This is a genomic window from Ruegeria halocynthiae (genome assembly GCF_000743705.1).
GTDB lineage: Bacteria > Pseudomonadota > Alphaproteobacteria > Rhodobacterales > Rhodobacteraceae > Ruegeria > Ruegeria halocynthiae_B.
The window spans coordinates 57,672-115,342 of sequence record NZ_JQEZ01000001.1 but is presented as its reverse complement, the minus strand read 5'-3'; the positions used below and the strand labels follow the sequence as shown (position 1 = coordinate 115,342).

Here is a 57,671-nt window from a genome sequence, read left to right as displayed (position 1 = left end):
GGTTGGGCGGCTGTGGTCCCTGTTGACCAATGGCAGCGTTGCTCTGGACGAGAGCGACTTTTGGCTTTTGGTTGAGATGCTGGGGCGAAAGTTGAAAGTGCTGGCTTCAGAAGGCGTTATCGCTGCCGAAGCCGTACATTTGGTCGTAAATGACGTATTGGCCTGCGCCGTTTCCCGATCAATGGCACACCGCGCCACGGCGTTGGGAAGCAAAAAAGTACAAGCATTTATTGACGATATGTCGCGCATTCGGTTTCCCAGTGACACTATGATTGTAGATCATTTCCGAGACATAGATTTGGCAAAGCTGAACGAAGACCCGATGGGTCAGTTACCCATGGATGTTCAAAAGAGTATTGCCGAGAACATCAAGTAAATGTCCGAACATGCAGAAAGCGCCAAAAGATAATGACAAAGATGCAAAGCTCGGGACCTGAGGCGGCAGAAAACTGGACAATTTATCTGAGTGGCGGCGTCGGCGACATTATGATGTCACTGATATGCCACCGTATTCAGTTCGGAAAACTACCTGTGAAAGCGATTTGTGCAGAAAAACAGCTTCAGTCCGCGATCACTGTTGATAGCCTTGTCACACGGATGTATTTCCCCGACCAGCTTCCGGCTAGCATAGACGCCGTTGATGATGGTCTTGCCAAATCTCTGTTCGATGACTTGTCCGATACGCGCGAACTGGATTCCGAATTTGGCCCACGTATGTTGTACGTCAATGACCAGATTTGCCTGTCGCGATGGGTGTATTTTACTCGCAATTGGGAAGAGTTTAAGTTTTCTGCTTCGGCGTGGCTTGAAACCTATGCACGATTCAATCGCGTCAATGAGATCTTAGCACGCAACTTGGTGTTGAAAAGCGAAGCGCCAAAGCGTGGGAAAGAAGCGCTGAGCCTCGCTGTTGCCGAAGGCCGCCCCATTCGCGTGAATGTCGCGATACATGCGAACAGTGTCATGACCAACCTGGACGCGCTTATAGACAAGATCTTGGGTGTTTTGGCGTGTCTACAAAAGCGAAATCCTGTGACCCTTGCAGTGCATCAACCCAAAGACGGGCTTCGACCTGACGGGTTTGAGCAAAGCAGTGATGGGTTCAAGCTGGGTATAGAGAGGCTGATCGCCACCCTTCAGCCCGAAGGCGTTACGATTGTCGATGGTCCATTTTCCGATGTTGTCGAAAGCCTTGAAAGCTCGAACCTTCTTATTGCTGTGCGTTCGGGAACCTGTGACATCGCGGCGGCACTCGGCGTGCCGCAGATCAATTATTATGACGATGCGATTGCACAAAGGATCTATCGTCACAGCCCAACAGAGCAAGCGTTCCCATTGGAAGGTGGTAATCTGGGCGTTGTTGCCTTTCAAAACCTGCCGCCGGAACTCGCAGGTGCGCTTAAGAAAGAGATGGCATGACAATTATTTCCATCATCACCACGACCCGAGATAATTTTGACAGTTTGAAGATTACCGCGGAAAACCTGAAGTTTCAGGAAGCCGGGACTTTCGAATGGCTTGTGTACGACGGATCTCGTACAGAAGAGCGTGAGCGCATCGAAGCCTACGTGACACAAATGGGGCAGGATATGGACTGTCCGGTCACCTACAAACACTCGGTTGATTCAGGGTTTTATGATGCTGCCGGCAAATCCGTCAAATACGCTAACAGTGATTATGTCCTGTTTCTGAATGCCGGTGATGTTTTGACCGAGAACAACACCGCGTCAAAGATGGCGGCAGAACTTGAGGCGCATACGCCCGATATCCTGCACGGGCAGAGCATCTACGTGAACGCGGACGGCGAGGTAAATTTGCATCGCGGAAGACCTGCCGATGAAGTGTTGAAAGGCATCGACGCTGAAGACGACTACATCTATTTTCAAGACTTGGTATGCCAGCAAGCCGTTGTTTACCGCAAAAGCATCTTTGATCGCTTTGGCTTCGACGATGCATACTGGATCGCAGGAGACCACGAACATTTTCTGCGGTGCGCGCGGGCTGGCCTGTCAATGCACTATTGGCCTCATGCCATATGTATCTACTTCGCAGGCGGCTTTTCCTTCGTCTATGCGCAGAATTGCAAGATGGAATGGTTGCGCGTGCAATTGCAACAAGTGGCGGAAGGGGCAGAAGTAAGTGGCCTGCTGCCTTCAAAAGTGTTCCAAACCCTTAATGCATACTTGCCTATCCTCCGAGGCGGAATGTCATGACCGAATTCCCAAATCAGATGGTGTATTGCCTTTTGCACAAGATTTCTTTTCTGTTTACAACCGCTTTAACTCGAACTGGTGATATGTGATGACATCTGAAAAAAGTGAGCCAAACCAAAAAATCAGATTCATCATTCAGGCTGGTGGACGCGGTAGCAGGCTACGTCACCATACGTGGAACAAGCCCAAATGCCTTGTTTCGGTCAAGGGCAAACCGATCCTTTATCATTTGTTCGACCGCTTCCCGGATGCTGAATTCACGGTTATTGGCGATTATCTGTTCGACATTCTTGAGAGCTATCTCAAGATTAATCCTCCAGCGCCGACGGTGAAGATCGTAAAGGCAAGTTCCAAAGGTACGGCGTCGGGCATTGCAGACGCCTTTGCCGAAATACCGGATGATGCTCCGGTTTTTCTGGCTTGGGCTGACTTAATCCTCACTGATGATGTCGTGCCGGACCAAACCGATCGCCCGACAGTCTTTGTGACCGACGCATTCACCTGCCGATGGGTGCGCGATGAACATGGCATGCTTGTTGAAAAGCCCGGTACGCATGACGGTGTGATGGGGCTATTTTTCTTCCCCGCAGGTGTCCGCCCGTTTGAGATGCCAAATGAAGGAGAGTTTGTACGCTGGCTGTCTGCATTCTCCGATCAGTTGAACTATCAGACAATGAACGCGGCGGAAGAGCTTGGCGACTTTGCTCGGATCGAAGGGATCAATCAGGATCAGGCGGTTGCGCGCTTCTTCAACTCTGTCAAGGTTGATGGGGACCGTGTTGTCAAACGCGTGATAGACCCGGCATATGCGGACGTGCACGAAAACGAAGTGGCATGGTACACCCAAGCACGCGCTCTTGGGTTTACGCGTATTCCAACAATCCATAGTACCGAACCTCTGACCATGACGCGGATCAAGGGTAAGCATGCCTTTGAGATGCATGATCTGAGCGACAGGGAACGCGGTGCCGTTGTTTTCGACCATATCGAAAGTCTTGCATCGCTGCATGACCGGCAAACAGCAGAGGCTGACGTCGAGGCAGTGAAATCCGTCTATATCGACAAGACGATTGCACGAATTGAGCAAGTACGCTCAATCATTCCCGGTATTGAGCAACCCTCATTTACCATCAATGGAATGAAGTGTAAAAATTACGCCCACCCGTCGCAGGCCGATGTCATCCCGGGTCTTTTAGATCAACTTATCCCGGACAGCTTCCACCCAATACATGGTGACCCGACCTTTTCAAACACGCTGGTGGATCAGTGGTTGAGGTGCTGGTTTATCGACCCTCGCGGCTCGTTCGGCACCCCTGGGATCATGGGAGATCGCTACTACGACTTTGCGAAACTCTATTACTCTGCGGTTGGGCACTACGACGCGTTCAATCGGAAGAAGTTCAAACTCTACATCGATAGCGAAACTGTCGAAGTACTTATGAATGACCCGCCGTACGCAAATGTGGCAAAGGAAGTATTCAACGAGTACTTTGGTGCGGAACTGGGGCGCATAGAGCTGCTGCATGCGCTGATATGGTTGTCCTTGACCGGTTATGTGAAGGACGATGTTGACTCCATGATTGGGTCCTTCTACCTCGGCATGTATTGGATGCAAATAGGGCTGTCGCGATGAAAGCAAAGCTGAAATTAAGCATGCTCGATCACACATGGTTCATTGATGTGGATGGAACCATTGTCGTTCATAACGGACATAAGAATGGCGGTGACCGCCTGCTCGCTGGGGTTGCTGAGTTTTGGGCGAAAATTCCGGAAACCGATACCATCATCTTGTGCTCGGCCCGCACCGCGCAGGAACAGGAAGAAACCCTGGCCTATCTTGACTCCCACGGATTGCGGTATGATCAGGTAATCTTTGATCTGCCACCCGGTGAGCGGATTGTGGTCAACGACTTGAAACCAAAGGGCCTCGCCTGCGCTATTGCGGTGAATGTGCCCCGTGATCACGGCCTCCACGATATTGAGCCCTGTCTCGCCGACGATCTGGCCGAGGACAGTGACACCCAGATGTCGCGTTTCGAAAGACATCTGCGGACAAAGCGTGTTGCAGATTATGTAGAAACCAAAGATGGGGCTGTATTCGGGCTGAAACAAATAACCTATATGGACGTTTCGAAAGCCTTGATGGAGCGCAATTATGGTATCGTGATGCTGGTGGACGACGCCGATAAACTGGTCGCTGTGGCCAGCGACGGAGACGCACGCCGGGCATTTTCCAAGTTTGGGCCGCTCAGTCTGTTTTCGCTGCTGGCGTCCAAGTTTGCGACAGTCGATCCCATCACATGCCACGAGAATGAAACCTTGTGGGACGCGCTTACAAAGATGGAGAAGGGACAGCGAAAGATCAGCTGCCTTCCTGTAGTTAACGACGCGGGTAATGTTCTAGGTGTGATTACATTGCACAATATTTTGGGTCTGATCCTGGCGGAAGTTGCCGATGGGTCCCCCACGTCCTACCCGTTTTCCGGATAAAGAATGATGACCGAAAATAGTTTGAAAACCCTAACGTCGAAAAACAGCCCAGCAACTGTTGCGGATGCCGTGTTGGAAACTGAGATTGCTGGTTTGCAGAAACTCCGACAGACGACACTGACGGATACGGCGTTTACAGATGCGATAAAGCTATTGGTAAGCTGCCGGGGTCGGATCGTGGTCACCGGTATCGGAAAGTCCGGGCACATTGGGCGCAAAATGTCCGCGACGTTTTCTTCAACTGGGCGCCCATCCTATTTTCTGCACGCCGCAGAGGCCAATCATGGCGATCTTGGATTGATCACCAAAGAAGACGTCGTCATCGCGATTTCAAATTCGGGCGAGTCGCAAGAGCTGTTCCATACGCTTTCGTATTGTCAGAGGTTCGGCATCCCCATTATTGGGATAACTGCCAGACAGACAGGGACGTTGGCGCAGCAATCGACCTATACACTTCTGCTGCCGGAAGCCGAAGAAGCGTGCCCACTTGGGCTGGCTCCGACCACATCGACGACGTTGACGCTGGCGCTTGGGGATGCGCTTGCTGTGGCAACGATGACGGCAACGGGCTTCACCGCCGATGGGTTTCATGTCTATCATCCGGGCGGGAAGCTTGGCCAGCTTCTGACACTGGCGCGTGACATAATGCATACTGGCGACGCACTTCCGCTGGTGACTAAGGGTACTTCCTTGATGGAGACCCTGTTGGAAATGTCCAGCAAGCGTCTAGGGTGTGTGGGTGTTTGCGACACTGACGGTTCATTGATCGGAATTTTTACCGATGGTGATTTGCGTCGTCACATGTCTGCTGTCAGCCAAGAAACGCCGGTGGACTGTATGATGTCCGCAGATCCGCTGATGTTGAACCCGAACGAACCCTTGAGCGTCGTGGCACGTACAATGTCGGAAAAACGCGTTCCTTCCGTGTTCCTATGTGAGGACAAGTGCCCCAAGGGTATCTTGCACATACATGATCTATTGTCGCGCGGCTTGGTGTAGGCGTGCTAGGTTAATAAGGCCACAGGGCCACAACGGTTTTTAAAACTTTAGGCTCTGTTTTAGCTTGCGATGCGTTTCCCTGATCTTTTGGGCGTTTTCGCGACCAAACCATTTGATCATCCGGGCACGGCGCACCTCGCGCTTTTGGTGGATACGTGCCTGTTTCAGGATCAACTTTGCAGGCAATTCGTTTGCAGGCGAATTGGTTGGGGTATGATCAAAACTTGAAAGGTGTTCCATCACGGCAGCGTATCTGGCGGCTGCGATGTCTTCGTTATCTCTCGTATCCAAAGTGATTGTCCTTGTTTCGTGACACAAAGTGCTTTGTGGGTATTGCAAGCAGGCTTACTGCATCCAGCAGGTGCAAAAAAGGTCTTAAATTCATAGATTATTATGTGGGTCTGGTGTGAAGTTTTCGCGAGTATCTAAATTTGCGCGACGTCAAATGCTCGATTAGACCACGATACGCTCGAAAACGACCGGGCTTTCCGAGGCAGACCCTATGCCTCGTTTGTCGCCGTCGCTCGTGTTCATTCACCAGACAGGCTCTTCTTTCCGACTTTCTTGCCGTGGAAGTTGGGTAAAAGACATGGTGAAGCGCGGGATGCGGCGAGATCAAACAGTTGAATTCGGCCCCGTTGATCCGCCGAACAGAGGTTTATGATTAGCCTGATGCCGTTGGACAAGCTTTTGCATGAGCTTGCCCTTTTGTGGGACATACCGCGCAGAGGGGGCCTTGAAATGCGGCTCAAAGCACTCTGGAAACAGGTCTTTAATCTCCTGCTGCGCCTCTTCCGACACCGCCTTGAGAGCTTCGGGGCCAATAAAGAGGCTTTCTGTTGGTGCCCCGTTGGACCAGATGATCTCATGGGCGTCCAGCAACAGATGGAAATACTCTATACCGTCAAACGTATCCTGCAGAACCTCGACGCCATCCAGCGAAAGGAGTTTTTTCGCCGGGATCAGAACGTCCTCGCAATCAAACATGCGCATCGCAACCGCTGAAGACACCAGGATACGATGCTGAGGCGATACGATCAGGTCTTGCTTGGGGTAACCCGCCCCCAAGGCGTCCGCCCGGATCAGGATAGGTTTCAGCCGTGGATGCGCGTCAAGTTCAGCACGGCTCAAACTGCGAGAGCCGATCCAGCAAATGGGCTTATAGCCATTGTCGTAGGTAAGGATTTGATCCGTAACCTGTAAGTCTTCAACGCATACAGGGCCCTGCGCGGTCTCGATCAGTGTTCCGGCGGCAAAGCAGGGTACGTCGACAAACTCTCCATCTGCGACCGTGGGTCCGGTCACAATCTGATCCACGACAATGGTATTGGGACCATTGTCGTTCCAAGCATCTGGAACCGCCGCCGGGTTGACCGTCATACCATTGAAAAGTTGTAAAGGCTCAAGCGGCCCATCTTGCGATTTCACGCCAAACAATGTGACAGTTCCGTCGGGGTTTATCTCCAGGCGGACGACCGGCTCACCATTGGTGTTTCCAAGCTGCCAGACTTCGGGTGTGTCAGCCCCGTAACGGTCGCCATCGGCAAATCGAATGGTTTGACCCGCGGTGGCGTTTTGCTGGAACTCAACCTCATTTGGTGCGCCCGCCGGACCCCCAATAAAAAGATCAACACCATTGACTTGAACGCTGAAGCTGTTGTCCAGCGTATCGAAATCAATAACGAGACCACCACCGGGCGTCGTATCGGTGAACGTGGTGGAACCACCGCCGCTTATGCTGAAGTTTGCCATTTGACTACTGATCAACCCCGAAATTCTTCGACCGTACTAAAACCATATAAGCTGGTCTTTTCAAACCAAAGTTTGTCCTGCGTATACAGGAATAGTAAATTGGATTTTAATGGCAATTTTGCGGCAATTGCCATCATAGCCTGCTCGTTCACCAGAAAGTGCTCGGTAGATTGTCATCTTTGAAGCCACGAGGGTTCGGGTGATCTTTTAGGCATCACCGACGTCGGCCTGTCATTGGGCTTCCCAATCATCTCGGGTTTCCATCGTCAGGGATTCTGCGCCCAAAGCCCACAACTCCCCCAGCGGGGCCTCAGCGCCTGCTATCATTGCGTCAAGCTGTTTCACTCGTTGCTGCAATTTTCGGAAGGATCAAACCGGATAGTGAAACGCTTGTGTCCTCCAGTAGCTCGATCCGGGTTTTGCTGAGACAAGTAACCTAACGGGCATCCCGCCTGTCAAACCATGCTGAACGGAGGACCTATGGTTCCGCTAAAGTCACTTTTTGCACTTGTTGGTTCGGTCGCGCTGTCGACGGCTGCTGTTGCCGCTGACGGGGACGACAATCGACCCAACATCCTGATACTCATCGCGGATGACATGGGGTTTTCGGATGTCGGCGCTTTTGGCAGCGAGATTGAAACGCCTACCATCGATCAACTGGCCGACCAGGGCATGTTGTTCACCAACTTCCACGTGGGCGCATCCTGTTCACCGACGCGCACAATGCTGATCAGTGGCGTCGACAACCACCTTGCGGGGCTGGGGAACATGTTGGAAATCCAGGCCGACAACCAGTTCGGCAAACCAGGGTATGAGGGGCACCTGAACGACAAGGTTGTTGCGCTGCCACGGTTGCTGCGCGATGCCGGATATCACACCTATATGACCGGCAAATGGCATCTTGGACACGAGCCCGAAACCATTGCCCATGCCCGAGGGTTCGAGAAATCCTTTATGCTGGGCGAAAGCGGTGCCGACAATTGGGTCGAGCAACCCTATGCGCCGTTCTATGAGCGGGTGCATTACTACGAAGACGACAAACTTGTCAGCCTGCCCACCGACGAATACTTCTCGTCTGATTTCTACACCCAGCAGATGATCGACTATATCGACAGCAATCTGGATGACGGCAAACCCTTCCTTGCCTGGGTTGGATATCAGGCTGTGCATTACCCGCATCAGGCCCCCAAGGAATTCATCGACAAATATGACGGCGTCTATGATGAGGGGTTCGAGGCGCTCCGGGTTTCCCGTCTTGAGCGGCAGAAAGAGCTGGGCCTGATCTCGCCCGACGTGAAGCTGGACCCTGAATTCGCCAAAACATCCTATGAACCGTGGCGTATGCCGGATTGGGAAAAGCTGTCCGAGGAAGAACAGGCGTTCAACGCGCGGCGGATGCAGACCTACGCGGGGATGCTCGACAACATGGACGTCAATATCGGCAGGTTGCTGTCCTATCTTGACGAAAAAGGCATTGCCGACAATACGGTCGTGATCTTCCTTGCCGACAATGGCCCGGATCCGAACCAACTGCCCCTTTCTGAGGCATATCGCGATTGGTACAAGGCCAATTACGACAAGGTCTATATGGAAGATTTCAAAGGCGACTTCTCGGATATGGGTCAAAAAGGCGTCTATGCCGATTACGGACCCGGCTGGGCTGCTGCCGCGGCGGTTCCCGGCAGCTACTTCAAGACGTTTTCCACCGAAGGCGGATTGCGGGTGCCACTGATCGTGCGTTTCCCCGGCGTGGTGGAACCCGGCACGCAAATCGACAAGTTCGCCTTTGTCCGTGACATCGTTCCAACCCTGTTGGAGGTCGCCGGTGTGGAAACCCCGGATTCGGTCTATGACGGGCGTGAAATCTATACGCCTGATGGTATCAGCATGCTGCCCGTCCTCGAAGGTAAAATCCAGACGGTTCGGGATGATGCCAACCCTGTTGGCTATGAACTGGCCGGATCGTCGGCGGTGTTCCAAGGCCGGTTCAAGCTGATGCAGAACCTACCCCCGAAAGGCACTGGCGCGTGGGAGTTGTACGACATCGAGACCGACCCGTCCGAGCTTCACAATCTGGCGTCCGAAATGCCCGAGCGTGTGGCCGAGATGCGGGCGTTCTACGAAAGCTATGCCAAGGACGTGAACCTGGTTCCGGTTCCCGATGGGTATAACCCGTTGGAACAGACCGTCATAAACGCCAAGCGCGGGAACGGTCACTGACACTGCGCAGTTGCGCCGCCTCTTTGTGAGGCGGCGCAATTTTCGTTTGGTTCGGGCAGGCGACTGTGATCATCCTGCCGCATTAATAACTGAGATTGTCAGAGCGCGTGCAGCCGGAACATATGAGGTTTTGCTGGCAGAGGCTGCTGTTGTTGCCCGGACCCATGAGTCTGATCGCGTTGGTCGGGACTGACAGTGTTCCGACCACATTTTCAAATCTGGTCTGGATATCCACAACAGACAACGGCGGGATGTCAGAGTGAATTCGTACATTCGGAACCCGCAAAAGAGACCGGCACATGGCGGGGGTGGCCGTCGGTTCAAGGGTGCCTGATCGGCGTTTTCCGGCATTGACAAAACACCTGCCAAACCGCGTGTACGCGACCATTCAGGGTGTTCGAAAAATACATGACCAGGCCACCTTCAGCACTTATTTGATGTGTCGAAATTAGGGAGCATACTGCTCCGCGCTCAACTTCATGTTGCTAATCCCGCTAGCCCAAACTACTTCTCTGGGTGCTGCTTTCAGACTATGGAAAGCGCGGACCGCAAACTGAAACCGGGGTGCTTGGGTGCTGGACAAAAAGGTCATTCTGGCAGTTCGCACCTTGGCTGCGCACAACAGTTTCAGGATTTCGGCCGAAGTGATGGGCACCTCGGCGGCAAGTTTTTCCCGCTATATCAGCGCAGCGGAAACCTATGTCGGGCGCACAATCTTCGAGCGGAACGGCAGCGGTGCTTTCCTGACCCCGGCGGGCCGGTCGTTTCTGAACATGATCGACGATCTGCATGACGCGGGCACCCGGTTTGAGGCAAGTGTCGCGCGGCTGCGCTCAAATGGTCCCGAACATCTGAACATCGGTTGCGGCCCCCTGACCACGCGTACGATTGTTGCACCCCTGTTGGCCGATTGCCTGCAGCAAAGTCCCGATTTGCGCGCTTATGTCCAAGTGCGCGCCACAAAAGAGCCGCTGGAGCAGCTCAGGATCGGAGCCCTTGATGTAGCGATCTGCGATCTGACCCACACCCCGGACCTGAGCGATCTTGATATCCTTGTGCTGCGCAAAGAACCGGTGTCGTTTTGGGCGCGACCGAAACATCCCATTCATCAGCAAGCCCGCGTGGATGTCGCCGAGGTTTTCCGCCAGCCTTTTGTAACCGCCCATCTTCATCGACACTGGCGCATAGCGATTGCAAAGATCCTGGGCGATGACGAAGAGGCCTGGCAGATTGTCGATCGCCTGCCGCAGGTTGAAAGTGATGATTTCGCCTTTCTGAGCGACCTGACCTGCCGGTCGGACCTGATCTGCGCCGGTATGCGCGAGGATTTCGCCCAACACCGCGATCTTGGTTTGCTGAAGGAAATCAGAACTCGGGAAACAATGACCTGGAACATTTGCGCAGCGCGGCGCAAAGGGTCGCAGTTTCCGATGCTTGATCTTTTCTGGGATGAGTTGTCCCGGAACTTCACGGCTGATTGAGAAACCAGACGCCATCAGAGCTTGCGGAGTTAAGGAACATGGCAAGCCGGCCGCGTCGGATTGCCAAACAGGCGCTAAAGCTTCCCCGCGGCTGGGGGAAACTCAGGGCTCAGCTTGCCTTTCGCCAATGATCAGATGTTCAGATCTGCCAACAATTGACAGCGGCGCGGCTCCACATCATCTCTCCGGCGGGATGATCGACCCAGCCAGCGATCATGTCGTCGCGGTATCCGTCAATAAAGTTGTTGAACATCGGATTTATCAGCCCGCCTTCGCCGTGAACCAGAAAGGCTGCCTCGTGATACATCTCTTGCCGTTTTTGCTGGTCCAGAGTGCCCGCAGCTTCGGTGATCAACTGGTCGAACCGGGGGTTCTGAAAGCGGCTGTCGTTCCAGTTCGACGTCGACATGTAGGTCAGGGTAAAAGTCTGGTTCTGCGTTGGGGTGCCCAGCCAGTAAGCGGCGCTGAAGGGTTGCACATTCCAAACCTCTTCCCAATACCCATCCGCCGGAGAGCTGACGATCTGCAGGTCGATCCCCGCAGCCTTGGCAGATTGCTGAAACAGTGCGGCGGCATCCGTAGCCCCGGGAAAGGCCGCATCTGACACTCGCAGAACAATATCGCCATCATAGCCGGATTTGCCAAAGTGATGCCGGGCCTTGTCCGGGTCATAACTGCGCTGTGCGATGGGTTCGAACAGCGGATAGGCTGCATTGATCGGTGTATCATTGCCGACGGTCCCATAACCGGCCAGAATCTTGTCGACCTTTTCCGCACAGACGATGCGGTTGCCCAACCCTTTGACGAGGTCGGAAAATGCGCCCTGGGGCAAGCGATCGCAAACCACCTGGTCGATACCCGACAAATCCGCGCCTGCCGCTGGCGCGTGGCGTCCGAATTTGCTGTGGTGAATCACCAGAATGGATTTCCGCGCGTTGCTGCGCATCTGCTCGGTCGCCCGAACTTGGGCCTGATGAAATTCTGGCACCGCCGTGGTCGATCCCTGCGGTTCCGAAGATCGCGTATTCGGCGCGATAGCGGGCAAAGAATTCCACGACTTCATTACCGACAAAATCGCGGTCGGGCAGGCGGATTTCACCGCCCGGGATGATGATCCGGTTCGACACTTTCTCACTCAGCACCATGGCGGCGCTGAGGTTGTTCGTGATGACCGTCTACTCGCGCCGGTGCTGCAGGGCACGCGCAACGCTAAGGGTGGTTGACCCGATCGAAATGAACAGGGTGGCCTCGTCGGGGATTTGCGCCGCCGCAATTTCAGCGATGGCGCGCTTGCCTATCAGATTGGTTCCGGCGCGCTGATCAAACGGTTTGTTCCAGCGGTCTTCGGTCAGCTCGACCCGACCATGAGAGCGGCGCAGGTCATCTTCATTGCACAGAGTATCCAGATCGCGTCGGATGGTCTGGGTTGATACGCCCAGCATCTCGGCTAACGCCCCCTCTGTCATGTACGACCTGTTGGATCAGGTCTTGTTGAGCCTCCCCCAAAGAAGTGGTCCGCCGCTATGTTTAGGAAATCGGAGGACCACAGATGTCAACGAAGAGACCAAAGCCCGAAGAGATTGTCGTGAAGTTACGGCAGGTTGAGGTGCTGATGGGGCAAGGCATGCCCCGGATTGATGCAATCAGACAGATCGGTGTGACTGAGCAAACGTACTATCGTTGGAAGAAGAAGTACGGCGGAATGGGCCTGGAACAACTTAAGGAACTGAAGCGGCTCCAGAAAGAGAACGAGCGGCTACGGCGTGTTGTTTCGGATCTGACTTTGGATAAATTGATCCTGTCGGAGGCCGCAAAGGGAAACTTCTGAGCCCCTCGCGCCGCCGTGCTTGCATCGATCATGTCCGCAGTCGGATGAAGGTTTCCGAACGCCGTGTTTGTCGCGTTCTGGGCCAGCATCGATCCACACAGCGGCGGATGCCACAGGGGCGTGCCGACGAAGACCGCCTGGTTGCCGACATGATCGAGCTGGCACGTCAGTATGGGCGATACGGCTATCGTCGGATTGCCGCTCTTCTGCGAGATGCGGGCTGGCAGGTAAACGACAAGCGTGTCGAACGTCTATGGCGGCGAGAGGGGCTCAAAGTGCCGACGAAACAACCCAAGAGGGGGCGGCTCTGGCTCAACCCTCTTGGGACATTGCTGCGCAATGCCCTGCCAGGCAGTGGACGGGTCATGTGTTCGGCTGCGGCCAGAGCATCGCAATCACGTCTGGTCGTATGACTTTGTTCATCACCGGACTGACGATGGAAGGGCATTCAGAACACTCAACATTCTGGATGAATACAGCCGGGAATGCCTCGCGATCCGGGTGAAGCGAAAGCTGAATTCGTCCGAGGTCATAGATGCCCTGACAGACCTGTTCATCTTGCGGGGCGTACCGTCGTACATCCGATCCGACAATGGTCCCGAATTCATCGCTGAGGCTGTCAGAGACTGGATCAAAGCCGTTGGGGCCAAGACCGCCTACATCGAACCAGGATCCCCCTGGGAGAACGGCTACTGCGAAAGCTTCAATGGGCGGATGCGGGACGAATTGCTCAACGGCGAGATCTTCTATTCGCTGCGTGAGGCCCAGATCATCATCGAAAACTGGAGGAAACATTACAACAACAAACGACCCCACAGTGCTCTGGGTTACCGACCACCAACCCCGGAAGCCTTCGTCCCGATGGACCAAAGGCCAACCATGCACTAACTTTCAATTTGGACCACTCAAGTGGGGCTGCTCAGCGTCGTTTGATTTCTTTTGAAGCCATCGAAATCCCGCTGCTTTGCCCGTGCAGTAGTTGCAGAATATGACAAAAGTACAAAACGTCTGAAATTATGTGAGATTTTTTGAAGTGTTTTGTGGCTATTTAATGGATTGATTGGAAAACAACGACTTAGGATGAGAGTTTTTGTTGAAGTTAGATGAATAAATGTTGTTTTGAGTGTCATTTTCTGCAGGTACAACTACCATCCACATCACAAGAGGTTTGCTAAAATGGACTTGCGCGACGACTGAATGACGCTGCCAGTATTTTCGAACGCTATCAGGCTGTGCGTCACCGGCTTCCATCGGCCAGTTTCCGGTCCCCAATCACACAGGTGACGTCCCTGATGGACATAACCGGAGAGGTTGACGCCTTTGTCTTCGACGCTTTCGGCGTTCTGAACGTCGATGAAACCCCGATCCCCGGGGCATCGCACCGTCTGGATCAGCTGCGTGATGCCGGTCATGCCATTCGCATCCTTTCGAACGCCGCAAGCTACAATCATGACCGGGCGACAGAATAGTTCCGCAAGCTTGGGATGCGGGTCGGGTCAGACGAGATCATCACCAGCCGCGACGCAGCGCTGGCCGATCTTGGGGATGGGCTGTGGGGGTGTATCGCCGCCCCCTCGTATGATCTATCAGACATCACGACCCCGACCCTGCGTCTGGGGGATGATCGGGCCGATTATGACCGGGTGGACGGTATTCTGTTCCTTTCGACCAAGGTTTGGGGGCCGGACCGGCAGGCTGTTTTGACAGAAAACTTGCTGTCAAATCCACGTCCGGTTGTGATTGCAAATGCCGATATCGCAGCCCCCGCGATCACGGATTCTCGCTTGAGCCGGGGCACTACGGCCACCTGCTGGCCGACCGGGGTTTGAAGGATATCAAGTTCCTTGGCAAACCCTTCCCCGAGGTTTTTCGGGTGGCGGAAGAATCGCTTGCAGGAATTTCGCGGGACCGGATCGTGATGTGCGGCGACACTTTGCACACGGATATCCTGGGCGCAACGGCGCGGGGATGGCGCACCGTTTTGGTTGAGCGTGACGGAATGTTTTGCGGTGTCGATGCGCGCGCGTTTTGCGACCGCTCGGCACTTGTCCCCACAAGGCGGCTTTCGCGGATCTAGGCTTGCGGCCAGAGGGATCGAACATTGGGTTTTCTGTTCCCGATGGGGACAACAGCCGCAAACCTGCCAAGGGGCAGGGACCGCACAAGTACCGCGCAGAACGGGGTCGATATGTTGGTCGCGCCCGAATTAGAGCTGACCGAGTATGGGCGCGGTGATGGGCTGATCTATACACGGCTTGAACCGAAAGACTATGCGCAGACGCGCCTGAAAAACCCGTACCTTGAGGACTTGTTGACCAAGCCCTCAAGGTAATGTGCCAAAACGTGGCAGTTACTCGTCCCGGAACGTCAGGGCAAAGGCATCCTTCAGGGGCCGCGACAGGTATGAGGCCACCAGCCGCTCGCCGGTTGCGATATGCACGCTGGCGGGCATCCCGGGCACCAGTTCCTGATTGTTCAGCTTCGCCAGCTCGCTTTCGCTTAGCGAGATTTCCGCGCTGTAATACGGCACATTGGTCACCGGATCGGTCAGCGTATCGGCCGAGACCGACCGCACCGAGCCCGTCAATTCAGGCGTCTGGCCAAGGTTGAAGGCCGTCAGGCGCACCTTGGCTTCCAGCCCGGGCGAGACCCGGTCGATCTCGGTCACGGGGACATTGGCCAGCAGCACGGTCTTTTCCTCGTTCGGGACGATTTCCATCACCGCCTCACCGGCACCAATGACACCGCCCTGCGTGTGCACGGCAAGGTTCAGAACCCGCCCGTCGCGGGGTGCCAGAATACGACTGCGGCGCACCCGGTCCTGCAGGCTGATGCCGCGCTCGGTCAGTTCGCGCAACTGTTGATCGGCCTCGGTCAACTCCATAGCGATGGATTCAGCCAGAGTGGCCTGTGTCCCGCGCAATTCGCTTTCGGTTTCGGCGACCTGTGCCAGCAGGCTGTTGACCTGCGCATCATTGCCGGACAACCCCGCCTCAAGGTTCAGCTTACTGCGGCGCACTTGTAATACCCGCGTAACCGGCAGCAGACCTTTCTCGTGCAACTGCACAACCGTTTTCAGTTCCTCTTCGGTCAGGGCCATATCGGCCACCAGCGAATGGTTCTGGTTCCGCAGCCCTTCGATCTGAGCATCAAGCGATTGCTTGCGGGTTTCCAGCAAAGCGGCCTGGGCTGCCTGCGATTCACTGCGGCTGTCGAACAATTGCTGTTCAGCGGCGATGATGCTCTGGACCGTATCGGTGACGGGAACGCCCAGATCCTTGGGCGGGAATGCGGTTCCTGTGCGTTCCGCGATCAGCCGCGCGCGGCGTACGCTGAGGTTCGCGATCTGACTGGCCACGGCGTTCAATTCGGCCTGATCGCGGGTGGTGTCCAACTCGACCAACAGCTGACCCTGATGCACGGTCTGATCTTCGCGCACATGGATGGTGGATACGATACCGCCTTCCAGATGTTGCACACGCTGGCGATCGGTTTCCAACCCGACCATGGCAGGCGCGATGACCGCGCCATCAATACGGGTGTTCATGCTCCAGGCGGCCATGGCGGCCAGCATGCCGACCCCAATGATAATCCCAAAGAAGCTCCAGCCACCGATCCGGTCGACCGGCAGGGTTTGTGCGTGTGTGCGGGGCTCAGACATTCTGAATTTCCTCCGATTTGGTGACGGGTTTGCGGCTGCGGTTTTGGGAATAGGTGTTCAGGATTTCTTCGCGCGGGCCAAAGGCCGAGACCTGACCCTTGTCGACGACCAGAACTTTGTCTGCCAGTGCCAGCGCACCCTGACGATGGGCCACAAGGATCACTGTTTTCTTCTGTTTCTGAAGCTCTTCGACAGTCATGTTCAGGGCGGTCATACCAGCGGCGTCAAGGTTCGAGTTCGGCTCGTCCAGAACCACAACCGCCGGATCGCCGAACAGAGCACGCGCCAGGCCGATCCGCTGACGTTCGCCACCCGAAAGGGCGCTGCCGCCTTCGCCCAGGGGCGTGTCATAAGACTTCGGCAGGCTCAGGATCAGGTCATGGGCATTGGCGCGCATGGCGGCCTGCACAATGTCTTCATCCTTGGCGTCGGGTTGGAACCGGGCGATGTTTTCGCGCACAGTGCCATCGAACAGCTCGACCGTCTGGGGCAGATACCCGACCGCCTCGCGCAGTTGCAGTGCATTCCAATACTCGATGTCGGCGCGGTCGATGCGCACATGGCCGCGCAGCACCGACCAGGCACCGGTAATCACCCGCGCCAGCGTCGATTTGCCTGAACCGCTGGGGCCGATGATGGCCAGAACTTCGCCCGCCTGCAGCGAAAAGCTGACATTCTTGAGCATGGGCTGCGTCTGGCCCGGGGCGGCGGCAAAGACGTTCTGCAAATGCAGGTCGCCTTTGGGTTGCGGCAGGGTGATGGCCGCCGAGCGTACCGGGTGGGCCTTGAGCAATGCGTCGATCCGTTTGCGCGCGGCATTGGCGGATACGCATTGACGCCAGCCCGAGATCGCCTGTTCCGCAGGGGCCAGCGCACGGCCGACGATGACCGACGCGGCGATGATCGACCCGGCGCTCAGATCGCCGCCAATGGCCAGATACGCGCCCAGACCCAGAACCGCCGATTGCAACAGCATCCGAACGGTCCGCGACAGGGTCGACAGGCCCGAGGCCAGATCGCTGGTGCGGCTCTGACTGCTCAGCGCGCGGTTTTGCAGCGTGCTCCAGCGTTCGTAAAGATCGCCGCCCATCTTCATCGCGCCGATCACCTCGCTGTTGCGGGCGATATCGCTCATGGCGCGGTTGGCGCGGACCTGATCGGTGTTGGACGATTTCGCGCCGCGCTGCGTCAGATAGTTATTCAGAAGGGCAACCATCACCAGAAATACAACCCCGGCCAGACCGGCATATCCCAACCAGGGGTGCAGGATGTACGCAACGCCCAGATAAATCGGGGTCCAGGGCGCGTCAAAAAGCACTGCGGGGGTCGGACCGCCCATGAACTCGCGGATCGAGTTCAGATCGCGGTTGGCATCCTGACCCTTGGTGCCGCCTTGTTGGGCGGTCTGTTGCAGCTGCGCGGTAAATACCCGCTCTTGCAGTCGGTTGCCGACGCGGTTGCCGATACGGACCAGAATACGCGAGCGGACCAGCGAGAGAAAACCAAAGGCAGAGTAGAGGCCCACCATGAGGATCGACAGGCCAATCAGGGTTGGCACACTGCCCGATGGCAACGCCCGGTCATAGACGAGGATCATGAACAGTGGGCCGGTCAGCATCAGAAGGTTGATGACCAGGCTGAAACCGCCGGTTGCGAACACGCCGGGCAGGCAGGACAGGAACGTCCGGTTAAGTTCCGATTGCTGTGAATTCCCCGATGACATGATGTCTCTCCGTCAATTCGTAATACAGAAAAAGGGGCGGCGGCCCGAAGGCCGCCGCCGATTGGTTTAGAACAGGACGTTTTCGTCGGTCAGATCAGCCGCCTGGATACCAAGCAGTGTGATCGAACCGTCGGCGCCCAGGTCGATGACAACGTCGTCGCCCTGCTGCGAGATCGCACCCGAGACATCCGCGAAGCTGTCAAAGCCAAGCGCGGCTGCGGACAGATCCAACTGGTCATCCCCAAAGGCTTCGAAATCGGTAATGACATCGTCACCTGCGTTGGCTGCAAAGACGAAGGTGTCAGCGCCGCGATTGCCTTCCAGGCGATCGTTGCCTTCACCACCGTTGATGATGTCGTCGCCCAGACCAGCACAGATGAAATCGTTACCTGCACCACCGTTCAACTCGTCATCGCCGCGACCGCCTTCCAGGGTATCGTTGCCGATGCCACCGTTGAGGATGTCGTCGCCGCGACCACCGGTGATGGTGTCGCCACCTTCGCCGCCGTCCAGCAGATCCTCGCCGTTGCCGCCGATCAGGACGTCATTGCCAAGGCCACCTTCGATGTTGTCGTCGCCGTTGCCACCGGTCAGCTGGTCGTTTCCGGCCTCACCGAACAGATCGTCGTCACCGTTGCCACCGTCGACAGTGTCGTCGCCACCGCCGGCTTCGACGATGTCGTCACCGTTGCCGGTGTCGATGTTTTCGGCAGCTTCGCCACCGACCACGTCGTCGTCACCATTGGTCACTTCGAGAACGACCTCGGGCTGCTCCTCGCCAAAGACGAAGTTCTCGGCAACCAGCTCGTTCGGGGCGACGCCTTCCAGCGTGATCAGATCGCCATTGCCCAGATCAATGACGGTGTTTTCGCCATCCTGTTCAATGTTGAGCTGTTCAAGGCTGGTAACCCCAAAGTCGGAGACGTCCAGCAGTTCGCCTTCTTCGATGCCGGCGGTAAAGTCGGCAACGATGTCCGAACCGGTTCCACGACGGAACACGAAGGTATCGCGGCCAGAGCCACCTTCCAGTCGGTCGTTGTCGGTACCACCATCCAGCACGTCGTTCCCACGGCCACCGTCGATGAAGTCCTCTCCGGCACCGCCGGACAGAATGTCATCGCCGCCTTCAGCGATATCAACCACGATGCGCAGCAGCTGTTCGCCACCTTCATTGCGGGTGAAGTCACCTTCGATCGGATCAACAATGGTTCCCGCAGCGGTGGTGCCGCCAAGGACGTTGACCGGGGTTCCGTCCGGGTTGCCTTCCGAGCCGTTGAAGCCCTCGTGCTGGCGGACGACGCCGTTTTCTGCCGTACCCTGATCGCGGGCGGTCTGGTTGAGGAAGGCAGCGCCTTCTTCAGTGTTGACCTCGGTGCCTGCGTCCAGAACGTCGCTGCCAAAGCGCTCGATGACCAGCGGTCCGGCAAAGTTGCCGTCCTCATCAAAGAGCGCATCGGTCAGCGGGTTGTCGGGCGATGCCAGGAAGGCGTCGTTCGACGGGATCACCATGGTTGCCCAGGTGAAATACCCACGGCCCACATCGTCGGCGTTGACGTTGATGGTAAAGCTGGCGCTTTCACCCGGATCAATCGGACCCGGAGCCCCGATACCCCCGATAATGGTCGCATCCACGCCGCCATCGCCAACCTCTTGGTTGAACTCGGCTGCGATGCCTTCGATGCTGCCATCTTCGGCAATACGCTCCAGACCACCGCTGGCAGCTTCGCCATCGGTCCACAGGTCAAAGTTTTCGCCATCGTGGAACCCGAACCAGACAGGTGTCAGGAAGGTGCCGCCTTCGCCCAGGGTGTTGGTCACAGTCACGGTGATCGCCTCACCGTCGCCGATTGCATCGCCCCGGATGACGTCATTGCCTGCGCCGCCTTCGATGGTGTCGTTGCCGGCACCACCTGCCAGAAGGTTGTCACCTTCGTCGCCGGTCAGGTTGTCGTCATTTTCCGAACCCGTCAGGTTTTCGATGCTGATCAGCGTGTCAGCCACCTCGTTCCCGTTGGGTGCGGCATAGGTTGCAGTACCTTCCCCCAGGTTCGCAGTCACGGCCGAGCCGATGTCCTGGAAGTCTGCCGTGTCGATACCTTCGCCACCGTCGGTGATGTCGTTGCCACCGCCGCCTTGCAGGACGTCGTTGCCTTCGCCACCTTCCAGCACGTCGTTACCGCCACGACCCACAAGCAGGTCGTCGCCGTCGTTACCGGTCAGGGTGTTGGCCCCGCCGTCACCGAACAGCTGGTCGTCATTGTCCGACCCATCCAGGTTTTCGAACCCCTGGAAGTTCTCGAACACGGTCACGTTCTCGTTCGGCGCATACGACGCGCTGCCCGAGCCCAGATCAGCGATAACCTCGGCACCGATGTTGATGAAGCTGTTGGTGTCGTTGCCTTCACCACCGTCCAGCACGTCAACCCCGCCGCCACCGGCGATGAAGTCGTCCCCGTCGAGACCGTTGATCTCGTTCGGAGCGGCACCCAGCGCGCGAATGTCATCGTTGTTGTTCGAGCCGGTGACGTTCTCGATACCGGTGAACTCTTCCTCGATCAGCGGGCCGTTTCCGCCGCCGCCATTATACGAGGCCGTTCCCGAACCATCAGCATTCACGACAACGGTCACACCAGCAATCGACGGATCCGCCGCACCCAGATTGATATCCGAGAAATCGTTGGTGTCGATGCCTTCGCCGCCGTCGATGGTGTCAACACCACCGCCACCGCGAAGAATATCGTTGTCGTCACCACCGCGCAGGATGTCAGCACCGCCACCACCAACGATGAGGTCGTCCCCACCGAGACCGTTGATCTCGTTCGGAGCTGCACCTTGTGCACGGATGTCATCATCGTTGAACGAGCCGATGATGTTTTCGATGCCCGTGAACTCTTCCTCGATCAGTGGGCCGTTTCCGCCACCGCCATTGTAGGAAGCCGTTCCTGTGCCATCGGCATTTACGACAACAGTCACACCGGCAATCGACGGATCCGCCGCACCCAGGTTGATGTCGGCAAAGTTGTTGGTGTCGATGCCTTCGCCGCCGTCGATGATGTCAACACCACCGCCGCCGGCGAGGACATCGTCGCCTTCCCCACCGATCAGGGTGTCAGCGCCGGCACCACCGCTGATGGCGTCATTGCCTTCACCGCCGTTCAGCGTATCGTTACCGCCCAGACCGGTGATATTGTCGTCACCGTCATTGCCGTTGATCACGTTGGCTACGTCGCTGCCGATAAGGGTATCGGGATCGTTCGAGCCTTCGATGTTTTCGATATTGGTCAGAGTGTCCAACTCGTCAACAGTATCAAAGACCGTACCATTGCCACCGACAACAAACCCGATTGTGTTGCCACCTGCATCCTGGAAGATATCGGTGATCACCGGACCATTGATGCCGGCTGGGGCGTTGTGCAGATGAATGGAACTGACACCAGCAACTGGCAGCAGATCCATCGGCGAAATACCCGAAACGGACAGGTCCGAGCTGTAGGTCACCGAGTCGCCATCGACGACAATCACCACAGTACCGTTACCGGTCGCTTCCGAGTCGCTTGCGCCATCGGGTTCCTGCGCCGCATCCAGTTGCGCGTTCAGAGTGATGGTGCGAATGCCTCCTTCGGTCACATCGCTGGTCACCAGCAGCTGTCCGCGGATTTCACCGCCGGGGAAGTCATTGGTGTGGATGTTGTAGTACAGGTTGCCTGCAACCGCTTCGGCAACCAGTTCTTCCGGGCTCTGCTCGGTGGTCAGAGATTCCAGAGGCTGATCGTCGAAGTCAACCGAGAAGCCGGGCGTACGCAACGCGATACCGCCGCCTTCGATCAGGGCGGCATTTACCGCGACATCAATGTCGCGGAAATCGACAGTGTCGATGCCTTCGCCACCGTCCAGCTGATCGTTGCCCAGACCACCAACAAGGGTGTCATTGTCCGCGCCACCTTCCAAGATGTCATTGCCCGCGCCGCCGTTCAGGACGTCGTTGCCAGCCAGACCCCGAATGGTGTCATCACCGTCGTTTCCGTTCAGGACGTTGTCGTTTTCATCGCCAAGGATCAGGTCGTCGTCATTTGATCCTTCGACATTCTCGATGCTGTCCAGATTGTCCCGTTCGATGACCTCAAAGAAGACGTCGCCGCCATCTTCCAATTCACCGTTCACGTCACCGCCTGCATCCTGCACGATGTCGGTGATCACCGGACCGTTGATGCCTGCAGGGGCGTTGTGCAGATGGATGGCGCTGACGCCTGCCACCGGCAGCAGTTCCGTCGAGGCGATACCTTCGACCGACAGGTCCGAGCTGTAGGTGACAACATCGTCTTCGACACGGATGACAACGGTGCCAACACCGGTTGCCTCAGAGTCGCTTGCACCGTTCGGCTCCTGCGCCGCATCCAACTGCGCGTTCAGCGTGATGGTGCGAACGCCTTCTTCGGTTTCGTCGCTTTCAACCAGCAACTGACCGCGAATTTCACCGCCGGGGAAATCGGTGGTGTGGATGTTGTAATACAGGTTGCCTGCAACCGCTTCCTCGACCAGTTCTTCGGGGCTTTGCTCGGTGGTCAGCGACGCCAGAGGCTGATCGTCCACTTCAACCGAGAAACCGGTTTCACGCACGCCTTGTGGGACAAAATCGCCACCCAGCGTGACCGAAACCGGTACGTCGATGTCGTTGAACACTGCGGTGTCGATGCCTTCACCGCCGTTCAGCTGGTCTTCGCCCAAACCGCCGACAAGGGTGTCGTTACCGCCAAGACCGTTCAGGACATTGTCGTTTTCGTCACCCTGCAGCAGATCGTCATCATCCGATCCTTCAAGGTTTTCGATGTTGATCAGAGTGTCCTGGTCAACTTCGAACTGGATCACGTTGCCGTCCGGCGCATCCGGGCTTTCGCCAAACACGTTGCCGCCAGCATCCTGGATCGGGTCAACGATGACCGGACCGTTCACGCCTGCTGGAGCATTGTGGATGTGGATCGAGCTGACACCCGCAACCGGAAGCAGGTCGGTCTGCGAGATGCCGGTAACATCCAGGAATGAGTTGTAGGTGATGCTGTTGCCATCATCAATGATGATCACCTGCGCCGTACCAGTGGCTTCGGAATCGCTGGCGTCGTTGGGTTCCTGCGCGCTGTCCAGAGTTGCGCTCAGCGTTAGGACGCGCGGGAAGCCGTCCGAGGGGACGCTATCTTCGACTGTCAGCTGACCGCGAATTTCGCCGCCGGGGAAGTCGTTGGTATGGATGTTGAAGTAAAGGTTGCCGGCTGCGGCTTCGTCAAACAGCTCCGATGGGCTCTGACCGGTGGTCAGCGAAGCCAAAGGCGCGTTTGAAGTTACCAGCTGGAACCCGGTCACGCGGGTCGACGACCCATTCGCCAGATCGGCAGTCACACCAACGTCCAGATCGTTGAACGATGCGGTGTCATTATCCGCACCACCGTCCAGTGTGTCATTGCCCAGACCACCGGTCAGAGTGTCGTTACCACCCAGGCCATTAATCGTGTCGTCGCCTGCACCGCCGACCAACACGTTGTCGTTTTCATCACCATTGATAGTCAAATCCTGGTTCTCCTGTGGGTTTACTACGTTTGCGAGGCCGTCTCCGTCCTCTGGCTCATTGATTGCGTTTTCGATTTCATCCGCCGTGACTTCGACAATTCCGTCGACGAGGATCGAACCACCCGTTTCCGGGAACACGACTTGTTCGATGCCGGAAATCTCGTTTTCTTCGATGATGGCCACGCCATCTTCGTTGATCGCCAGACGTGCCGCGATGATCCGACCGGGCTGGTCCGGGTCCTCAAGAATGGTCACTGCATTGGGGGCGTCGTCGAAACGAGCTGTGTCGATGCCTTCACCGCCGATGATGTTGTCCTCGCCCGCTCCGCCGGTCAGAATGTCGTTGCCGCCATTGCCAATCAATTGGTCGCCACCGCCGTTGCCATTAATGACGTCGTTTTGCGGCGTGCCGATCAGTTGGTTGTCATTCTCGTCACCCTCAATCGGCGGAGCTTGTAAATTGCGTTCTTCCATGGACTCGTCTCCAAAATTACCAAGGCGGACCCCTTTGCGTGCCTGCCGAGGATGAAAGTGTGACGGCCCTGAAAAACCGCAACGCATCAAATTTGATGCGCTGCGCATCATTTTGAGAAACACGGGTATTGAGGGTTACCATGTTGTTTTTACGTGAATCTTTTTTCCAATCACGCCAACACAACTAAAATTGAGTGGTATTACGAAATTCATATCAATAGATCGAAACTGCCAGCGGGGGCCTGGATTTACCCGCAAGGAAATGAGTTTTGTCGCGATGAAAATTGGCAATCAATCCGGGGCGGACGCGCCCACCGAACAGAACTGGGACCTGTACCGGTTCTTTCTGGCGGTTGCGCGCGCAGGTAGCATTGCCGGTGCTTCGACTGAGCTACGCGAAAGTCCGGCCACAGTCGGGCGCAAAATACGCGAGCTGGAAACCGCCCTGTCCGCAACCGTTTTCGACCGGGGCGTGTCCGGGGTCAAACTGACCAGTTGCGGATCCCAGATCCTGCCCCATGCGGAACAGCTTGAACGGGGCGTCATGACCATCAGTGACACGATATTCAACGACAACGGTCAGACCAAGGGGACGGTCAAGGTCACCGCACCCGGTGGGTTAGGGCAAATCCTGCTGGCCCCCCGCCTAAAAGAATTGCACGATCTATATCCGTTTGTGCGTGTGCAGCTGACATTGTCGACACGGCGGCTCAACCTGTTGAACCGCGAGGCGGATATTGCCGTCCGGATCGGCGCACCGGATCAGGAACGGCTGATCGGCAAGAAGCTGTGTCAGATCGGCTTTGGCATCTACGCCTCGCGCGAATATCTGCAAGAGCTGGCTCCGTTCCGAACAGTCGATGACCTCACAGGTCACAATATTATTGCTGCCACCGGATCACTGGCCCACACCAAGCAATCGGTCGAATTTGGTCGGATTTCCGATCGCTGTAATGTGGCGCTGGCAACCGACAATATTCACGCGCAAATGGAAGCCGTCAAAAGCGGACTAGGGCTGGCGGCATTTCCCCGGTATCTGGGCGATGCTCAGAACGACCTTGTCGAATTGCTGCCCGGTATCCTGCAAAGCAAGGATGATCTGTGGATACTCATGCACCCTGATCTGCGCGATATTGCCCGCATCCGGCTTGTCAGCGATTTCATTTCGGAAACTTGCAAGCACGCCTTGTTCCCGGACAAAGCCCCCGCGCGCGCCAACGCCTGAGAAGCGGCGCATGGGACGCCATGAGCGGCGGACCCATAGCAACAATTCGCGCATTGAAATGACCGGTTCGTATTGACAGTTAACGCGGCCTCGGGCACTCAGTCCGCAGATGGTTCCCGATGGTACGCCCAAGGGATGAAAAGGGAATACGGTGAGGTTCGCCAACTCCGTAACTGCCCCCGCAACTGTAAGCGGCAAGCGACGCCAAACACCCACTGACCCAACGGGTCGGGAAGGATGGCCAAGCATCGACCCGCAAGTCAGGAGACCTGCCATCAGATGTTCAACCAACCCGGGGCGGGGCGTCCTGGAAGGAGGCTTTGATGGCACGTTTGATACGTGTTTACACGACTGGCACCTTCGATCCGCGCTTGGCGAAAAGCGAGGCGGACAATGCCAGCTTCATCTGACCATTTTCTTCTGATCTGCGCGACCTGCAAGGGTGGCCAATCGGCAAGCGCCCTGCGTGACGCGCTGGCGGAATTTGCCGCGCAGTTTCAGCACAGCACGGATGGCTGGACCAACGCCACAGATCGGCCACGTGCGTTGCTGACAAAAACCCTGTCTCGGATGCCCCGGATCGCAAAGGAGAACCTGAAATGACGCGCATGCCGTTTCTGATAGCCAAGGATCTTGAGTATTTTGCGCTGAACGGTGACGTCCTGTTGCAGGATGTGTCCTTTGAATTGAATGAGGGTGCCATACTGGCGATTGCCGGTCCGAACGGGGCGGGCAAGACCACGCTGCTGAACCTGCTCTGCGGGGCCGAGGGTCTGGCGTTGGGTGATGTGCTGATCAAGGGGTGCAGCCTGAAGGACCTGTCGGCCAAGGCGCGCGCCCGGACGATTGCCGTGGTCAGCCAGCATGAAATGCCGGACGGACGTTTGACGCTGCGCGACTACGTCGCGTTGGGGCAGATTCCGATCCGCGCGGATCGTTCCGCCGGCGCACACGCCGATGAGCTGGCGCGCATTCTGGATATAACGGGTCTTGGGGCGCTGGCCGGTAAGCGGATGGTTCAGCTTTCAGGGGGTGAGCGTCAGCGGGCGCATATCGCCCGGGCGTTGGCGCAAAACCCGTCACTGCTGTTTCTGGACGAACCCACCAACCACCTGGACCCGGACGCCAAGGGGCGGATGCTGTCGCTGGTGGCTCAGCTTGGCATCACCGTGGTCATGATCGTCCACGATCTGGTGATGATCCCTGAATTTGCCACCCATGTCGCGCTGATGAAAAACACCCGCCTGACCGGGTTCGGCCCGGTGGCCGACGTGCTGACGCCTGAACGGGTGCGCGAAACTTTCGGCGTGGACTACCTGTGCTTTCACCACGAAGGCCGTGTCGTTCCGGCGCTGGATATCCGAAGAACCACTGTTTTTACCTAAACGAAGGAGCAGCCTAAATGAAACACATCTGGTCCGTGGCGCTGATGACAGCCATGGCAGGCGGCGCCGCCGCGCATGAGGTAACGGTCGATAACTGCGGCGAACCTCTGGTGTTTGAAACCCAGCCCGAGCGGCTGGTTGTCCACGATATGAACATGACCGATATGGCCTTTGCTCTGGGTCTGCAGGACAAGATCGTCGGTTTGACCGGCATCACCGGATGGTACAAGACCAGCCCCGAGTTCGACACGCTGCGCGGCGATATCCCCGAGCTTGCGCCAAAGTACCCGACGATTGAAAACCTTGTCGCGGTTGAGGCCGATCTGTTCTTTGCAGGCTGGTATTATGGCATGAAGCCCGGTGGCGATGTGACGCCTGACACGCTGGCACCGTTTGGGATCAAGACCATGATCCTGACGGAAAGCTGCGTACATCTGGACAAAAACCGCCCCGAAGCCAGCATGGACCTGCTGTTCAACGACGTACTGCGGCTGGGCAAGGTCATGCATGTCGAAGACAAGGCCGAAACGCTTGTCAGCGGTTGGCGGGAAGAACTGTCCGCGATTCAGGCGCAAACGGCGGATCTGCCAAAGCCCCGTGTCTTCCTGCTGGACGGCCCTGCGGATGCGCCCTTTACGGCGGGAAAATTCGCCATTCCTGACGCAATGATCGCGGCGGCGGGGGGTGAGAACGTCACCCATGACATGGACACAAGCTGGGGCCGAACGTCGTGGGAAACGGTTGCGGCGGCAAATCCGGAATTCCTTGTTTTGCTGGATTATCAAACCGGCAACGGCGCGGCGGATACGTTCAAATTCCTGCAGGAACATCCAGTTATGTCGCAAACGGATGCGGTGAAAAACGAACGCTGGATCGGTTTGCGCTATGAGGAACTGACACCAGGCCCCGCAAATATCGAGGCGATCTCGAAAATGGCGCAGGCCCTGCACCCGGGCCTGAACTGATATGGGCCGATTGGGCCTGACGCTTTTGCTGGGGGCGGTCGTTCTGGCCGCCCTTTTGCTGATCTCGACCATCTATGGCACCACATCCATTCCAGTGTCTGACACTGTGCGGGCGGTTCTGTTGGGCACCGGGTTGGCAGAGGGCGAAATGTCCGCCATGCATCGGATCGTCTTTGACCTGCGTCTGCCCCGCGCCTTGTTTGCTGCGGTTATCGGGGCGGGCCTGGGTATCGTTGGCGTGGTTCTGCAAACTACAACGCGCAATGATCTGGCCGATCCGTTTCTGTTTGGTCTGTCGTCAGGGGCTGCGGCAGGGGCGGTGTTTGTTATAACCGTAACCGGCGATGTTCTGGGTTTCTGGACGCTGCCGCTGGCGGCATTTTGCGGAGGGTTGGTGGCGTCGGGCATTGTGCTGGCGCTGGTTCACGGGCTGCGCACCAGCGCCCCGGAAAAGCTGATCCTTGCGGGGCTTGCGGTGTCTTTCCTGTTTTCGGCCATCACCAACTATCTGATCTTTGCAGGCGACAGCCGCGCGGCGCATTCGGTCATTTTCTGGATGCTGGGCGGATTGGGCTTGGCCCGGTGGGAGACCTTCCCGCTTGTCTGTGCCGGATTGCTGCTGATCCTCAGCTTTTCTTTGTATCGCAGCCGCTGGCTGGACGCGCTGCTGACCGGAGACCTGACCGCCGCCACCTTGGGCGTGCCGGTGCAGGGGTTGAGGTTTTCCATGTTCTTTGCGGCCGCGCTTGCGACGGCTGTGTTTGTGTCCGTCGCCGGTGTCATCGGCTTTGTCGGCCTGATGGTTCCGCATATCGCACGCGGGATTGCGGGGCCGCTGCACAGCCAGCTGTTGCCAACGGCTGCATTGGTGGGCGCGGCGCTGCTGACCGGATCGGACATCCTCAGCAGGTTGCTGTTGGCCCCGCAGGAGCTGCCGGTGGGGATTGTCACAACCTCGATCGGGTCGATCTTTGTGTTCTTGCTGTTGTTCAGAACGGTGAAAACCCAGAGGTAAAAGCCTTTGATCAAAGCATGAGCGGGGAAGGGTGCCATTGCCCTGCACAGTCTATGGCTTGGGAACCTCATTGTTGAGAAACGCCAGCAAATCCCGCGCGGATGGCGCGCTGGCCTCGATCTGCGGGATGTGCCCGACCCCGTCATAAATGATTAGCGTTGTGTTTTCGATAAGCCTGTCAAATTTGTGGGCGATCTCTACTGTGACAATCTCATCTTTTGCGCCGAACATCAAAAGCGTCGGCACCTGAATCTCTTGCAGTCGCGGCACATAGTTTTCGGGGCCGACCTCGGCGTAGCCATGGTATGACATCAGGGATTGGGCGTAACGGTTCCCCTCATGTCGCATCAGGTTGCTGTATCGTGCGACCATATCGTCAGTGACAAGGGTTGGGTCGCCAAACATGGATTTCAGCCCATCCTCGACCAAAGAAGGTGAGGCCAGTTTGCTTAGGACCATTTCGGAGAATGACAGGGTTCGCACATCCTTGTTCCTGCCATTCATCGAAAGTTCCATCACTTCGGCGGCGTATTCGTTGACGTCCCGCCACTCTTCCAAGATGGTGGCACCGCCAGAGCCGATCAGAACCAACCCGTCCAGCTGTTCCTGATTTTCAAGCGCATATCGCAGTGAGATTGACCCCCCGGCGGAATGTCCGACAAGGGTCATCTTGTCGATATTCAGGGCGGCAAAGAACTCTTGCAGCAGCACGACATTGCTTCCGACCGAGTAGAAATCGACCGGCATTCGCCCTGTCAGCCCATTCGCGGGCCTGTCCATGGTGATTATTCTGAAATCATCCTCCAGATAGGGAACCCATAACTCCCAATCGTGCAGCGACCCGAACTGCCCGTGAACCAGAGCGACAACAGGGCCATCCGGTTTTCCCTGATCGCGATAATGCACGACAGCGCCGCTGGGCAGTTCAATGAATTTCGATTTGTCGTTTATGTATTGGCTCAAATCTTCCTTCGACAAATCTGGCCCGTAAAACATCGCCGCAAGACCAGCGATGGCCAGCGACACCAAAATCATAAGGCCGAGGAAAATTCTTTTGTACGTCATCGGGTGATCCATGCTTCTGCGTGTCCAGCGCGACACCTTTCCGGGTTGTTCCATTTACCCGAATGGTTGGCAATGGCTGTGTGCTGACCAAAGACTGAATGCAACCACTGGGTAGAGGCACCGGGGTGGCAGGAAAACTGGGTGTGTCGGAAGGCAATGAATGGTGATTTTCGATTTGCTTTATGCCGTTTGCCACCCACATTTTGGACAATAGACTGCGCACAAACGATGGAACCCCGCCCATGTCTCAGACCAAGCTCGAACGTCTCCGCGCCCTGGCGGAAAAAACCGACCTCAATGATCGCGCCTTGCAGGCTTTTCTGGACAAAGGCGGTGCACAAGTTGGTGACGCGCACGAACATGTGGCACCCTATACCGGGATTTCAACGTTCCTGCGGGCACCGCTGCAGGATGGGTTCGACGGGCTTGATATCGCCTTGCTGGGTGTGCCCTTTGATCTGGCGGTGACCAACCGTCCGGGCACGCGCTTTGGCCCGGCGCAGGTGCGTGAGATGTCGGTGATGGCGGCCGGTCCCAAGCACCATGTCAGCGGCACCATCCCGGCGGCAATTACGGCCTTTGCTGATTGTGGCGATGTGCCGATCCCCAATACCTACAATCTGGATCTGGCAACGCACGATATCGAAGATTTCTATCACACGGTGATCGACAGCGGTGTTGTTCCCCTTTCGGTCGGCGGTGACCATTCGATAAGCTATCCCATTCTCAAGGCTGTCGGACGCGATGCGCCTGTCGGGATGATCCACATCGACGCCCATGCCGATACGGGCGGGCCGTTCAATGGCTCGCGCTTTCATCACGGGGGGCCTTTTCGCAATGCGGCACTTGCCGGTGTTCTCGATCCTGAACGCGTTGTGCAGATCGGCATTCGGGGCCGGACCGAACCGCATTGGGATTTTTCCTACGACAGCGGGATGCGCGTCATTCATATCGAAGAATATTACGAGATGGGGTTCGACGCGGTGCTGGCCGAGGCGCGCCGCATCGTCGGGGATGGGCCAACCTATGTCAGTTTCGATGTGGACAGCATCGACCCGGCCTTCACCCCGGGCACCGGAACGCCCGAAACCGGCGGCTTTTCCCCGCGCGAGGTTCAGGCATTGATCCGGGGGCTTGATGGGTTGAATCTGGTCGGGGCAGATGTGGTCGAAGTCTCGCCGCCCTATGATCAGAGCGGTAATACCGCCTTGGTCGCCGCCACGATGTTGTGGGAACTGCTGTGTGTGCTGTCGGTCTCGGTCGCCGAACGCAAGCGGTGAGGGCGTTTCAATCAGTTGATTTCACTGGGTTCCAACGTCGGCCTCGATCTGCGTGGCCAGTGGTTCGATCTGTGACGCGATCAGGGCATGTAGATCGTGCAACGTCATGTCATCCACTTTTACAAACCCGATGAACGCCTGATTTATGGCGCTGAAAATCAACTGGCCAAGACTTCCGACATCCAGATCAGGATCAATATCTCCGCGATGTTGCAAAACCCGGATCAGATCGGTCACCTGTTTCGCCAGTTGACGGTCAAGTTCGGCATAGCGTTGCCCACTTGGGCAAAGCGGGTTTTCGATGGAATGCGCGATTGCCAGGCGCCACATCTCTTTCGAGAGATACTTCAGAGAGCTGTCATAGTACTGATAGATCAACGCCAGAAGGGCCGCGCCGACACGTTCGGGCGGGTGCTCAAGAATACGTGCGCCTGCGGCGATAACCTCCTGATCCTCCATCGCAACGGTCGCGATGAGGATGTCGCCCTTGGTCTGATAATAGTTGTAGATCGTGCCAACCGAAACTTCTGCCGCCTCGGCAATGTCTTCGATTTTCGCCGCCCGGTAACCGCTTTTGCGGAACTGCGTCGACGCGGCCTCAAGTATGCGCCGTTCACGTGCCGCTTTTTGCCGTTCTCGCAGGCCAGCCATCGTGATCCCTGTTTCCTTTTTTGGCGTGTCGTAAAAATTATTGTTGACTATAAACATGAACCTGTTCAACTTTTTTTTCAGAAACCCGGGAAAAATCGGGCGAAGTATCCAACAGGAGATGAAGCAAATGATGACCGGAAGGAATTTGATCAGCGTTGCGGTGCTTGCCGCCTCGGGTGGGGCGGCATTGGCCGAAGGTGAACTGAATGCGCTGGTCTGGTGCGATCACACCGACCCGGCCCTGATTGAGCCGTTCGAAGCCGCCCATGACGTCAAGGTCAATCTGCGCGAATACGAAGGCACCGGCGCGGCGTTGGCGCTGCTGGAACAATCGCGACCCGGCGATTGGGATGTGCTTGTGGTCGACGGCATCGACGTGTTCCGCGCGGTCGAGGCAGGTGTTCTTGCGCCCTTGCCCGAAGGGGCGGCCCCCACCGGTGATTTCTTTCCCCAGGTCGTCATGGCCGAAAACAACACGGTGGACGGCGTGACCTATGCCGTCACCGAAAAGTTCGGCTACAACACCATCTCATACAATGCCGACAAAGTTGATCCGGCGGATATGGAGGATCTGACCTCGGTCTGGGCCGACAAATACAAAGGCCGGATTTCCATCTATGACTATTACCTGCCGGTGATGGGGCTGGCGGCGATGTCGGAAGGCATCGACACCGCCGCGATCGGCGAAGGTGATCTGGAACAGATCGGTGGGGTTCTGTCGACCATGCGTGCAAACGCCGCCTCGGTAGCGGGTGTTGTTGCCGCGCAGACCGCGCTGGCAACCGGCGAGGTCGATATCGTCGTTGGCGGGGGCGAGTGGCTGACGGCGGTGCTGGCCTCGGAACAGCCTGAGCTGACCTGGACCATCCCGAAACAGGGCGCGGTTCGCTGGGCGCAGTCCATTGGCGTTGTGGAAGGGGCAAACAACCCCGATCTGGCGGCGGAATTCATCAAGTATATCACCGGCCCCGAAGGTCAGGCGCGGCTTGCCACTTCGTCGTGTTTCTGGGGGATGCCCGCAAATGCTAAGGCCGGTGATGTTCTGACCGACGCGCAAAAGGACATTCTGCGCTGGGACCAGCAGCCCGATTATCTGGCGCTATCACAGCTGTACCCGGCACCGGACGCCGATCTTGATATCGAAATGCAGGATCTTTGGCTCGATACCTTGCAGCAATGAGCCGCATTCAGTCGCGCTTTCAGGGCTGGGGTCTTGTCGCCCCGGCGCTGTTGTGGACGACGGCCTTTTTCGTCGTCCCCTTTGTCGTGATGGCGGCGATGAGCTTTGCCTCGCTTGAGGGGCGGACACTGGTCTGGGGTTTTTCCTTCGAGAATTACGCCAGATTGCTGGAAAAAGCCTATCTTTGGCGCGCAATCATCGTGTCGCTTGAGATTACGCTGACGGTCACGGCGGTTTCTGTGCTGCTGGCGTACCCGCTGGCGTGGATCATCGCTTTCAGGGTGCCGCAACGCTGGCAGAGGCTGGCGCTGCTGCTGGCGATCCTGCCGTTCTGGACGTCATATGTGGTACGGTCTTACGCGTGGCTGCTGGTGCTGGCGCGCGAAGGTGTCGTCAACCAGACGATGCTGGCGCTGGGGCTGATCTCGGACCCGATCACATTGGCCAACACCCGGTTCGCCACGATCACCGGTTTCGTGCATTTCTTCGTCATGCTGCTGACGCTGACGATCTATGCCAATCTTATCCAGCTGCCGCCGAACTACCGCAGGGCGGCGATGGATCTGGGCGCCAACGCCTTTCAGACCTTTCGCCATGTGATCCTGCCGCTGACCTTGCCGGGCATCGTGACGGGCGCTTTTCTGACCTTTGTCCTGTGCATCGGTGATTATGTGACGCCGCAAATTCTGGGCGGAAACACCGAGCTGACCGTGCCGCAGGTGATAATGGTGCAACTGGGCAGGCGAGCCGATTTCCCGCTGGCATCGGCGCTGGCCATTGTGCTGATGGGAATTGTCGCGCTGGCCTATCTGACATCGTCGCGCTGGCTCAGGCTGGACCGGATATGATGCGGTTTCTGCCCTGGGCCTATCTGCTCGTCGCCTTTGTCTTCATCTACCTGCCGGTCGGCGTGCTGGTGCTGTTTTCGTTTCAAAGCGGCGGTCTGCCGGTTCCGCCGTTCAACGGCCCTTCGCTGCGGTGGTATGAGACTATTCTGAGCGATCCCGATCTGATGGGTGCGCTGCGCAATTCGCTGATCGTCGCGCTGGGATCATCGGCGGTGGCGGTGACCTTGGGGTTTCTGGCCGCCTACGGACTGGCCCGACACATTCTGCCGGGATCTGCCCTGATGCGGGGATTGCTGATCGCGCCTCTGACCGTCAGCTATCTGATTGTCGGTCTGGGCCTGTTGATCGTGCTGACGCGGACCGGTCTGGGTCTGTCCCTGTGGACAGCCGCCATCGGTCATGTGGTCATCAACCTGCCACTGGCCTTTGCCATCATCTATGCCTCGATGGGCGCACAGCAGCAAAACGCCGAACGCGCCGCCCGCGATCTGGGTGCGTCCGAGATGAAGGTGATCGTGCTGATCACCGTGCCGATGCTGCTGCCGTCGATCGCGGCGGCGTTCTTTCTGTCGGTCACGCTCAGCTGGGATGAATTCATCATCTCGTTCCTGCTGACCCGTTTCGATGTCACCCTGCCGGTTGAAATCTGGTCGCTGTTGCGATCCGGGCTGTCGCCGCAGCTTAACGCTATCGGCAGCTTTGTCTTCCTGATCTCAGTCGCAGTTGTGTTGCTGCTTGAACTTGTCGTTTTCCGAAGGACCCGCCCATGACCGCTTCTGTCACCCTGACAGGTTTGAACCACTGGTACGGCACGTTTCAGGTGCTCAAGGATATCGAACTGCAGATCGAGGCCGGGGAATATGTGACCTTGCTGGGGCCGTCGGGCTGCGGCAAGACCACCTTGCTATCGGTGCTGGGCGGGTTTGTGCAACCCACCGAAGGCCGGGTTCTGATCGGTGACACCGACGCGACCCACGTGCCTGCGGTCAAACGGCCCACAACAACGGTGTTTCAGGATTACGCCCTGTTTCCCCATATGAGCCTGCGCGACAATGTGGGCTTTGGGCTGCGAATGGCCGGGATGGGCCGCAAGGATCGCCACGCACGGGCCGAGGCGATGCTGGATCTGGTCGGTCTCAGGGATGCAGCGTCCAAACGTCCCCATGCCCTTTCGGGCGGGCAACGGCAACGCGTCGCCCTGGCGCGTGCACTGGCGGTGGAACCGGATGTGCTGCTGCTGGATGAACCGCTGGGCGCGCTGGATCTGAAACTGCGCCGATTTATGCAGGATGAGCTGAAGACCATCCAGAAACAGGTCGGCACCACTTTTGTCCATGTCACCCATGATCAGGAAGAGGCGATGGCCATCGCCGACCGCATCGTGGTGATGAACGCAGGCCGGATCGAGGATCAAGGCCCCCCTGACCGCGTGTACCGGGAACCCGCCAGCCAGTTTACAGCGGATTTCATGGGTGAAAACAACCACATCCCCGGCAACCGCATCAGCACCGGGATCGAAACCCCCTTTGGCGTGTTGCCGGGTGATCCGGCGATCACTGCGGGGGCGGCCATCTGCGTGCGCCCCGAGGATATCCGCGCCGACACGCGGGGCAGTTTTCAGATCGGCAACGCCCAATTGCGCGACGTGGCCTTTTTCGGCACCTATTGCCGGGCCCATCTGGTGCCCGAGCAAGCGCCCGACATCGTGCTGACCGCCTATCTGGACGCGGGCCGCGCCTGGGCGGCGGGGGAAACTGTCGCTCTGTCGGCGGAGGTTGAGGATTTTCGGATATTTGACGCGGAGCAGAAGTGATGGAACGGGTTGCTGCAAAAGACTGGTATCGCACCACGAAACTGGATGATAACGTCACCCTGATTGACGAGCCCTTCATCACGCCGTTTTACCGCTGCAACATGTGGCATGTGCGCGGGCGGGACCGCGACATGCTGGTCGACAGTGGGATGGGTGTTGTGTCCCTGCGCGAATGGGTGCCGTTGGTGACTGAACGGGGGCTGACGGCAGTGGCCAGCCACACACATTTCGATCACATCGGCTGCCATCACGAGTTTGACGATCGCGCCGTGCACCGTGCCGAGGCCGACATTCTGGCCGACCCGACCCGCGCGGCGACACTGGCGGACCCCTATGTGACGGATGAGATCTTCGATGGCCTGCCGCCCGCGCCCTATCAATCGCAAACCTACGCGGTGAAAGGGGCCGGGGCGACCCGACTGCTGGAGGACGGTGATGCCATAGACCTTGGCGACCGGCATTTCGAGGTCATCCACACGCCGGGCCACTCACCGGGCGGGATTGCGTTGTGGGAGGCGGCCTCGGGCCTGCTGTTTTCGGGCGATATCGTCTATGACGGAGAGCTGATCGAAGACACCTATCACTCAAACGCCGAGGATTATTACCGTTCGATGGTGCGCCTGTATGATCTACCCGTCCGCATGGTGCATGGCGGGCACTTCCCAAGCTATGACCGCGCCCGTCACCGGGAAATCATTGGCGCATGGCTTCGGCAACGCGAACGGACATGATCGGCCCTGTCCTGGGTGACTTTCTCTGCAACGCTTTTGCTGGCCAGTGTTTTCCGAAAGTCGCCCTTTTCAGCGCGTTGACTGACTAAAATCGTCCAGTCAGAAAGCTGCGGCCATTGGGGGTTCCGGCGCGGTGCGCTGGGGGCTTCGGTCACAATGCCCAAACCCGCCGCTAACTTGGTTACTTGACCTGATTGAAGGTTATGCCCAGATGGGTTTTCATTTCCCGTTGCCCGACCGGCGTCACGATCAAAACCCGGCGCGTTGTGGTGCGGGTGATCCAACCCCTGTCAAAGGCCAGATTGGCCAAAGCCGCTCCAACCGCACCGGAGAGATGATGGCGACGCTCGCTCCAATCCAGGCACTGCCGCGCAAACACGCGCTTTGACCTTCTGAGGTCACCGGTGTTGATGCCCAGAGTGTCAAACAGGGCCTCACCCTTTGGGGTCACCTCATAATCCGTGTCCAGGGCGATCAATGCGCCCTTTTTCACCAGCGCGTCAGCCATCGACACGCCCAGATGCCCGGCGATGTGATCATAACACATGCGCGCATCCTGAATTGGGATGCGCGGTTTTCGGCACGACTGCGCCGCAGGATCAATATTCGCCGTTTGCACGGCCAACTGCTCAAGCGCATTTGCGATTTCCGCAGACGCAAGGCGGTAATAATTGTGTCGCCCGCTTTTTTCGCGTGTGACCAATCCGCCGGTCAGTAACAGGCTAAGATGTTCGCTTGCTGTCGCGGCTGACACCCCGCCAACGGCGGCAAGTTCAGTGGCTGTCAGTGCCCGTCCGTCAAACAGCTCTGTCAGCATCAAGGCACGCGCCGGAGAGCCGATCAGCGCCCCCACCCGCGACATCGGAGGTTCATTGTGCATACTTCGGAAATATCCGAAGCATGTCGTGCAGGTCAACTGCTAAACCCCCGAGGAACACGTAAGGGATACCGGATGACCAATCTGACGGGCACTTTTTTGGGCACTACAGCTCTGGAACCAGATCGGGCGCGAGCCTTTCGACCCGACGCGCAGGCATTCCAATTTTGGTCAATGGGTGGCCGGGGGCAAATGGGATGATCGTACGCGCAATGCAAACCCAATACGGTTTGGGCGTCGTCCTTGTGATTGTTTCGGCTGTTACATTCAGCACCGCAGGGTTGTTTTCCAAAGGCGTAGAAGCCGCGCCCTGGGGCATCATTTTTTGGCGTGGCGTGTTTTCGGCTGCATTCACGACCGTATGGATTTGGCATCGTGGCCAAGTTTGGGACAATTTTCCAAATATGGGGATCAGCGGTCTTGCTGTGGCCGTCGTGGGCGCGTTGGGAACGGCCGCCTTCATTGCCGCCTTCAAACTGACCACGATAGCCAATGTATCGCTGATTTATGCGGTGGCCCCGCTGTTGGCGACCGTGCTGGCATGGGTCTGGATTGGCGAAAAGTCATCGAAATTGGTCGTGGCTGGCTCTGGTCTGGCGCTTGTCGGGGTGGCTGTCATCGTCTCGGGATCACTGGGGCAGATAAACCTGCGTGGTGATATTCTGGCGCTTGGCATGGCGGCTGCCATGGCAGTGCTGATGGTCATCTATCGTAAATACCCATCGACACCCGGCGCCGGACCGGCGGCGTTGTCGTCGCTGCTACTGGTGCCAGTGGCGCTTGTGCTTGGCGATCCCTTTGCCATTCCGTTGGACGAAATCCTTATTCTCAGCGGCTTTGGCCTTGTCTTCGCCGTCGCCTCGGTGACCCTTGTCGAAGGTGCGAAACGTGTTCCTTCGGGCCAAACCGCGCTTCTCAGCACGCTGGAAGTTCCTTTGGCGCCGGTTTTGGCGTTTCTGGTTCTTTCGGAAATCCCCCATGCCCAGACCATTGCCGGAGGCACGTTGGTCCTGATCGCGGTGTTGTTGGCAGCAAAAGAGCAATAGCGGTCGGACCTGCTGACCCACAGGTTCATCGCCTTGGGTCCGCTACGCTTGACAAGATGGGGGGTGCTGTTTCACCCTGATTGAAACGTTTCAATGATCGGTGAAACCGGAAAATGCGGATATCAGCTCAGCTTTACACCGTCAGGCAAGTTGGGGATTTGGCGGCCCAGCTTGATCTGGTGGGTGCCTGCGGGTTCGCGGATATCGAGACGATCGGATTTCACGGGCTGTCCCCAAATGACATGGCGCGGCAGATCAGACGGTCCGGTTTGAAAGCCCGCTCGGCGCATTTCGACTGGCCCGAGTTTGAAACGCGGTTTTTCGATATTCTGGACCTTCTCGATCAATTGGAATGCCAGATGGCTGTCATGCCTTGGCTGACGCCAGAGGCAAGGCCGGACACCGCCGAGGGATGGATGGCGGTGTCCGGTCAATTGGCGCGTTGGGCTGAAGGATTGGCGGCTTATGACGTGCGGTTGGCCTATCACAATCATGATTTTGATCTGGCGGGTCGCCCCGGCCAGACCCCATTGGACCTGATCCTGTCCCACGATCATTTGCACTGGCAGCCTGACATCGGGTGGCTGGCTGTATCGCAGCCCGATCCGGCGGTTCTGCTGCAGCGATACGCGGATCGGATCGTTTCCGTTCATGCCAAAGACGCGGACCCATCCGCAGGGCAGGGAGATGCACGGTGGCGCGCAGTAGGGCGGGGTGTGGTGGATTGGGCCGTGGTTCTGCAAATTCTGGCCAACAGCCCCTGCGCCGATCTGTTTGTCGAACATGACGAAACCCGGACGCCGTCTGATACCTTGCGGGCAGGGCGCGAATTTCTTCTGGATAGCTGTCTGGCAGGGGTTGGGTAATGGCGCGGGCCACCATCAAATCAATCGCCAAGGAAACCGGTTACTCTGTCGGGACAGTTTCAAACGCGTTGCGCGGCGCGAATTCGGTCAAGGAAGAGACGCGCAAGGATATTCAGGCCGCCGCCACACGGCTGGGGTATCGCGTGAACATGGATGGGCTGAAGCTGCGCACCAACAAATCCTATCGCATCGCCGTTCTGGTCAGCGTCTCACGCGAGGCGGGGGATGAGTGGGAGGGCGTGGAATTCACCCGCATCCTTGCCGGGATTTCGGGGGCGTTGCAGGGCTCCAGATATGACCTGAGTGTGTTTCACGTCACCGATATTCAGGATGCGATGATTGTTTTGGCCCGGATCGTTCAGGATGGGCTGGCGGATGGCGTTATCTTTTCGGGCACATTGCACGACGATCCGCGTATCGCGTTTTTGCAGCGCAATGGTTTTCCCTTTGTCACCCTGGGTATGAGCGACAGCAAGACGCCCCACGCGTTTGTTGACTTCGACAGTCAGGCTGCCGCGTTTGACGCGACCGCGCGGTTGCTTGGGCTGGGTCACCGGCGCATCGCTTTGGTGAACCCGCCTGCTGATCTGGTTTATGCGACCCAACGCCAGGATGGTTACGCCCAGGCGCTGTTGGCGGCCAAACTGTCACCGGATTCTGACCTGATCTTTAACGGGCCAACGACTGCCCGCACCGGGCAACGGTCGTTTACAGCGTTGATGCAACTACCGGACCGTCCCACCGCATGTATCTGCGCTAACGAAGCATTGACCTTGGGGGTCCTGTCTGCGGCCCACGCGGCAGGCGCTCAGATTGGCCGCGACATGGTCGTGATTTCGACCGATGATTTACAGTTAAGCCGATACTTCGTACCGCCGCCCAGCACGTATTACGTCCCGATCGAGGAAACCAGCCGATTGCTGGGCGAGTTCATGTTGAAAGTTCTGGACGGGGACGATCCGTCCGAGACCCAGAAAAAGATCAGGGCCACCCTCAACGAGCGGCAACCTGACACCCCGGCGCTGAAAACGGCGCTTATGACCTGAACCGACAGAGGAGTAACCGGAGATGTTCAAAAAGCTATTTGCCGCTGCGGCGCTGACTGCGATGACCGTACCCGCAGTATTTGCCGCCGATCTGGAAGGGCGCGTCCTGAAGATCGGGACCGATGCCACCTATCCGCCGATGGAAACCGTCGACGAGGCAACCGGCGAAATCGTTGGCTTTGATGTGGATGTGATGAATGCGATCTGTGAAAAGGTCAATTGCGTCCCCAACTTCGTCAATACCGCGTGGGACGGTATCTTTGCTGCACTTCAGCAGGGCGAATTCGATCTTGTGATCTCGGGCGTGTCGATCACCGACGAACGTGAAGAGACCATGGATTTTTCCGAGCCGTATATAGTGGTCAGCCAGGCCATCCTGCTGCAGGTCGACAATGCGGATATGACGCTGGAGGACTTCAAGGCCGGAGGACAGAAACTGGCGGCGCAGACGGGCACCACCAATGCGCAGCTGGCCGAAAGTCTGGTCGGGCGCGAGAATGTCAGCCTGTATGACAATTTCTCGGCCGCGATTCTGGCGCTGCAAAATGCGGATGTTCAGGGGGTGATCATCGACGGCACCTCGGCCGCTGCATATGAACAAGAGTTCGCGGGTGAGCTGACGGTGGGCATCACCGGCCTGCAATCCGATCCGCTGGGCATCGTGTTCCAAGAGGGTGACGCAACCGTTGACGCCATCAACGAAGGGCTGGCGGCGATCAAGGAAGATGGCACGCTGGACGGGTTGGTCGGCAAATACTGGAGCACGAACTGATCCTTCAAAGCAACCTATGACCCGGTGGCATCCCCCATTGGGTCACAGCCCAGCCCCGAGGTCCCATGGCGCGTCTCAGTTCGATCCGGCCCAGCAATCTTGTTTTGCTCGCCGCTGCTCCGTTCATCATCTACCTGTTTGCAACGTCATCAAAATATCTGCGCTCGTTGATCGCGATATTGGGGATCGGCAACAATGCGCGACTGATTTTTATCGGCTTTGTGCTGATATTGGTCGTGGCTTGTCTGGGATATCTATGTGCCCGTAACGCCCGGTTTCAGACGGGCGCACCGGGGTGGTTGCGCATGTCTGCACGGGTTGCGTTTCCAGCAGCGCTGATGTTGGCAGGCTTGGGGTTTGTGGCACCGCACACACTTATGCCGTTTGCCGAGTCTGTGTTTTTCCATTCTCTCAGCGAAAACACTTCGGCCCTGATTGACCGGTCGGCACAGACCTGGGTTCTGATCCCCGAAGCGGTTGGACAGGTGCAAACCGGGATGCAGGTATTGCTGACGGTTTACGCGGCGCTTATCGGAGGCATTCTGATCGCAACCCGCCTGCCGAACCGGTTGCGCGGTTACGTTCAGCTTGGGTTCGAATTCCTGACAGGGGCCGTTTTGTTTTATCTGCTGTTCATGGCGCATTGGCAGTTTGCAACGGGCGTGGCCATCACCTTTCGGGCCGCCATTTTCGCCTATATCTTCGCGGCCATATTGGGACTGATCTGGGTCGGCTTGCAGTCCTTTAAACCACGGGCGCACACAACGGTTGTCTACGGGTGCATCAGCCTTGCACTGCTGGCTGGTTCCGCGTTTTTCTTCATGCAGCCACAGGTCAGCTTTGTTCTGGTCGGCAGCACCGAGGCCCGCATCGCCATTGTGCGCGGCACACCGCAGGCGCAGGCCGACATCATCCGGTTTGGTGAATTCGAAGGCGGAGAAGACCGGCAGTACAAAATCCGCAGCGCCAAGGATGCCGCCAGCGCGCTTGACCAGATTGAAACGGTCGCATCCGTATCCGGCGCATTTGTTCCGGTTCAGGCACATACTCAGGGCTATCCGGTGATCTGGCAGGCCAGCTTTTTGCCCGATACCTACCGCAATCCCGCGCTGACGTTTGCGGTGTTGGGGTTTTTGCTGCTGACGCTGACAGTGGGTGGCGCGCAGCATAAGCTGCACCCTCTGGCCGTCGGGGCCGAGTTCTTTGTGGACACAATCCGGGGCATTCCGATGCTGGTGATCATCCTTTATATCGGTCTGCCGCTGGCGGGTGCGGTCAAGGATGCCACCGGCGGCGGCATCGACATGACCAATATGACCCGTGGGATCATCGCCATTTCGGTCGGCTATTCCGCCTATATGGCCGAGATTTTTCGATCCGGCATCGAAGCAATCCCAAGAGGCCAGGTCGAGGCGGGCGGTTCACTTGGCCTGTCGCGCTGGCAGACCGCGCGCCTGATCGTTCTGCCGCAGGCGCTGCGCATTGTTACGCCCCCCTTGGGCAATGAATTTATCGCGATGATCAAGGACACCTCGTTGCTGTCGATCCTGTCGGTGCGCGACATGACCCAGCGAATGCGCGAATTTCAAGCCGCAAGTTTCCTGCCGTTTGCGCCGTTCAACACGGCGGCAATCCTGTATGTCGTGATCACGCTGGGCTGTGCCAGCTTCCTCAAATGGATCGAACGGCGCACCGCGCGGGAGGACAGATGAGCAGGCTGGAGCTAGGAGTTTGCTACTACCCCGAGCAATGGGATGCCGCGCAATGGCGCGATGATGCGGCGCGCATGGTCGATATGGGCCTCGACTGGGTGCGAATTGCGGAATTCACCTGGGGTTTGATCGAACCTGCACGGGGGCAGTTCGATTGGGGTTGGCTGGATCAGGTCGTCGACATTCTGGGGCAGGCGGGTCTGCGCGTGATGATGTCCACGCCCACCGCTGCGCCGCCCAAGTGGTTGATCGACGAATACCCCGAAATCCTGCCGGTAGGACCGGATGGGCAGGTGCGCGGGTTCGGGTCCCGGCGACATTATTGCTTTTCCAGTGACGTCTACTTGGACGAGGCGCGCCGGATCGCGACCGAATACGCGCGGCGCTATGGTCAGAACCCCCATGTGTGTGCCTGGCAGATCGACAATGAATACAATGATCATGACACGGTGCTCAGCTATTCCGATGCGGCGCGGCAGGGGTTTCGCCGCTGGTTGGCGGATCGCTATGGTACGATTGATGAACTGAACCGGATCTGGGGCACGGTGTTCTGGGGGTCGATCTATACCTCATTCGATCAGATCGAACTGCCCAACAATCTGGTGGCCAGCCCCAACCCGACGCAAGCGCTGGATTTCGCGCGTTACTCATCAGACAGGGTGCGGCTGTTCAACCGGGCGCAGGTGGATATCCTGCGCGCCTTGTCACCCGGTCGGGACATCACCCATAACTTCATGGCGGGCAGTTTCGAATTCGATCACCACGCTGTTGCCGCCGATCTGGATATCGTCGGGTTTGACAGCTATCCGTTGGGCAACCTGCTGGGGTCGGCGTTGTCCGAAAAAGACAAACGACGGTACCTGCGCACCGGCGCACCGGATTATCAGGGCTTTCACTGCGATCTGTACCGCAGTCAGGGCAAGGGGCGAATGTGGGTGCTGGAACAGCAACCGGGGCCGGTGGACTGGGCCGAAAAGAACCCCTCGCCTTTGGATGGAATGGTCAGATTGTGGACTTGGGCCGCCTATGCGCACGGCGCGCAAGCGGTGATGTTTTTTCGCTGGCGTCAGGCCGCGTTCGCGCAAGAACAGTTCCACACCGCCCTGTTGCGCTCTGACGGCAGCCTGGATCAAGCGGCCCTGGAGCTGGCGCAGGTCGCGTTGGAACGCGAAGCTCTGCCCTCGGTAATTCGCACCCGGGCGCAAGTGGCCATGATGCTGGATTATGAATCCCTTTGGGCCGCCGATATCCTGCCGCATGACGACGCGTTCCCCAACGCTCAGATATTGCGCGGCTGGTATACGGGGCTGCGGTCACTTGGGATTGATCTGGATTTTGTGGGGCCGGATGATGACCTGTCCGGTTACGCTTTGATTGTTTTGCCGCAATGCATGATTGCCTTAGCTGCGTTGGCGGCAAAGCTGCAGGACAGCGGAGCCAAGCTGCTGATCGGCGCGCGCGCAGGCAGCAAGACCGCAGACATGCACACCCCGCCAAACCTTGCGCCGGGCGAATTGGCCAGTCTGGCGGGGGTGCGGGTAACACGGGTTGAATCGTTGCCCGAGTTAGCTGGGGAATCGGTGCGTCTTGGGGATGGAAAGACGCATTCCTTCACCGGCTGGCGCGAAGTTATCGAAACAGACAATGCGGTGACAGGCCGGTTTGTCAGCGTATATCGCGATGGAAGCCCGGCAATCGTGCGATCAGAACGGGCAACTTATCTGGCCATGGTTCCACGGGATGCCCTGTTGCGGGATATACTGGTCGAGGCGCTGGAATGGGCCGGGATACGCGTTACCGATTGCGGCCCTGATCTGCGGATTACGCGGCGTGGCGGGTTGGGATTCGCCTTTAACTTTGGCGATATCGCGCAGGCCGTGCCGAATGGCGGCGGCCAAAACTATCTTGTTGGTACTTCAGAAATCCCCCCCTATGGTATCGCTATCTGGCGTGAAAAAGCCGCACATTGATGCGGCAATTAACCAGACGTGGCTGCAAACTGGACCTATGAAAACCGCCAACTGTCACTTTTGGACTGACAGCTCTGGCGCAAAGTTCTAGCCTGCAAGTGCATAACAATAAAAACACAGTTCAATAATGGGAGAAACTACAATGGCCGAACGGAAAACTCTTTCCAGGCGCTCTGTCCTGAAAAGTGCGGGTGCTGCCGCGCTGGCAGCACCACTTTACAGCAAAAGCGCGCTGGCATCCTCGGGTGAGATCAACATTCTGATGTGGTCGGACTACCTGCCGCCCGCGTTCCTGCAAGAGTTCGAAACTCTGACCGGGATCAAGGTGAACTATACCGGTATCGGGTCGAACGAAGAAATCATCAACAAGATGAAGGCCACCAAAGGCCAGGGCTTTGACATCGTCTCGCCTACCAACAACCGCTCGCTTCAGTGGGAGCCGCTGGAACTGCTGCAGCCGTTCGACATGAACAAGGTGCCGATTGATCTGGTGAACCCGGCAATGGCCGCGATTGGCACAGATGCGTGGGACTTTGCAGACAGTGGCGTACATTGGCTGCCGCATATCTGGGGTACCGAAGGCATTGCCTATCGCACGGATCTGTGGCTGCCCGAGGGCGACGCGCCATCTTATGGCGACGTCTGGTCCGAGGAAAACGCGGGCAAGACCATGGGCCGCGCGCATTCGATGATGCTGGGTGCTGGGCTTTACATGGAAGCCTCAGGCGAAATGGAGCCGGGTTCGGTCTGGGCCGCGTATGGCGACGAAGATACCATGCGTAAAGTCTGGGGTCAGATCGCCGATTGGTGCATCGAACGCAAAAACCGGATCAAGCTGATCTGGAACGACGCGGACACCCAGAAAAACGGCCTGCTGAACGAGGGCGTGGTCGTTGGCCAAACCTGGGATGGACCGCCACTTGCGCTGAAATCCGCGGGTGAGCCGGTGCATTACCAAGCCCCGGTCGAAGGCGCGATGGCCTGGGTTGACGGTATGTCGATGCCAACAGGTGCTGCTAATATCGACCAGGTCTATGCCTTTATCGACTTTGCCTATCAGGCCAAGCCTGCGGGCATTGCGATTGACAGCCACGGCTACAACTCTCCGGTTCTGGGGGCCGACCAGTATTCTGGCGACACCTACAAAAAGAACTTTGCCGAGGCCTATCCCGGTGACTCGCTGGCCAATCTGAATCCATGGCCCGCCGAAGCGCCATGGTACGCGGAAACCCGGACCGAGTTCGTCAACAAGTTCAAAAGCGCCTGATCGCTTGTAATCTATGCCCTCCGCCATCGCGCGGGGGGCCACTATTCTGCACATCGTCCCGGTGTGACAGAAGCTATCACGGTGCGGTCATGGACTGGACCAGACGGAGATGCCAAAAATGAGTGCAGGGGTCGGTGTAGATCTGGAAAACCTGTGGATCCGTTTCGGAGACTTTGTCGCCGTGAGGGATGCAAATGTGAACATCAACGGGGGCGATTTCTTTTCGTTTCTTGGTCCTTCGGGCTGTGGCAAGACGACGATCCTGCGCGCAGTATCGGGGTTTCTTGACCCCAGCGAAGGCAAAGTTCTGATCGGCGGCAATGACATGCGCGGGATCGGCCCGAACAAGCGGCCGACGGCTCTGATCTTTCAGAACCTCGCGCTGTTTCCGCTGATGAAAGTATGGGAGAACATCACGTTCTCAATGGAAATCAATGGCGCCAGCAGCGCGGAACGCCGAAAACGCGCCGATGAGCTGCTGGATATGATCGCGCTGCCGGATCAGGGCGACAAGCTGCCCAACGAATTGTCCGGTGGTCAACGCCAGCGTGTCGCCATCGCCCGGGCGCTATGCGCCGAACCCGATGTTTTGCTGCTGGATGAGCCGCTGTCAGCGCTGGACCTGAAGCTGCGCCAGCACATGCGCACCGAATTGCGCGAAATTCAAAAACGTGTCGGCATCACCTTCATCTACATCACCCACGATCAGGGTGAGGCCCTGACCATGTCGGACAATATCGCCGTGATGCGGGCTGGCGTGATTGATCAGATTGCCGACGGCAAAACGATCTACAATGATCCGGCCACGGCGTTTGCCGCCTCGTTCGTGGGCGAAAACAACGTGTTTCGGGGCAGGATCAAGAAAATCATGGGAAATGAGGCCCTGTTGTCGACCAATCGCACGGGCGATCTGGTGGCACGCATTTCCTCGGTCAATCAAGGCACAATGCGCGAAGGGGACGAAGCCATGATGTTCGTCCGACCCGAGGCATTTGCGATTGCCCCAGACGGGGCGGCAGGCGATCATTTTGTCACCGCGCGGGTGAATCATGAAGAATTCGAGGGCAATGTCTTCAATATCTTCACCGAGGGCGACGGTGGCAAGGAAATCAAGGTTTCCCTGCCCAATCTTGGTCAATCCTTCGAAAATCACACTGGTCAGAACATCACGCTGGAATATGAGACCCGCAATGCGGTTCTGGTTCCAGCCGGTGAGCTGGCAGCAGAATGAGGGGGACTGACACATGCCCCATTTTCTGAAGGAATTCTTCAATCGCAACGGTACCGGCATGGGGCTGGGAATTTTGGGTCTGGTCCTGTTCTGGACCATCGGCCTGATCATCCTGCCGCAGCTGTCGATGCTGGATTTCTCATTCCGTCCGAACTTGCCCCCGCCTGAAATCGGCGGTCCCAAGGACGTCTATACGCTGGAGAACTATAAGTATCTGGTCTTTGGGCCGGAAGGTGGCAGCCAGGATTACAACACCGTCGATCTGCGCGTGTTTTTCCGTACGCTGCTGGCTGCAGTCTGTGTCACGATCTTCAACCTGATCCTGTGCTATCCGATTGCCTATTATCTGGGGCAATCAAAGGGCAGCCATATCCGCATCTTTGCGATCATGCTGATCATCCCCTACTGGATCAACGAGATTCTGCGCGCCTTTGCCCTGCGGATCATCTTTGGCGAGACCGGAGTGCTGAATACCCTGTTTGTTGGGCTGGGCATCTGGGACATGCCGTTCGATTTCATCCGAAATGACATCGCGCTCTATGCGGGTCTGGGCTATGCCTACATCTTGTTGATGATTTTCCCGATGTATAACGTCATAGAAAGTCTGGATAAAAACCAGATTGAGGCGGCCCGCGACCTGGGCGCGCCCTGGTGGCGGATTCACTGGCGGGTGGTCATTCCCTATGCCAAACCGGGGATCAGTTCCGGCTGTACCATGGTGTTCATGCTGTCCGCAGGCGCGCTGGCCGCGCCGCAAATTCTGGGCGGGCCGTCAAGTTTGTGGTTCACGCAGCTGATCTATCAGCAGTTCAACGACAACAACGACTGGCCGCAGGGTGCCGCCTATGCCATCGTGCTGCTGGTGACCTGTATCCTGTTCGTGCTGGCGATGATGCGCCTGTTCAAGGTGAACATGGGGGATATCGGGAAATGAACAATTCCTTCCTCCGTATAAGCATCTGGGTCTATCTGGCGATTTTCTTCGCCTATCTGCTTGGCCCGCTGGTGATCATGTCGATCACCGCCTTCAACTCCTCCGGTTTCCCAAGGATGAGCCCCTGGGAATGCCTGACCTTCCAGTGGTTTGGTGAGTTGTTTCAGGATCAGCGTATTCTGAACGGCATCAAGAACTCTCTGATCATCGGGGCCGGGACGGTTGTTCTGTCGGTGGCGATGGGTCTGGCGGGCGCATTGATGCTGACCCAGATCTGGCCCAGGCTGCGCGCGACCTACTATACCGTCATCATCGCACCGATCCTGATCCCGGGCGTTGTTCTGGGTATCTCGACGCTGGTGTTCTGGGACCGGATCAACCGGATGCTGGGGCTGGGCGCGGACAGCTTTTTGTCGAATGGGATTTTCCTGACGGTGATCGGTCAGTCCACCTTTATTGCCAGCTACTGTATGCTGGTTCTGGTGGCCCGACTGCAGCGTTATGACATGGCCCTGACCGAGGCGGCGCTGGATCTTGGTGCAACCCACGCGCAGGCGTTTCGCAAAATCCTGCTGCCGTTCATGCGCCCCGCGATTGCGTCGGCTGCGGTACTGGCGTTCCTTGCGTCGTTCGAGAACTACAACACCACCACCTTCACCTTCGGGGAATATCCGACGCTGACGATCGAGCTGGCGCAAAAGGTCCGATATGGCATCACGCCCGCGATCTCGGCACTGGCATTTATCATCGTGGCATTGACTGTATTCTTTGCCCTGCTGAACGAGGCCAAGCTGAAACGTCAGGAACTGGTTGCCGCCGCGCGCAAAAATGCCACGGTCGAGGAACTGGCGGGCAAGATCAAACTGCCCAGCTTTTTCTCAGGTAACATGGCCGCGGTTTTGCTGGTGGTATTCGCGGTTGCGACGATCACGGTGGTTGGCACCGCGACGGCCTATAACCCGGGCCAGTGCATCGCCGACGTCAAAGAGCAGAAACGGCTTGAGGCGGATCAGCGCATTCAGGAACTGCGCAAGCAGCGCGAAGAACAGCGCAAAAAGCGCGAGGCTGAAGAAGCCGAACAGGGTGACGCGCAATCCGCGCCGAAACCATCCAACAACAGCGGTTTTGGTAACGTGTTTGCACCGAATTCGCTGGGCGATGAAGAGACCTCGGAGCCTGAGACACCACCAGCCAGCAATGACGGGTTTGGGGGGGCTTTTGATCCGAACGCCCTGCAAAAAGATCAATAACCCCGGTCAGGGCTCAATAATCACGCGCCTGGAGAGTTACCCCTCTTCGGGCGCGTCCTTTTTCGCGATGACCACATCGCAGGCGTCAATTTCTTGCCCATTCCAGGTGACTGGGATTGCGTTGTAGTTGATCAGGAAAACATGCTGCTCAGTCTCTCGCCGCCGCAAACCGGCGGGCAGCGGATGCAAATTTAAACCAACCTCTTGCGCAGCCATGGCAATGACACGATCCCATAGCGCCTCGTCAGGAAAACCAGCCAGATACCACAGGCCGTTTGCGCCCTTCAAAGCAGGCGTTCCGTCTGTAAAGGTCAGCAGGTCAGGGGCTGTTCCGGACAAGCGGTCGATCCAATGGTGTGCCGCGCCACCACCGTCTACATTGCGTTGCACGTTCGGGGGCAGGGTTTCGACCAGATCGACATCGCAGTCCAGTTCGGACAGGCCGGGGCGTCCTGTGGCGGGGATTTGGAAATCATGCGTAATGGCACCGCTGCGCGGCCCGAGAATGGCCAGATCGCACCCTTCGGTCAGGCGTCGTTCCAGATCACCATCCAGCGTGGCCAGCCCGGGGGCGAGGATCAGTTTGTACCCGGCCACGGCGTTGTCGGTTGCCGAGGCGAAATCCACCGACAGCCCAGCTCGCCGCAATGCACGATATGCCGAGAAGACCAGCCTGAAATAGTTGAACCCGGCCCCTTGTGGCTGCGCCGTCCAGGCCCAGTCCGAGGCATAGTCGAACAGAATGGCCACCTGTGCCTGCTGTTGGGTGACTGCGCCCAGTTCCGCCAGATCATGGGCGGTCTCGCGCGCCTCAGCCAGGGCCGGGGCGGGTATGTTGGCAGGTGTGAAAAGCCCCGCGTGCATCTGTTCCTGCCCGAACGGGGCTTGCCGCCAGCGGAAATAGCTGACCACTTCGGCCCCATGGGCCACGGCCTCAAGCGACCACAGGCGCACCATGCCGGGCAGGGGGGCAGGATTGTAGGGCGCCCAGTTCACCGGGCCGGGTTGTTGTTCCATCACCCACCAGCGGCCACGCCCTACGGCGCGGTAGAGGTCGTGGTGAAACGCCTGCATGTCCGGGTCGCCCTGTTGCAGGAACGCGGTTTTATGGGCCTCATCAGCCTCAAGCCGGTCGGACAGAAACCCGATCGGATAGCTGTCCCATGTGGCGATATCCAGATCCGCACCGACCTCGAAATGGTCGAAGTCCAGAACCCGCCCCATGTAATTATGCAATAGTGGTGCGTCAGTCAGGGGCCGCAGCACATCGACCTGCGCCCTGTTGAACGCCACCACCTGATCAGAACTGAACCGGCGGAACGCCAGAACATGGGCCGGATTGGGCTCGGTGACGGTGAGGTTGGGCAGGTCGATCTGATCGAAGCTGCCATATTCCATCGACCAGAACACATTGCCCCAGGCTGCATTCAGCGCCTCGACCGTACCGTACTGAACGGCCAGCCAGTGCTGAAATGCGTGCAATGCTGATTGGCTGTAGCTTACGGTTGTGTCGTGGCACCCATACTCATTGTCGATCTGCCACGCGGCTACATGCGGGTTGCGGCCATAGCGTTCGCCCATGATCCGGGCGATACGCGCGCTTTCGGCGATATAGCCCTGATGGCTAAAACAATAATGCCTGCGTGAGCCGAATTTGCGCGGCTGCCCCTGCGCATCCACCGCCAGCATTTCGGGGTGTTTATCAAGCATCCAACGCGGCGGCGTCGCTGTGGGCGTGCCCAGCACCACCTTCAGCCCCGCGGCCCCCAGCGTTTCAATCGCGCGATCCAGCCAGTCAAATAGCAGCGCGCTGGGTGCAGGCTCCAACCGGCTCCAGGCGAATTCGCCGATCCGCACCCAGCTTAGGCCGGACTTGACCATAAGGTCGGCGTCCTCGGCCCACATCGCCTCGGGCCAGTGCTCCGGGTAATAGCAAACGCCAAGTTCGGGAGTCATAGCAGGACTCTGTGTTCGGCCTGTCCTTTGCCTGCACCGGGGGCGGCAAAGGTCATGCCATTGGTCGGGTGCGCGGCAAGCGTTGCTGCATCCAGCCCTTCGCGGGCCGTCGTGCAGAACAGGGTGGTCAGGTCTTCGCCGCCAAAAGCGGGGCACGAAGTATGGGCGGCCTCAAAGGTCACCGCGGTCAGGAACTGTCCGGCGCGCGTATAGGCCGCCACGCGGCCCGCGCCCCATTGCGCGATCCAGATGTTGCCATCGGGATCAATCACAGCGCCATCGGGGTACAGGCCATCACCCCGCAGATCAAGGAAGACTGCGCTGCTGCCGTCGGGCCAGCCGGTTTCGGCATTCAGCGCCCAACGCATGACCTGTTGCGTCATTGTGTCGGTGAAGTAAGCGCAGGACCGATCCGGCGCGAAACAGATCGCGTTTGAGATCGTGACCTCCGCCACCAGCTGCCGCAACTCGCCCCGCCAATAGCGATAGATCGCGCCTGCACCGGGTTCGGCACCTTTGCCCATCGTCCCGATCCAGAACCCGCCCCACGGATCGGCGCGCCCGTCATTGGACCGGGTAACCGGATTGTCTGCCTCAAGCGGGGTGATCAGTTGTTTCTGGCCGTCTTGCAGGTTGAACAGCCACAACCCGGTCTCGGACGCCATCACAAGCGTTTCCCGGTCGACCCAACCCGCAGCCGAGACATGTTCGTCAAACTGCCAACTGCGCGGCGCGCCGTCTTCCTGTGTCATCAGGCGTTTTCCGACGATGTCGAACCAGAAAAGCTGTTGCCGTTCCGGATGCCACAGCGGCCCTTCGCCCAACTCGCAGGGGCGGGTGTCAAAGACGGCGCTCATCCGGTGGCCTCGTCATAGGCAGCTACGATCTGCATCGCCCGATCTGCGACCTCGGACACGGTCATGCCGGGTTTGAACAGGGCTGATCCGATGCCGAACCCATCGGCGCTGGCCTTGATCCACTGGCCGAAATTCTCTGGCCCCGCGCCGCCGACGGCATAGATCAGAGTGCCCACAGGCAGCACCGCGCGCAAGGCCGACAGCCCGGCGGGACCCGCCAGCGCACCGGGGAACAGTTTCAACCCGGACGCCCCGGCCTTGAGCGCTGTGAAAGCCTCGGTCGGGGTGAAGATGCCTGGCCAGCTTTCCAGACCCAACTGATACGTGCGCGAAATGACGTCTGGGTCGCAGTTCGGCGAGACGATCAGCCTGCCGCCGACCCCGGCCACCGCGTCCACCTCGTCAGGTGTCAGCACGGTGCCCGCACCGATCAGGGCGTGGCTGCCAAATTCCCGGGCCAGAATGCCGATCGACTCCAGCGGATCGGGTGAGTTCAGCGGTACCTCGATCTTCTCAATGCCCGCGCCGATCAGGGTCTGTCCGACGGCCCGGGCGTCAGAGGGGCGCAGGCCGCGCAAAATGGCGATAATGGGACGGCTCATGCGGTTTGCCTCGTCAGGTTGCGGGCCTGTAACAGACCGGCCAGTGTGCATTGTGTGCTGTTGGCGGTTTCGACAAATGCGCCCTGTTGTTTCAGGGCCTTGGCGTAGATGTTCGACAGATCCTCGGCCCCGATGATTGCCAGTTGTTGACCCAGCCAATAGGGGCGGGTTGCGGCCAGCTCAGCACCAATCAAAAAGCCAGAAAGCTGCGCCCGGGCGACGCCGCCATCCTGCCCTTGCAGCAGATCGGCGGCACGCAGTCCGAACAGGCGTGCGGCCAGTTGTTCCGGTTTCGACAGCGCATCCGCCGTGGCCTCGGCAAAGGCGGCATCGTCCCAGCCTTCGCCGATCGAATGTTTCAGCACCGATTGCCCGCGCAACAGGTCGAACATCTCACCGGTCATGAAGGTGCGGAAACTGACGACCTCTCCGGCGCTGACCTGCACCCATTTGCTGTGGGTGCCGGGCAGGCAGATCACACCGTCCCAATTCTGGTGGCTGGCCAGAAAACCCGCAATCTGGGTTTCTTCGCCGCGCATGACATCCGGCGGTGCGGTTTGCTTTAACCCGGGCACCACAAAGGCGCGTATGCGGGTGTCCGTGCCGGGTACGCGGATCGGAACCACCGGCGTGGGTTCGCAGGGAACGGTGGAATAGGGGGCCTCGACCCAGCCCTGGCGGGCACCGACCATACCGCAGGCGATGACATCAACCGGTGCCTGGCCAAGCCAGCCTTCGGTCAGGTTCAACAAAGCGGCCTGAAATTCACCTTTGGCCAGTCGCACCATACCTTTGTCCGACTGCGCCTGATCCAGCACCGTGTCATCCCGCATGGCCCACACCCGCAGATGAGACGTTCCCCAATCGACCGCGATCCACTCTGTATTCATGGCTCTACCCCGTTACGACGACGCCGCCATCGACGGCCATACATTGACCGGTCATGGCCCGGCTGGCGTTTGATGCCAGGAACAAGGTCGGCGCGATCATGTCCTCGGGCGTCAGATGGTCCTTCAGACACTGGCGCTCCATATGGGCTGCCAAACCCTCGGGCGTGGCCCACATATCCAGCTGTTTTTGCGTCAGCACCCAGCCGGGGGCCAAAGCGTTGACACGGATGTTCTGCAGCCCCAGCTCACGCGCCAGGGACCGCGTCATGCCCGTGATCCCGGCGTTTGACGTGGTATAGATCGGATAGCCGGAATTGCCCATCATATAGCTGATCGAGCTGAAATTGATGATCGACCCGCCTTTGTCCCGCATCTGGCGCGCGGCCTCCTGACAGGCAAAATAATAGGCCTTGAGGTTGACCTCGATCATCCAGTCCCAGAATTCGGTGGTGGTATCCGCAAGCGAGTGGCGTTTATCGTTTGCCGCATTGTTGACCAGCACATTCAAGGGGCCGTGTGCCTCGGCGGCTTTGGTCATTGTTGCATGCAGCAGTTCGGTATCGGTCATGTCGCCCTGCATGAACAGGGGCGCGCGGCCGTGTTTATCGCGCATCTCTTCGACAAAACTGCTGGCGTCCGAGCGGCCGATGAATGCGACATGCGCGCCCTGCGCCAGAAACCCATCGGTCAGCGCCGCGCCAACACCCGAGCCGCCGCCGGTGATATAGACCGAGGCCCCGTTCAGATCGTGAAATGTGGCTGGTTGCTCCATCAGTGGCTCTCTCTGGTCACAAGGCGGGTGTCTTTGCCGACAAGGAAATCAAGGTCCGCGCCCTGATCGGCCTGCAGCACATGGTCGATATAAAGTTTCGCATACCCGCGGGTATAATGCGGGTCGTCCGGTTGCCATGCGGCGCGGCGGGCGTCCAGTTCCTTTGCATCGACCAGCAGGTCCAATTGGCCGTTGCTGGCCGAAACGCGGATACGGTCGCCGGTCTTGACCAGCGCCAGCGTGCCGCCTGCCTGTGCCTCGGGGCTGACATGCAGGATCACGGTGCCAAAGGCGGTGCCCGACATGCGCGCGTCCGAGATGCGGATCATGTCACGCACGCCTTCTTTCACCAGCTTGGCCGGGATCGGCATGTTGCCGACCTCGGGCATACCGGGATAGCCCTTGGGTCCGCAGCCCTTGAGCACCAGAATGGTCTCAGCCGTCACCGGCAGATCGTCGCGGTCGATATTGGCCTTCAGGTCCTCGATGTTCTCGAACACGTAGGCCGCACCCTCATGTTCCAGCAGTTCATCCGTGGCCGCCGAAGGTTTCACGATGGCCCCGTTGGGCGCAAGATTGCCGCGCAGAACACGCAGGCCAGCGGCGGGTTTTACCGGATCGTCAAAGGGGTGGATCACATCGCGGTTGAAACATTCGGCCCCTTCGAAATGGGCCGAGATATCCTTGTTCAGAACCGTTTTGGCCGGGCGCAGGAACGGTTCCAACTCGGACAGAACGACGGGGACACCGCCTGCGTAACAGAAATCCTCCATCAGGTATTTGCCGGACGGCATGCAGTTCACCAGCAACGGAATGTCAGAGCCGATTTCAAAATCCTTGAGCGTCAGGTCCACACCCACACGGCCCGCCAGCGCCAGCAGATGCACCACCGCGTTGGTCGAACCGCCCACGGCGGCATTGGCCAGAATGGCGTTTTCAAAGGCTTCTTTGGTCAGGATATCGGATGGCTTCAGGTCCTCGTCCACCATTTCGACAATCCGTTTGCCGGTCAGATGCGCCAGCGCCATGCGGCGGGCGTCAACGGCGGGAAGGGCGGCGTTGGTGGGCAGGCTCATGCCCATCGCCTCAACCAACGAGGCCATGGTCGAGGCCGTGCCCATGGTCATGCAGACCCCGGCGCTGCGCGACATGCCGGATTCGGCGCTCATGAAATCCTGCAGGGTCATTTCCCCGGCGCGCACGGCCTCGGAAAACTTCCAGACATCGGTGCCCGAGCCGATATCCTGCCCGCGATATTTGCCGTTCAGCATCGGGCCAGAACTGACCACAATGGATGGCAGATCAACAGACGCGGCCCCCATCAACTGCCCCGGTGTGGTCTTGTCGCAGCCGCCCAGCAGGACGACACCGTCGATGCCATAGGCGCGGATAGATTCCTCGACATCCATCGCCAGCAGGTTGCGAAACAGCATGGCGGTGGGCTTCATCTGGGTTTCGCCCAGCGACATCACCGGGAATTCGACCGGGAAACCGCCCGCCTCCCACACACCGCGTTTGACACCTTCGGCCAGATCGCGCAGGCCCGAATTGCAGGGCGTCAGTTCCGACCAGGTGTTGCAGATACCGATGATGGGCCGACCGTCAAAGGCGTGATCCGGAAAGCCCTGGTTCTTCATCCACGAGCGGTGAATGAACCCATCCTTGTCGAGCTTTCCGTACCAATGTTGTGAACGGCGTTTTTTTGTCATTGTTGTCAGCCTTTTAGTCTTGGGGTCAGGCGGCCTTGGCGGGTTTACACCAATCGGGGAGCCAGTCTGCATGGGCGATGAGCAGATCGTCAACAAGGCTGCGGATCTGGCGCAGGTCCAGCTCGGCGGCGGTGTGCGGGTCCATCATGGCGGCGTGGTAGATGTGCTGGGGGTTCTGGTCGACCAGTGCGCGGACTGTCAATTCATGCACATTGATCTGTGTCCGCATCAGCGCGATCAGTTGGGGCGGAATGTCGCTCACGACCGAGGGCTGCACGCCGTTGCTGTCCACCAGACAAGGCGTCTCCACGGCTGCGCCCAGGGGCAATTGCGGTATCTGGCCGGTGTTGGGCAGGTTGCCATACGCCACATTGGGCGTGTCGGTGACAATGGCGTTCATCAGGTCGGCGGCGAACTCATGGCTGCGCGTCACCTCGATATCGCGGCCATCGGTCAGGGTTTTGGCCTGTTCCTTCCAGGTGGCGACCTGTTCCACACAGCGGGTTGGGTATTCATCCAGCGGGATCGCGAACTGTTCGATCAGGTCCGAGCGCCCGTCTTTGATGAACCACGGCACGTATTCAGCCAGATGTTCCGAGCTTTCGGTACAGAAGTAACCCAGATGGTCCATCACCTCATATCGCACCTTGTTGGGGCAGCGCGGCATCAACAAAGGCGCCTTGGGCAGGTGGCCGCTGGCGTAACCCTGCCGCAGGGCGGGGTAAAGGTCGCGCCCCTGATGTTCCAGCCGCAGGAAAAAGGCGACATGATTGACGCCCGCAACCTTATAGCGGAACGCGTCCTTGGGCAGGTCCAGATCGTGGGCCAGTTCCTCGACCGTGTTTTGCACCGAATGGCAGAGCCCCACATGTTTCAGCGCGGGAAAACGTTCGGACAGCGCCCAGGTGTTGATTGCCATCGGATTGACGTATTGAAGCAGCGTCGCACTGGGGCACAGCTGCATCATGTCCTGCGCCACATCCCACAGCACCGGAACCGTGCGCAACCCGCGCATGATACCGCCGATGCCCAGCGTATCGGCGATGGTCTGGCGCAGGCCGTATTGCTTGGGAATCTCGAAATCGGTCACCGTACAGGGTTCATAACCGCCGATCTGAAAGGCGGTGATGACGAAATCGGCCCCGTCCAGCGCCGCGCGGCGGTCCGTATGGGTCGATACGGTCGCATCGGATCCGACCGAGCGGATCATGGCGCGGGCGACAGCTTCGCTTTCGGCCAGACGCTGCGCGTCAATGTCCATCAGCGCAAAGTGGCTATCGGCCAGCGCCGGGGTCAGCAGGGCATCGCCCACGATGTTCTGCATGAAAATCGTGGAACCGGCCCCGATAAAGGTGA

The 57,671-nt window shown here is 58.0% G+C and carries 48 protein-coding genes, 2 pseudogenes and 1 riboswitch (2 of these 51 cut by a window edge); of the genes and pseudogenes, 34 read left to right on the top strand and 16 right to left on the bottom strand.

The features are described from left to right. From JT51_RS00505 to JT51_RS00480, 6 genes are all read left to right on the top strand, one after another. Positions 1-376, top strand: the 3' portion of a protein-coding gene (locus JT51_RS00505; protein WP_037306733.1) for a hypothetical protein. Its footprint begins 80 nt before the window's first position; the window shows 376 of its 456 coding nt (coding positions 81-456); its start codon lies off the left edge, out of view; it ends in the stop codon at positions 374-376. A 32-nt stretch (positions 377-408) separates the two neighbouring features. Further along, entirely contained in the window at positions 409-1,419 is a 1,011-nt protein-coding gene (locus JT51_RS00500; protein WP_037306731.1) for a hypothetical protein, read from the top strand. Beyond that, complete coding sequence (locus tag JT51_RS00495; RefSeq protein WP_037306729.1) at positions 1,416-2,213, top strand: glycosyltransferase; 798 nt, start codon at positions 1,416-1,418, stop codon at positions 2,211-2,213. The genes JT51_RS00500 and JT51_RS00495 overlap by 4 nt, the downstream gene beginning before the upstream one ends. An 88-nt stretch (positions 2,214-2,301) precedes the next feature. Further along, positions 2,302-3,846, top strand: a complete 1,545-nt coding sequence (locus JT51_RS21115; protein WP_051927374.1) for an NTP transferase domain-containing protein — start codon at positions 2,302-2,304, stop codon at positions 3,844-3,846. Beyond that, positions 3,843-4,703, top strand: a complete 861-nt coding sequence (locus JT51_RS21380; protein WP_081894571.1) for a CBS domain-containing protein — start codon at positions 3,843-3,845, stop codon at positions 4,701-4,703. Before JT51_RS21115 ends, JT51_RS21380 begins: the two co-directional genes overlap by 4 nt. Positions 4,704-4,706: 3 nt before the next feature. Then, complete coding sequence (locus JT51_RS00480; protein WP_051927373.1) at positions 4,707-5,702, top strand: KpsF/GutQ family sugar-phosphate isomerase; 996 nt, start codon at positions 4,707-4,709, stop codon at positions 5,700-5,702. A gap of 615 nt (positions 5,703-6,317) precedes the next feature. On the opposite strand, the gene JT51_RS00470 is transcribed toward JT51_RS00480, so the two are convergent. Further along, positions 6,318-7,454, bottom strand: coding sequence for a Hint domain-containing protein (locus JT51_RS00470; protein WP_235216093.1), 1,137 nt, complete (start codon positions 7,452-7,454; stop codon positions 6,318-6,320). A gap of 480 nt (positions 7,455-7,934) precedes the next feature. Here JT51_RS00470 and JT51_RS00465 point away from each other — a divergent pair, with 480 nt between their 5' ends. Further along, the gene (locus JT51_RS00465; protein ID WP_051927372.1) at positions 7,935-9,674 is read left to right on the top strand and encodes a sulfatase-like hydrolase/transferase; all 1,740 of its coding nucleotides are present in this window, start codon (positions 7,935-7,937) and stop codon (positions 9,672-9,674) included. A 572-nt stretch (positions 9,675-10,246) separates the two neighbouring features. Next, positions 10,247-11,155: a LysR family transcriptional regulator gene (locus JT51_RS00460; protein WP_037306724.1), complete on the top strand. Its 909-nt coding sequence runs from the start codon at positions 10,247-10,249 to the stop codon at positions 11,153-11,155. Between the two features lie 139 nt (positions 11,156-11,294). Here JT51_RS00460 and JT51_RS22155 read toward each other — a convergent pair whose 3' ends face one another. After that, positions 11,295-12,143: an ABC transporter substrate-binding protein gene (locus JT51_RS22155; protein WP_235216124.1), complete on the bottom strand. Its 849-nt coding sequence runs from the start codon at positions 12,141-12,143 to the stop codon at positions 11,295-11,297. Positions 12,144-12,201: 58 nt separating this feature from the next. Further along, a pseudogene (locus JT51_RS22150) lies at positions 12,202-12,597 on the bottom strand (DeoR family transcriptional regulator); the annotation flags it as partial. Positions 12,598-12,704: 107 nt separating this feature from the next. Between JT51_RS22150 and JT51_RS00440 the strand changes: the two are divergent. The 5 genes and pseudogenes from JT51_RS00440 to JT51_RS00430 all read left to right on the top strand — a co-directional run bounded on the left by JT51_RS00440 (position 12,705) and on the right by JT51_RS00430 (position 15,315). Beyond that, positions 12,705-13,871 (top strand): annotated as a pseudogene (locus tag JT51_RS00440) (IS3 family transposase). 404 nt (positions 13,872-14,275) lie between these two features. Continuing rightward, the gene (locus tag JT51_RS22370) at positions 14,276-14,452 is read left to right on the top strand and encodes a hypothetical protein (protein WP_327284130.1); all 177 of its coding nucleotides are present in this window, start codon (positions 14,276-14,278) and stop codon (positions 14,450-14,452) included. A 15-nt stretch (positions 14,453-14,467) separates the two neighbouring features. After that, a complete protein-coding gene (locus JT51_RS22365) occupies positions 14,468-14,812 on the top strand; it encodes a hypothetical protein (RefSeq protein WP_327284128.1) in 345 nt (114 codons plus the stop codon). After that, the gene (locus tag JT51_RS22360) at positions 14,809-15,060 is read left to right on the top strand and encodes an HAD hydrolase-like protein (RefSeq protein ID WP_327284126.1); all 252 of its coding nucleotides are present in this window, start codon (positions 14,809-14,811) and stop codon (positions 15,058-15,060) included. Before JT51_RS22365 ends, JT51_RS22360 begins: the two co-directional genes overlap by 4 nt. A gap of 24 nt (positions 15,061-15,084) precedes the next feature. Beyond that, positions 15,085-15,315 carry a hypothetical protein gene (locus tag JT51_RS00430; protein ID WP_037306720.1) on the top strand — a complete coding sequence of 77 codons (231 nt, stop codon included), beginning with the start codon at positions 15,085-15,087 and terminating at the stop codon, positions 15,313-15,315. Positions 15,316-15,333: 18 nt separating this feature from the next. Here the strand turns inward: JT51_RS00430 and JT51_RS00425 are convergent, their stop codons facing one another. The 3 genes from JT51_RS00425 to JT51_RS00415 all read right to left on the bottom strand — a co-directional run bounded on the left by JT51_RS00425 (position 15,334) and on the right by JT51_RS00415 (position 24,400). Further along, a complete protein-coding gene (locus tag JT51_RS00425; protein WP_037306717.1) occupies positions 15,334-16,644 on the bottom strand; it encodes an HlyD family type I secretion periplasmic adaptor subunit in 1,311 nt (436 codons plus the stop codon). Beyond that, the gene (locus tag JT51_RS00420; RefSeq protein ID WP_051927371.1) at positions 16,637-18,367 is read right to left on the bottom strand and encodes a type I secretion system permease/ATPase; all 1,731 of its coding nucleotides are present in this window, start codon (positions 18,365-18,367) and stop codon (positions 16,637-16,639) included. The genes JT51_RS00425 and JT51_RS00420 overlap by 8 nt, the downstream gene beginning before the upstream one ends. Positions 18,368-18,433: 66 nt before the next feature. Continuing rightward, positions 18,434-24,400 carry a CHRD domain-containing protein gene (locus tag JT51_RS00415; protein ID WP_037306715.1) on the bottom strand — a complete coding sequence of 1,989 codons (5,967 nt, stop codon included), beginning with the start codon at positions 24,398-24,400 and terminating at the stop codon, positions 18,434-18,436. Between the two features lie 277 nt (positions 24,401-24,677). Here JT51_RS00415 and JT51_RS00410 point away from each other — a divergent pair, with 277 nt between their 5' ends. From JT51_RS00410 to JT51_RS00390, 5 genes are all read left to right on the top strand, one after another. Then, positions 24,678-25,625 (top strand): LysR family transcriptional regulator, encoded by a 948-nt coding sequence (locus JT51_RS00410; protein WP_160175151.1) that lies wholly within the window; start codon positions 24,678-24,680, stop codon positions 25,623-25,625. A 93-nt stretch (positions 25,626-25,718) separates the two neighbouring features. Beyond that, a riboswitch (cobalamin riboswitch) is annotated at positions 25,719-25,917 on the top strand. 101 nt (positions 25,918-26,018) lie between these two features. Beyond that, complete coding sequence (locus tag JT51_RS00405; RefSeq protein ID WP_037306711.1) at positions 26,019-26,228, top strand: hypothetical protein; 210 nt, start codon at positions 26,019-26,021, stop codon at positions 26,226-26,228. Beyond that, the gene (locus JT51_RS00400) at positions 26,225-27,010 is read left to right on the top strand and encodes an ABC transporter ATP-binding protein (RefSeq protein ID WP_037306709.1); all 786 of its coding nucleotides are present in this window, start codon (positions 26,225-26,227) and stop codon (positions 27,008-27,010) included. The genes JT51_RS00405 and JT51_RS00400 overlap by 4 nt, the downstream gene beginning before the upstream one ends. A 17-nt stretch (positions 27,011-27,027) precedes the next feature. Further along, positions 27,028-27,975 carry an ABC transporter substrate-binding protein gene (locus JT51_RS00395; RefSeq protein ID WP_037306707.1) on the top strand — a complete coding sequence of 316 codons (948 nt, stop codon included), beginning with the start codon at positions 27,028-27,030 and terminating at the stop codon, positions 27,973-27,975. Between the two features lies 1 nt (position 27,976). Beyond that, positions 27,977-28,990 carry a FecCD family ABC transporter permease gene (locus JT51_RS00390; protein ID WP_037306705.1) on the top strand — a complete coding sequence of 338 codons (1,014 nt, stop codon included), beginning with the start codon at positions 27,977-27,979 and terminating at the stop codon, positions 28,988-28,990. Between the two features lie 51 nt (positions 28,991-29,041). Here JT51_RS00390 and JT51_RS00385 read toward each other — a convergent pair whose 3' ends face one another. After that, positions 29,042-30,055 carry an alpha/beta fold hydrolase gene (locus tag JT51_RS00385; protein ID WP_160175150.1) on the bottom strand — a complete coding sequence of 338 codons (1,014 nt, stop codon included), beginning with the start codon at positions 30,053-30,055 and terminating at the stop codon, positions 29,042-29,044. Between the two features lie 242 nt (positions 30,056-30,297). Between JT51_RS00385 and speB the strand changes: the two genes are divergently transcribed. Continuing rightward, positions 30,298-31,335: an agmatinase gene (speB, locus tag JT51_RS00380; RefSeq protein ID WP_037309144.1), complete on the top strand. Its 1,038-nt coding sequence runs from the start codon at positions 30,298-30,300 to the stop codon at positions 31,333-31,335. A gap of 21 nt (positions 31,336-31,356) precedes the next feature. Here speB and JT51_RS00375 read toward each other — a convergent pair whose 3' ends face one another. Beyond that, on the bottom strand, positions 31,357-31,986 hold the full coding sequence (locus tag JT51_RS00375; RefSeq protein WP_037309140.1) for a TetR/AcrR family transcriptional regulator: 630 nt from the start codon (positions 31,984-31,986) through the stop codon (positions 31,357-31,359). 130 nt (positions 31,987-32,116) lie between these two features. On the opposite strand from JT51_RS00375, the gene JT51_RS00370 reads away from it, so the two are divergent. Genes JT51_RS00370 through JT51_RS00350 form a run of 5 tightly spaced genes read left to right on the top strand, consistent with a single transcriptional unit; the run spans position 32,117 to position 36,558 of the window. Further along, positions 32,117-33,166 carry an extracellular solute-binding protein gene (locus JT51_RS00370; RefSeq protein WP_235216092.1) on the top strand — a complete coding sequence of 350 codons (1,050 nt, stop codon included), beginning with the start codon at positions 32,117-32,119 and terminating at the stop codon, positions 33,164-33,166. Next, a complete protein-coding gene (locus tag JT51_RS00365; protein ID WP_037306701.1) occupies positions 33,163-34,014 on the top strand; it encodes an ABC transporter permease in 852 nt (283 codons plus the stop codon). Before JT51_RS00370 ends, JT51_RS00365 begins: the two co-directional genes overlap by 4 nt. After that, positions 34,011-34,784, top strand: a complete 774-nt coding sequence (locus JT51_RS00360; protein WP_037306699.1) for an ABC transporter permease — start codon at positions 34,011-34,013, stop codon at positions 34,782-34,784. The genes JT51_RS00365 and JT51_RS00360 overlap by 4 nt, the downstream gene beginning before the upstream one ends. Continuing rightward, positions 34,781-35,827 (top strand): ABC transporter ATP-binding protein, encoded by a 1,047-nt coding sequence (locus JT51_RS22405; protein WP_037306696.1) that lies wholly within the window; start codon positions 34,781-34,783, stop codon positions 35,825-35,827. Before JT51_RS00360 ends, JT51_RS22405 begins: the two co-directional genes overlap by 4 nt. Further along, positions 35,827-36,558 (top strand): MBL fold metallo-hydrolase, encoded by a 732-nt coding sequence (locus tag JT51_RS00350; protein WP_037306694.1) that lies wholly within the window; start codon positions 35,827-35,829, stop codon positions 36,556-36,558. The genes JT51_RS22405 and JT51_RS00350 overlap by 1 nt, the downstream gene beginning before the upstream one ends. A 181-nt stretch (positions 36,559-36,739) precedes the next feature. Here the strand turns inward: JT51_RS00350 and JT51_RS00345 are convergent, their stop codons facing one another. Then, positions 36,740-37,438 carry an ArsR/SmtB family transcription factor gene (locus JT51_RS00345; RefSeq protein ID WP_037306692.1) on the bottom strand — a complete coding sequence of 233 codons (699 nt, stop codon included), beginning with the start codon at positions 37,436-37,438 and terminating at the stop codon, positions 36,740-36,742. Positions 37,439-37,632: 194 nt separating this feature from the next. On the opposite strand from JT51_RS00345, the gene JT51_RS00340 reads away from it, so the two are divergent. From JT51_RS00340 to JT51_RS00290, 10 genes are all read left to right on the top strand, one after another. After that, on the top strand, positions 37,633-38,481 hold the full coding sequence (locus JT51_RS00340; protein ID WP_037306690.1) for a DMT family transporter: 849 nt from the start codon (positions 37,633-37,635) through the stop codon (positions 38,479-38,481). Between the two features lie 113 nt (positions 38,482-38,594). After that, on the top strand, positions 38,595-39,347 hold the full coding sequence (locus JT51_RS21110; RefSeq protein WP_081894567.1) for a sugar phosphate isomerase/epimerase family protein: 753 nt from the start codon (positions 38,595-38,597) through the stop codon (positions 39,345-39,347). Beyond that, complete coding sequence (locus tag JT51_RS00325; RefSeq protein WP_037306685.1) at positions 39,347-40,393, top strand: LacI family transcriptional regulator; 1,047 nt, start codon at positions 39,347-39,349, stop codon at positions 40,391-40,393. The genes JT51_RS21110 and JT51_RS00325 overlap by 1 nt, the downstream gene beginning before the upstream one ends. Positions 40,394-40,415: 22 nt before the next feature. Next, a complete protein-coding gene (locus JT51_RS00320) occupies positions 40,416-41,165 on the top strand; it encodes a basic amino acid ABC transporter substrate-binding protein (RefSeq protein WP_037306683.1) in 750 nt (249 codons plus the stop codon). A 65-nt stretch (positions 41,166-41,230) separates the two neighbouring features. Further along, positions 41,231-42,877 (top strand): amino acid ABC transporter permease, encoded by a 1,647-nt coding sequence (locus JT51_RS00315; RefSeq protein WP_037306680.1) that lies wholly within the window; start codon positions 41,231-41,233, stop codon positions 42,875-42,877. Next, positions 42,874-44,847, top strand: coding sequence for a beta-galactosidase (locus JT51_RS00310; RefSeq protein WP_037306678.1), 1,974 nt, complete (start codon positions 42,874-42,876; stop codon positions 44,845-44,847). The genes JT51_RS00315 and JT51_RS00310 overlap by 4 nt, the downstream gene beginning before the upstream one ends. A 142-nt stretch (positions 44,848-44,989) precedes the next feature. Next, a complete protein-coding gene (locus JT51_RS00305) occupies positions 44,990-46,114 on the top strand; it encodes an extracellular solute-binding protein (RefSeq protein ID WP_037306676.1) in 1,125 nt (374 codons plus the stop codon). A 118-nt stretch (positions 46,115-46,232) separates the two neighbouring features. Beyond that, on the top strand, positions 46,233-47,345 hold the full coding sequence (locus JT51_RS00300; RefSeq protein ID WP_037309133.1) for an ABC transporter ATP-binding protein: 1,113 nt from the start codon (positions 46,233-46,235) through the stop codon (positions 47,343-47,345). Between the two features lie 13 nt (positions 47,346-47,358). Then, positions 47,359-48,279, top strand: coding sequence for an ABC transporter permease (locus JT51_RS00295; RefSeq protein ID WP_037306672.1), 921 nt, complete (start codon positions 47,359-47,361; stop codon positions 48,277-48,279). Continuing rightward, on the top strand, positions 48,276-49,529 hold the full coding sequence (locus JT51_RS00290; protein WP_037306671.1) for an ABC transporter permease: 1,254 nt from the start codon (positions 48,276-48,278) through the stop codon (positions 49,527-49,529). The genes JT51_RS00295 and JT51_RS00290 overlap by 4 nt, the downstream gene beginning before the upstream one ends. Before the next feature lie 36 nt (positions 49,530-49,565). Here the strand turns inward: JT51_RS00290 and JT51_RS00285 are convergent, their stop codons facing one another. The 7 genes in view from JT51_RS00285 to JT51_RS00255 are tightly spaced (at most 25 nt apart) and all read right to left on the bottom strand, a layout consistent with a single transcriptional unit that may run on beyond the window. Beyond that, entirely contained in the window at positions 49,566-51,485 is a 1,920-nt protein-coding gene (locus tag JT51_RS00285) for a beta-galactosidase (protein WP_037306670.1), read from the bottom strand. After that, the gene (locus JT51_RS00280; RefSeq protein ID WP_037306668.1) at positions 51,482-52,342 is read right to left on the bottom strand and encodes an SMP-30/gluconolactonase/LRE family protein; all 861 of its coding nucleotides are present in this window, start codon (positions 52,340-52,342) and stop codon (positions 51,482-51,484) included. Before JT51_RS00280 ends, JT51_RS00285 begins: the two co-directional genes overlap by 4 nt. After that, positions 52,339-52,944 (bottom strand): 2-dehydro-3-deoxy-6-phosphogalactonate aldolase, encoded by a 606-nt coding sequence (locus tag JT51_RS00275; RefSeq protein ID WP_037306666.1) that lies wholly within the window; start codon positions 52,942-52,944, stop codon positions 52,339-52,341. The genes JT51_RS00280 and JT51_RS00275 overlap by 4 nt, the downstream gene beginning before the upstream one ends. After that, positions 52,941-53,834 (bottom strand): 2-dehydro-3-deoxygalactonokinase, encoded by an 894-nt coding sequence (locus JT51_RS00270; RefSeq protein ID WP_037306663.1) that lies wholly within the window; start codon positions 53,832-53,834, stop codon positions 52,941-52,943. Before JT51_RS00270 ends, JT51_RS00275 begins: the two co-directional genes overlap by 4 nt. A 4-nt stretch (positions 53,835-53,838) precedes the next feature. Continuing rightward, positions 53,839-54,606 carry an SDR family NAD(P)-dependent oxidoreductase gene (locus JT51_RS00265; RefSeq protein WP_037306661.1) on the bottom strand — a complete coding sequence of 256 codons (768 nt, stop codon included), beginning with the start codon at positions 54,604-54,606 and terminating at the stop codon, positions 53,839-53,841. Next, the gene (locus JT51_RS00260) at positions 54,606-56,315 is read right to left on the bottom strand and encodes an IlvD/Edd family dehydratase (RefSeq protein ID WP_037306659.1); all 1,710 of its coding nucleotides are present in this window, start codon (positions 56,313-56,315) and stop codon (positions 54,606-54,608) included. The genes JT51_RS00265 and JT51_RS00260 overlap by 1 nt, the downstream gene beginning before the upstream one ends. Before the next feature lie 25 nt (positions 56,316-56,340). Then, positions 56,341-57,671, bottom strand: partial view of an alpha-glucosidase/alpha-galactosidase gene (locus tag JT51_RS00255; protein ID WP_037306657.1) — the 3' portion only. The gene runs 10 nt beyond the window's last position; 1,331 of the gene's 1,341 nt are visible here — the last part of the coding sequence; its start codon lies off the right edge, out of view — the gene reads right to left on this strand; its stop codon occupies positions 56,341-56,343.

Excerpts from the sequence above, each read along its gene's own strand:
- JT51_RS00500 (WP_037306731.1), top strand. The coding sequence starts at position 409 with ATGACAAAGATGCAAAGCTCGGGACCTGAGGCGGCAGAAAACTGGACA.
- JT51_RS00495 (WP_037306729.1), top strand. The coding sequence starts at position 1,416 with ATGACAATTATTTCCATCATCACCACGACCCGAGATAATTTTGACAGT.
- JT51_RS21115 (WP_051927374.1), top strand. The coding sequence starts at position 2,302 with ATGACATCTGAAAAAAGTGAGCCAAACCAAAAAATCAGATTCATCATT.
- JT51_RS21380 (WP_081894571.1), top strand. The coding sequence starts at position 3,843 with ATGAAAGCAAAGCTGAAATTAAGCATGCTCGATCACACATGGTTCATT.
- JT51_RS00480 (WP_051927373.1), top strand. The coding sequence starts at position 4,707 with ATGATGACCGAAAATAGTTTGAAAACCCTAACGTCGAAAAACAGCCCA.
- JT51_RS00470 (WP_235216093.1), bottom strand. The coding sequence starts at position 7,454 with ATGGCAAACTTCAGCATAAGCGGCGGTGGTTCCACCACGTTCACCGAT.
- JT51_RS00465 (WP_051927372.1), top strand. The coding sequence starts at position 7,935 with ATGGTTCCGCTAAAGTCACTTTTTGCACTTGTTGGTTCGGTCGCGCTG.
- JT51_RS22370 (WP_327284130.1), top strand. The coding sequence starts at position 14,276 with ATGGACATAACCGGAGAGGTTGACGCCTTTGTCTTCGACGCTTTCGGC.
- JT51_RS22365 (WP_327284128.1), top strand. The coding sequence starts at position 14,468 with ATGCGGGTCGGGTCAGACGAGATCATCACCAGCCGCGACGCAGCGCTG.
- JT51_RS00425 (WP_037306717.1), bottom strand. The coding sequence starts at position 16,644 with ATGTCTGAGCCCCGCACACACGCACAAACCCTGCCGGTCGACCGGATC.
- JT51_RS00420 (WP_051927371.1), bottom strand. The coding sequence starts at position 18,367 with ATGTCATCGGGGAATTCACAGCAATCGGAACTTAACCGGACGTTCCTG.
- JT51_RS00415 (WP_037306715.1), bottom strand. The coding sequence starts at position 24,400 with ATGGAAGAACGCAATTTACAAGCTCCGCCGATTGAGGGTGACGAGAAT.
- JT51_RS00410 (WP_160175151.1), top strand. The coding sequence starts at position 24,678 with ATGAAAATTGGCAATCAATCCGGGGCGGACGCGCCCACCGAACAGAAC.
- JT51_RS00405 (WP_037306711.1), top strand. The coding sequence starts at position 26,019 with ATGCCAGCTTCATCTGACCATTTTCTTCTGATCTGCGCGACCTGCAAG.
- JT51_RS00400 (WP_037306709.1), top strand. The coding sequence starts at position 26,225 with ATGACGCGCATGCCGTTTCTGATAGCCAAGGATCTTGAGTATTTTGCG.
- JT51_RS00395 (WP_037306707.1), top strand. The coding sequence starts at position 27,028 with ATGAAACACATCTGGTCCGTGGCGCTGATGACAGCCATGGCAGGCGGC.
- JT51_RS00390 (WP_037306705.1), top strand. The coding sequence starts at position 27,977 with ATGGGCCGATTGGGCCTGACGCTTTTGCTGGGGGCGGTCGTTCTGGCC.
- JT51_RS00385 (WP_160175150.1), bottom strand. The coding sequence starts at position 30,055 with ATGACGTACAAAAGAATTTTCCTCGGCCTTATGATTTTGGTGTCGCTG.
- speB (WP_037309144.1), top strand. The coding sequence starts at position 30,298 with ATGTCTCAGACCAAGCTCGAACGTCTCCGCGCCCTGGCGGAAAAAACC.
- JT51_RS00375 (WP_037309140.1), bottom strand. The coding sequence starts at position 31,986 with ATGGCTGGCCTGCGAGAACGGCAAAAAGCGGCACGTGAACGGCGCATA.
- JT51_RS00370 (WP_235216092.1), top strand. The coding sequence starts at position 32,117 with ATGACCGGAAGGAATTTGATCAGCGTTGCGGTGCTTGCCGCCTCGGGT.
- JT51_RS00365 (WP_037306701.1), top strand. The coding sequence starts at position 33,163 with ATGAGCCGCATTCAGTCGCGCTTTCAGGGCTGGGGTCTTGTCGCCCCG.
- JT51_RS00360 (WP_037306699.1), top strand. The coding sequence starts at position 34,011 with ATGATGCGGTTTCTGCCCTGGGCCTATCTGCTCGTCGCCTTTGTCTTC.
- JT51_RS22405 (WP_037306696.1), top strand. The coding sequence starts at position 34,781 with ATGACCGCTTCTGTCACCCTGACAGGTTTGAACCACTGGTACGGCACG.
- JT51_RS00350 (WP_037306694.1), top strand. The coding sequence starts at position 35,827 with ATGGAACGGGTTGCTGCAAAAGACTGGTATCGCACCACGAAACTGGAT.
- JT51_RS00345 (WP_037306692.1), bottom strand. The coding sequence starts at position 37,438 with ATGCACAATGAACCTCCGATGTCGCGGGTGGGGGCGCTGATCGGCTCT.
- JT51_RS00340 (WP_037306690.1), top strand. The coding sequence starts at position 37,633 with ATGATCGTACGCGCAATGCAAACCCAATACGGTTTGGGCGTCGTCCTT.
- JT51_RS21110 (WP_081894567.1), top strand. The coding sequence starts at position 38,595 with ATGCGGATATCAGCTCAGCTTTACACCGTCAGGCAAGTTGGGGATTTG.
- JT51_RS00325 (WP_037306685.1), top strand. The coding sequence starts at position 39,347 with ATGGCGCGGGCCACCATCAAATCAATCGCCAAGGAAACCGGTTACTCT.
- JT51_RS00320 (WP_037306683.1), top strand. The coding sequence starts at position 40,416 with ATGTTCAAAAAGCTATTTGCCGCTGCGGCGCTGACTGCGATGACCGTA.
- JT51_RS00315 (WP_037306680.1), top strand. The coding sequence starts at position 41,231 with ATGGCGCGTCTCAGTTCGATCCGGCCCAGCAATCTTGTTTTGCTCGCC.
- JT51_RS00310 (WP_037306678.1), top strand. The coding sequence starts at position 42,874 with ATGAGCAGGCTGGAGCTAGGAGTTTGCTACTACCCCGAGCAATGGGAT.
- JT51_RS00305 (WP_037306676.1), top strand. The coding sequence starts at position 44,990 with ATGGCCGAACGGAAAACTCTTTCCAGGCGCTCTGTCCTGAAAAGTGCG.
- JT51_RS00300 (WP_037309133.1), top strand. The coding sequence starts at position 46,233 with ATGAGTGCAGGGGTCGGTGTAGATCTGGAAAACCTGTGGATCCGTTTC.
- JT51_RS00295 (WP_037306672.1), top strand. The coding sequence starts at position 47,359 with ATGCCCCATTTTCTGAAGGAATTCTTCAATCGCAACGGTACCGGCATG.
- JT51_RS00290 (WP_037306671.1), top strand. The coding sequence starts at position 48,276 with ATGAACAATTCCTTCCTCCGTATAAGCATCTGGGTCTATCTGGCGATT.
- JT51_RS00285 (WP_037306670.1), bottom strand. The coding sequence starts at position 51,485 with ATGACTCCCGAACTTGGCGTTTGCTATTACCCGGAGCACTGGCCCGAG.
- JT51_RS00280 (WP_037306668.1), bottom strand. The coding sequence starts at position 52,342 with ATGAGCGCCGTCTTTGACACCCGCCCCTGCGAGTTGGGCGAAGGGCCG.
- JT51_RS00275 (WP_037306666.1), bottom strand. The coding sequence starts at position 52,944 with ATGAGCCGTCCCATTATCGCCATTTTGCGCGGCCTGCGCCCCTCTGAC.
- JT51_RS00270 (WP_037306663.1), bottom strand. The coding sequence starts at position 53,834 with ATGAATACAGAGTGGATCGCGGTCGATTGGGGAACGTCTCATCTGCGG.
- JT51_RS00265 (WP_037306661.1), bottom strand. The coding sequence starts at position 54,606 with ATGGAGCAACCAGCCACATTTCACGATCTGAACGGGGCCTCGGTCTAT.
- JT51_RS00260 (WP_037306659.1), bottom strand. The coding sequence starts at position 56,315 with ATGACAAAAAAACGCCGTTCACAACATTGGTACGGAAAGCTCGACAAG.